Consider the following 55,534-nt stretch of genomic DNA (forward strand, 5'->3'; position numbering starts at 1 on the left):
GGTCTGCGCCTCGTCGTAATCGTGGGTGTCGGGGGCGACGGCACTGGCCTGGTGTGCCGCCTCGATCTGGGCGCGCAACTCCGCGATGAGCTGCTCGAGGCTCGCCTTCTCCAGGTCTGCCCTCTCGGCGGCCTCGTCGCGGGCCTGGACCTGTGCGATGAGGTCCTGCTTCTCGGTCTCGGACTGCTCGAGCTTCGCGTCCTTGGCGGCCAACTCGGCTTCGAGTTTGCCGAGCTGTGCGACGGTCTTCGCGACTACAGCCCCGCCGCCGGGCTTGGGCAACCGCGCCGGGTCGAACTGCTGCTGCGGCGACGGCTTGCTCGACGGCTGCGTCGCATAGTTGCGGGCCAGCCAGGACAGGATGTGGAACAGTTCCGCGAGTGCCTTCGTGCCGGCGTCCTTCGGGACGGGCCTGGTCTCGTGGACGGCGGTGTTGCCGAGTCGGCGGATGAGGTCCATCTTCGCGACGAGGGAGTGCCCGACGACGGCGACGAACTTGCCGTCGTGCAGTCGGGCCGCAAGATCGGACTTGTACGGTTCCGGCAGGTTCTGGGTGCGGTAAATCCATTTGACGGTGTGCTCGACGACGCGGCGGGCGTAGAAGCAGGTGGTGCGGGGGTCGAAGAGTGCGTCGCGTTCGGCCTTCTTGGCCTCGGCGTGCAGCTGCGGCCATTCGGCCTGCAGGAAGTCGAAGTTCCCCACCATGGACCGTGGTCCTCTCTTCGCTCGTGTGCGCGCCCGCGCAGTGACGTGTCGTTCTGTGCTCGATCTTGGCACAAGCATCCGAGTTGTCCGGAGCCGACGAACACTACTGACCGGGTCCGACACGACCGCCCGGGGCCGAATGCCGACAACCTTCAATATGGCCGTCGCGCATTAAAGGTTGAGATACTAAGCTTTGATTGTATCGGGCAGAATGAAGGGATTCGCACAGTGGCCGAGCTGTATCGCGCGTATTGGAAGCCGGATCCCGGTTCCGGTCTGATTGCGCGCGATCGTCGTGGTGGTCATTACGAGCGTTACGTTCCGGACCTGGTGACGGACCGCCCACTGATCATGCCTCCCGACCTTGCTGCGCGTGCCGCGTCCGCAGAGCGCGACATCCGGCGACTCGGAACAGGTCCTGGTTCGGGCGGACTGCAGTCGATCGCTCGATTTCTGCTGCGGTCGGAGGCGATCGCCAGCTCGATGATCGAGGGGATCGCCCCCTCACCTCAGCAGGTCGCCCTGGCCGAATTGGCGCAGGACGAGGACATCCGCGGGTTCAGCGACCAGGCGCGCCTCGTGGCCAACAACATCTCGGTCCTCCGGCGTGCGTCGAGCAGCCTGGTCGACACCGACGCCGTTACCGTGGATGACGTGGTCATGCTGCACGCAGCGCTACTGCCCGACGAACGGCATCACGGCCTCCGGCACGTCCAGAACTGGATCGGGGGCTCGAATTGGCATCCGCTCGAAGCGGATTTCGTCCCCCCATCGCCTGAGGATGTCGGACCGCTGATGACCGACCTCGTCGACTATCTCAACGGATCCCTGCACGGACCGCTGATACAAGCCGGGATCGTGCACGCCCAGTTCGAAACGATCCATCCGTTCACCGATGGCAACGGTAGGGTCGGTCGCGCTTTGATCCACACCGTTCTTGCCCGGCGCGGTCTAGCCCCGGAGGCGGTGCTCCCGATCAGTCTCGTGCTGTCGACTCTCAGCGCCCGCTACGTCGACGGGTTGAGCGCCTACCGGTACGTCGGCAGCTCTGTCGAACCCGGCGCCCTCGCTGGTGTGAACGACTGGCTCTCGACGTTCATCGAGGCCGCTGTCGTTGCGTCGGAACATGCGCAACGCCTGGCGCAGGACATCGACGAGTTGGAGTTCGAGTGGGCTGGTCGTCTTGCGGGCCATCGCGAGGCACAAGGCCTTCGAGGGGGACCCCGCGCTGGGTCCGCGACAGCACGCATCCTTCCGGTGCTCGCCGAGGCACCGATCATGACCGCGCGCACTGTGCAACGCATCCTCGGGGTGTCGTTCCCCGCAGCGCGAGCCGCGCTCGAGGAACTCGCGGACGCCGGAGTCCTTTCCCGCAAGAGTGTCGAACGCGGCACCACAGGGTACGTCGCACGTGACGTTCTCGACCTGATCGACTGTTTCCGAGAGACGTGTCTCGGTATCAAGGATGTGGCGGCCCGTTGTCATCGCGCCGGGTGGCGCCGGATGCATCTCTCCGGCGCGGCCGTTCCCGACGGTATCGGTGCCGGGTGAGGGCGCCGGCGACGAAATGATCCAGGTGGTGCCGGTGATTGACCTGCGGGCGCCGGTCGGGGTCGATGTGAGGCGGCGCGATCCATTAGACACGGCCTGGATGCGCGGCATCGGGCGGTGCGACGCGGGTCGTCCAGCCGCCGGGACCGTCGTGAACGAGGGCATGGCAGCTGTCGCAGGCGAGATCCTCGTTGGTGATGTCGGTGGCACCGCCGTTCTTCCACTCGGTGACGTGGTGCACGGCCGTGAGGGAGGCAGGAGCATCGCAACCGGGGCGCGTGCACCCGCGAGACGCTGCGATGAGGGCGAGTCGCTGATCCGCCGAGGCGAGGCGTCGGGCGCGACCGAGGTGAAGGGGGCGGCCGTTGTGGTCGAAGACGGCGAGCACCGGGTGGGCGTTCTGCGCCATACGCAGTGCATCCCTGATGGGAACGATGCCGCCGGTGGCGGTGGTCGCCACGCCGGACGCCTTCTCGAGTTGGTGTACCGACATGGTGATGATCGCTGTCACCGGGAGGCCGCGATGGCTGCCCAGGACACCGGACGCGAGTATCTGCCGCAATGCAACGGTGAGAGCGTCATGGTTGCGTTGCACCGCTGTGCGGGTGTCGCGGGCAGCGGCCTTTGCCATCGCGGTACGGTCCAGATTCGGGGAATCGACATCCCCAGAAGGTGATTCGGGATCATCGGGGTTGTTCATGCCGGGGCGGGCGAGTTTGGCGAGCACCGGTTCGAGGAGGGCCCGCGTCTCCGGGTCCAGCAGTCCGGAGATCGGAGTCATCAGGTCGGTGCCTTGCTTGCCGAGCCGCAGGCCGCGGCGACGCTTACGTTCGCGCTCGTCGGGTGCGTTGCCGTCGGGGTTGAGATGGGCGAGCAGGTGGATGCCGATCTTGGTGACATCTTCAGGGGTGGTGGAGCCGGCGGCGTCGGCGAGGATCTGCTCTGCGGCGTCGATTTCGTCCGAGGTAGTGCCGTTTGGGAGCTGCCGCATGGTTCTGGCGATGGCGGCAACGTGGTCGGGGCCGATGGCGCCTTCGCGGCCGGCCGACGCGGTGGCGGGCAGTGTGGCGTCCATCGGCTCGCCGCTGAGGGTGTGCCAGGTGCCGGTCTTGTTGGCGCCCTTCACGCGTCTTGCGGCGTCGGCTCCCGAGATGCGGAGAGTGGAGACGAGGAAGTCGTTGATGGAGCGGCAGGCGAGGTGTGCGGGGATGGATCGTTCGACGGATTCGACGACAAGCCGGTGCCCGACGGCAGCGGCCTTCCGCAGGGAGACTTCCATCCGTTGCAGCGCTTCGACGACATCGGATTCGGACAGGCCCGTCAGCGGCTCGGAAAGCAGGCCCTCGACGGCGGCGTCGAGGGTGGCCAGGTGGTTTCCCACTCGGCCGAGCTCGTCGACGCAATCATTCGAAAGCATGTTCGGAGTGTAGCCGGACCCTCCGACAAGAGTTGGCGGACGGAGACTGGCGAACCCGATGCCGTTCCTGTTGGCCTCCCCGCCTGGTCGCTCAGATGACCGTGTAGCCGAGCTGGTGGGCGGCGGTGTCGATCGCATCCGCCAGCGCAGGGTGCGCGAGTGGCAGCGACAGGACCGGCCGGGCTGGGAAGGCATCAGTGACACGCTCGAAGACAGCGACGGAGGCTGCGCCGGCGAGCCGTCCCCGGCGACGTCGAGTAGCCGCAGCGGTCGTGTGAAGTGGAGACCGGTGAGGTAGGAGTCCCCGCGGTGACGGTCGATGACCCGGGTGGTCTGGAACGCTTCGGCCAGCCCACCGCGGGGACTGGATGCGCCGCACCAAATTCCGTAACCGGGGTGTTCACCGCGTGGGAGGGGGGTGGTGGTCGAACCGCAGGATCGGCCCGAACTCACGCAACCCATCCCGCGACAGGGTGTGTCCGCCGGTGGTGCGGTGCACCCGCCACACGATGTCGGTGGCCGGCCAGTCGATGACCTCGTCGGGGTGCAGGCCCGCCGCACGCAGTTCCGCGACTGGCGGTGGGGATGGGAGCATCGCCACTATCTACGCCGATTCCCACTCGGCCGCATCGATCACGTCGAGGACCTGGTCTATGTCCGCGGCGGCGCCGGCGCTGCCGGTCAGCCACGCCACGATCGACACCGGCCGACCCTCAACGAGCAACGCCTGCTGCGGACGGGTGAGCAGCGCCTGCAAGGTCAACGGGTGCAGCACCTTCGGCACCTGAGGCATGACCTTCTCCAGGTGCGGGACACCACCGGCCGCGGTGAACTGTGCCGGGGGCAGTAGCCGGTTGCGTCCGGAATCGAACGCCCACAGGGTGCCTTCGCCGATGCGCTGCCGAACCTTGGCGGGGGTGACTCCCAGACGGTCCGCGGCGTCGGCGACGGACAGTGACGTCGCGACCAGGTTCGCCATGCGGATGTCGCGGTCGACGCGCGCGGACGCAGCCGCGGCCGGGTCGGCGGTGAACCCGGGGTCGGCGAGCACCTGCGCGTCATGCTCGGACAGTGCGGGTGGGGTGGCGTTCGTGGAATGCAGGCCGCGCAGGATCTGTACGAGATCGTCACGGCCGATGTCGGTGCCGGTCACCTCCCGCAGCGCGTCCTCGAAGTCGAGGTCGCCACGTAGGTAGCGGGCTTCCGCGGTCGCTGCATCGCTCACCCCAACCACCAATCCTTTTGTCAATTATCGCATGTAAAGGCTAGGCGTGCCTGTCCATGTCCCGTGTCTGGATCGTCCCTGTTCTGACGACCGTTGTGACGGCTGCGAATCGATGTGTCCGAAGGCTGGATTTCGCTTTCCCTGCGAGGGCGGCGTTCACCGGGGATTGACAATTTCAGCGAGATGGCCAGCCACAGCCTGCATACCGGCAGAATTGGGATGGTAAGAGCCAGCTGTCGCGGAGAGATCGCCTGTGTGGAGCGGATTGCTGAACCCGCTCACCCACGGGTCCGGGCTGCAGGCCGTGTGCTGCCCGGCGTCGGGAACGTGGACGCTTCGCACCCCGGTGGATTCGGCGGCGGCACGGGTAGCCGCGATCAGATTGTCATAGGTGTGCCGCGCCGAGATTGCATCGGCACCTGTAAGCGGAACGATGTCCGGGCAGGTGGTTGCCTGCGCATCAAGGGCTGGAAGGTATTCCACGAGAACAATTTCCGCGCGCGGCGCTCGGGATCGAACGGTTTCGACGATCCTGGTCAAGGCGTCGCCGACCGCAGCGATGTCGGCTGACTCCGGTTCATCGGCGGCGCCGAGCGCTGCCGCGCAAACTTGCGCCGCCACCTTGGCGACGACCGGTCTCGTCGGAGCGATGACCGGGCCGCAGCTGTGGCCGAGCATTCCGGCGATCAGCCCCAGGTCGTTACCTCCGATGGTGATGGTGACGAGTGTGGTATCCCCGGTGACCGCATCGATCTGTGGCGGCATCGTTCGCCCATTTGTGAGGCGCTGACTTTGGTGCAGAACATCGGCGGTTGTAGCCCCGCTACAGGTCACATCTACGAGGTCCGCACCGATTCGGTGGGCGAGCAACTGGGGGTAGTTGCTCGCCGAGCGCATGCAGCCCGCGTCGGTCTCCGGGTCGATACCGGGACCCGCGGCATACGAACTCCCTAGAGCGACATACTTCTGGCCGGGCATAGCCTGCGCCGGGTTAATCTCCGCAGTAGCGGACACGAGCGCAGCTACCGCGGCCACGGCGGCGATGTGGGAAAGCTTCATTTCGACCCTTTTCCTTCGACAAAGCGCCAACGGTGAATGTGACACGTGCATTCCAGAAAGCGCAACTAGTTTCGAGATCACAGTCCTACGCAGGTCACGGAAGAGACCCTCGCCCTATGGTCCGGCCGCTTACCTAGGCCCACCCTTGCTCAGTTTCCACACCGACTCGTCCTCCTCGTGCTTGTGCGTAACTGACCAGATCGAGTATTCGTGAGCCGGCCACAGCCTTCTGTTACACACCAAACGTCGGCAATCTGGTGTAGATGCCCGCGAGGGACCGGCTTGTAAGCATGACGGTTCGGTCGGGGCGGACTATCGCTGCCGCGGTGTGCCCGCGGGTGAGCCAGTGTCCGAGTTCCGAGTTTGTTGGCACGTGCACGATGAAGCCGCCGCGGCGCTCAATCTCGTACTGCTGTCCGGCCGTGGGGCCGAGTGTCGTCACCATTACGAACTGGTGTGGGGCGAGCTCGTCCACTCGTCGGGCGCCGGCGTCGATGACTGGGTTGGGGCAGAGGGTGCCGGCCAGTCCAGGGTGTAGAGGATGTCGGTGGACAAAACTGGTTGCCGTGAGTGCTGGGGTGGCGCCGTCGGCAATTCTCTTTCTCAGGGATGGGATTCGTGTGGTCAGTGGGGCGAGGCTGCGACGAAGGCGGCTGCCGATCTCGCCACCCTCGGTCATTGCGCATCCCATCGCGACGGCAAGCTGAATCATTTTTCTGGCGTGTGGTTTTCGCTCCTGTTCGTAGGTTGTCAAGCAATCCGGCGAGAGCGAGCCGTGGAGTACGCCGGCGAGCTTCCATGCGAGGTTGTCGGCATCTCGAAGTCCAGCTCCCATTCCTTGGCCGATGAATGGGGGCGTCAGATGCGCGGCGTCACCGAGCAGAAATACTCTCCGGTCTTGCCACCGTCGGCGACCTGTGCGCGGAACGTGTAGTCGGCGACGCGGATCAACTCTATGTCGTGGGCATCGATGTGCCTGATCCATGGCGCGAGCAGTGGTGCCAGGTCGTCAAGGGTCGTGTACTGATCGGCATCCTCTTCGGGCGGCAGTCGGAATTCCCAGCGGCAGCGGTTCTCGCCGATTCTCATATAAGTTGCCGCGCGGTGCGGATCGCAGACTTGGTGTACGCCCTCCCAATGCCCGAGATCCGCCTCGGTGGCGATGTCGACGACGAGCCAGTGCTGTTCGAATCCGAGATCTTGCATTCGGGAGCCTATGGCGCGCCGGACGACGCTGTTCGCGCCGTCGCACCCGAGGACGTAGTCGCTGTTGACGAAGTTGCGCTCGCCGGTGTCACGGTCGGTGAACAGCACGCGGACACCGTCGCGTGTGTGCAGAACGTCGGTGACCTCGACTCCGCCACGCATCGTGATCGCGTCCAGATGGTGCAGTCCCGAGCGCAGTACTTGCTCGAACTCTGGCTGGTCGAACATGTTGGCCTGGGGGAAGCCGTGCCGGCTGATGGTGGTCTGGCGTCGGAACTCCGCAAGCACCTTGAGATCTGGATCGAGGAGGCGGAGGCCGTGTCCAGGGCGCGAAATGTGCGCGAAGTCGTCGGCGAGTCCGAGTCGGGCGATGATGCGGTTCACCTCATCGTCGAGATGTACCGCGCGGGGCTGGGGGTAGACGCCCTCCCACCGGTCCAGAACGAGGCTGTTGATGCCGTAGTGCGACAGCAGCCGTGCTGCTGTCAGTCCCGCCGGACCCGCGCCGACGATGACGACTGGGAAGCCCGACGAGGTCATGATGCGACCTCACTGGCAAGCAGGAGACCACACGCGACGGTTGCGGTCCCGACGACGATCGCGGGCATCATCTCCGCGAGGCCGTCCCCGGCACGGACATGAACCACAAATGCACCGACGAGGAGCAGCACGAGACCGAGCGCGGCAGCGAGACCGACCTGTGGCACGGCTAGGCCGATCAGCAGTCCGGCAGCGCCGGTCACTTCGAGGACACCGAGCCTGCGATAGGCCGGTACACCGAATCCGGCGTGTGCGGCACGCTCGCGCATCGGTTCGAGCGCAGCGACTTTGGCGAGACCGATGGCAGTGAACAGCACAGCGATCACGACGGACAGAATTCTGGCAGCGAGGCTCATCGTGTTCACACGCGCTCCGTGATGCGCCAGATGATCGGATAGGCGTCCAACGCAGATCTGACCGCACTCTCGTCTGATCCAACACCCACAGACACGGTGATAACCACAGCACCGTCCTCGACGGTGCCCTCGATGTGCTCCACGTCGTCGACCTCGATGAGTGCGCGTGCGGCAACACGGCGGGCGGCATCGGCGCGCAGGGCGAGTTTGTACGGCTTGCCGACATCTGTGACCGGGAGCGCATCGACAACGGTGACCGACCTCGGCGCCGCGGCGGCTTCGGCGACCCGTTCGGTGGTCCACGCGAGTAGTTCCTTTTCGGTCGTCGCGACGCCGGGTGTCAAGGTCACGTAGGCGACCGGGACCTCGCCCGAGTGGGTGTCGGGGGCCGCGACCGCGGCCGCGCCGGTAACGGACGAGTGTTGCAGGAGCACGTCCTCGATCATGGCTGGGTCGATGTTGTGTCCGCCCCGGATGATCAGGTCCTTCGCCCGCCCGGTCAGATAGACAAAGCCGTCAGCGTCGACTCGACCGAGATCACCGGTGTCGAGCCAGCCGTCGACGAGCGTGCCTAACCCGTCGAGTTGATACCCGGAGGCGTCGCGGCCGACGACGTAGCCGGCGAACACGGTGGGTCCACTGATTGCAAGGGTCCCGACCTGCCCGTCAGGTAGGTCGGTCCAGTGGCCGCGCTCGTCGATGCTCACCGCCTTGATCTGTTGGTAGGCCATGCGCTGTCCCACCGCGCCGGGCCGAGTCGCGGCCGAGAAGCTGCGAGCGCTGGCGCAGGTGGCCTCGGTGAGCCCGTAGCCCTCGAGCAGCGGTACGCCGGTGTGCGATTCGAATCCCGTGCGCACTGCAGCGGGAAGCATCGATGCCCCGACCAGGCACACGCGCAGACTGGAGATGTCTGCATCGACAGGGCAGTGGGAGAGTACGGCATACACGGTCGGCACTGCGCTCATCGCCGCGATCCGATGGTGCTCGACGATCTTCCAGAACGAGCTGTAGACGGCCGGATCGCGGTAGCCGAGTGGCCCCGCCCATACCACGGCCTGCCCGCGCAGGAGTGGGGCGAGGACAGTCACGACGAGGGCATTGACATGGAACAGAGGTAGCGCGGCGAAGAGTCGGGAGTCCTCGTCGAGCACAGAGTTTGCGGCGATCATCCATGCGTTGGCGACTTCGTTGGCGTGGGTGTGTGCGGCGAGTTTCGGTGCACCGGTGGTGCCGCCAGTATGGAACAGCGCGGCGAGGTCGTCGCGACTAGGCGCGGAACCGATGAACCGAGTTTCCTCGCACTCCGACGCGGCATCCGCGAGGTAGACCACCTGCACGCCGTCGATCCGGAGCAGCTCGGTCGTCGTGGACTTGCCGGTTGGGCGGAGTACGAACAGGGCCTCGATCGCTCCCGATGCTGCAATCTCGCGCGCGACCGCCCATGCGAGGGGGTCGAGCTCGGGCCCGGCGGCAACAAGGATCCGTGCACTTGAACGTCTCAGCAGCTCTCGGATATGAGAGTGCGACAATCCTGCGTTGATCGGCGCCGCGATGCCTGCCACCTGGGCGGCCAGTGTCGCGACGATCAGTTCCGCGCAGTTGGGGGACAACAGAGCGACGGCGTCATCTCGTCGGACATTGTTCTTGTAGAGCAGGTTTGCGGTTCGATGAACTTCGGTGAGTAGGTCGGCGTGGTTGCGGACCATCGGTTCGTCCCATTGACGTGCGTCCGGGAGGCAGAGCACGGCGGGGCGTTGCGGCCATAGTTCAGCTGCCCGGGCCAACAGGTGATAGGTCGATTGCGGCAGCCCACGATCGGCGAGGGGAGTGGCTTCGATGCCATTCAGGTCATCGGGGCTGTCGTAGCTCGGCCACAACGGTGCGTCGTTCATCGGGCGGACCTCACTCGCGTGCGCTGGGTTCCCAGATCGATCGCCCCGTCCTCGGTAGCGATCGACAACTCGAGAATGTCCATGTCCTTGAGGTACTTCGGGTTCTTGGCCTGTGTTTTGAAGAAGCTTTTCCACTTCACCGCAGGAGGCAAGAGAGATCCGATGATCTCGATCGGCTTCGGCGGGGCCGACAACGCGGTGCCGCCGGGGGTTCCGGTCAGCAGCAGGTCACCAACATCCAGTCGCTGGAACCGGGTCAGTGCCTGCAAGGTCTCCAGGGGGCGATAGATCATGTCCGACCCGACCAGCATGTCCTGACGGATCTCGCCATTCACCCGCAGGGTCAGACGAAGGTCGTTGAAGCGTGCGAAATCGTCGTCCTCGAACAACACTAGAGCTGGGCCGACCGGGGTGAACGTGGGGTACGACTTGGCTTCGTAGAACTGGGTCTTCGGGAGCTGAAGGTCGCGGGCCGAGACATCGTTGGTGACGACCAGCCCCGCAACGAAATCGGAGATATTGTTCTCGTCGATCGAGGTGCCCACAGGAAGAGGACGGCCGACTACGAGGCCGATCTCGACCTCGTAGTCGAGGAGCCTCACGTGGTCGGGCTTGATGACGTCGTCGAACGGACCACTGATCGAACCCGACGACTTCCGGAAGAAGGTGAGTGGAACGGTCTCGGGATTCATCCCCGAGTCCTTCACGTGCGATGCGTAGTTGGTCATCTGGGCGACGACCCGGCACGGTGCCGTGACGGGCGAGAGCAAATCCAGGGTCTCGACCGGAACGGTTTCTCCGCTGGTCGCGGCGGTGTCGACCGCCGCCCGGTCCCGGAGCAGTTCGGCTGTGGTGGTGGCCGGCGTCTCGATGGCGACGGCACCGCCGGCCGTCTGGACCCACCATTGGTTGGCGGTGCGGAGAACGGTGATGCTCATGATGATGCAACTTTCAGTAGGCCACGAAGGCGCTGGAGATCGAACTCGTTGTCCTCGCGGAGCGAAGAGGCCATGGTGCGCAGTTCACGCGCGAACTCCCGTGGGGTTCCGATCCCGAGGAAGTCTTTGGTTGCTGGTGGTCCCCATTGCGCCAGCCCGGATGCGGTCATGGGGGCCCATCCCGGTTCGAGGGTGCAATCGAACATGTCGCCGTCGCTGAAGTGTTCGACCAGGAACCCGTCGGGATCGCGCCAGTAGTCGAAAATCTGGCTTCCTTGGACATGCCTGCCGATACCCCACGAACGTTGGTACCCGAGATCGAGCAGGTACTCACCTCCCGCTGCTATCGCATCGAGGTCGTTGACCTGGTAAGCGGAATGCACGTACCGATTGGCGGGGCCCAGCGCGAGGGCGAGCGTGTGATGGTCGGAGGGTGTGCGACCGAGGTCGCAGCGGATGAAGCTCATGACCGGCCCGCGCTCGCGCTGCCCGCTGTAATAGAGGAAGTCGCTGACAATCAGTCCCAGGTTTTCGAGGTACCAGTTCAGCGTCTCCAGGTAACGGGTGCTCTGCAGGACAACATGTCCGAGGCGCTGGATACGTGCGGGCTCCCGGAGCGGCCGTTGAGTGGCGTTGGTGCGGTCGATGCGGTGGCCGACGTTGAGCACGTGCGGCTGTTGCGCATCCGACTCCGGGAGTTGGTGCGTGTCCGAGACGACGCGAACCCGACCGCCCGTCGGATCGATGAGGTCCACCCCCATCCCTCCGATCGATTCGGGAAGTGGACGTGCAGCGCGTCCTGTTGCCTCAGCCAGGCGCAGCACATCGGCACTTTCCGCGGCGGCGAACGCGGCGCCGACAAACCTGGAACGGGACCCTTTTCGAACGATCACACAGGGTGTGCCGGCATCGGTCCCGCGCAGGTGGAGTTCGTCCGGGGTGTGAACGGTGGCGGTAAACCCGAAGGCGCACGCAAATCCCGAGGTCGCAGACAGGTCGGGTTTCTCGAATTCCAGCCACGCAAGGTCTCGAACCTTGATAACCGGGTTACGTGCGCGACCGGGATGCTCCCCACGCAGGGCACCTTGCTCGCTGTGCAGGTCTGAGTGGGCCCCGAGTGGGTCGGTCATCTGTGCTCCTCTTCACTTGATGACGATATCGTCACTTATGACGAGGTGATCAGTCAAGGGTGTCTGACGAAATCGTCACGAATGAAGGGGGTGTTAGGTTTGTGGTGGTTCAAGCACGACACAGGGAGACGTACAGTGACCACCGGCAGCGGCGAAGTCGAGAGCCGTCTCGAAAAACGCAAGGCGCGCACGCGGTCCGCGCTGATCCGAGCCGCGCAGGCCTGCATCGCCGAAGGCCGGACCAACGTCCCCGTACTCGAAATCACCCAGGCAGCCGACGTGGGGATGGGATCGTTCTACAACCACTTCGAGAGCAAGGAACAGCTCTTCCGTGCGGCCGCCAACGACGCGTTCGAAGCCCACGGAAACCTGCTCGACACGCTCACCGGCGATGTGGACGACCCGGCAGAAGTCTTTGCGGAGGCCTTCCGGCTCACTGGGAGACTGCACCGAATCCAGCCCGAACTCTGCCGCGTCCTACTGGCGCACGGATCCGAGATGATCACCTCCGGCTACGGATTGGCCCCACGCGCACTGCGGGACATCGAGGCGGCAACTGCCGCAGGACGTTTCACGATCCGCGATCCGCAAATCGCACTCGCACTCGCCGCCGGAGCGACCATCGGACTCGGCCAGCTGCTGCACGACCAGCCCGGTCGAGACGACGTCGAAGCGACCGACCAGATGGCCGAAGCCCTATTGCAGGCCCTCGGTGTTCCTGAAGGAGAAGCGCATCGCATCTGCCAACTCCCCATCCCGGATCTGACCAGCATTGCGGGAATTGACTCCCCAAGGGGACCTTGATTGCCGTTGCAGGCCTGCGTGGATCCACAACAGGGCTGCGTCTCGTGAGGGCGTCGCACAAGTTGTCCGCAGAAACCATCATCGTCGTTATCTCCGGCTGAATACCCCAGTGCGAGAAGTTCCCGAGGCCCAAATCTGTCTTGCCGACTTCAGTGGTCGGGCACAACGCGTCATGGTTCCCGTCGATCTGTGAGATTGCCTCGACACCGAGTAGCGTCAAGGCGACGTCGGCGTTGTGTTCGAAGGGCACGGCCCGGGTTGTGGATTGCACTGTGGGACTTCGGCGAGCGCATTGCGGCGGTTCCGGTAGACCGACGGCCAGAAGCACACATGACCGTGCCCGAGATGGCATTGCCAGCCCCCCTCTGGGTTAGCGATACCGCGGATCGCGCGCCTCAAACGCAACTCTGACCCGGGTCAGGCCACCTTCCGAAAGCGTCGATCCTGACGGCAAGGGATGGAGAGCATGGGTGGACCTGTGCCGTCGACGCCGATGAGACTGTCCGCGACGGCGCCTGGGTCATCGATGCCACCGACGTCGTCGACCTGGACAGCTGGCCAGAGGGGATGCGGCTGATCGTGCGCAAGGAGAGGCCGCACCCCGGAGCTCAGTTGCGGTTCACCGATGCCGATGGCCTCCGGTTGACGGCGTTTGTGACCAACAGTGTTCGGGGTCAGGTTCAGGATCTCGAACTTCGGCATCGACGCCGTGCTCGCTGCGAAGACCGTATCCGGGTCGCGAAGGACACCAGATTGTCGAACCTGCCGTTGCTTATCTGGAGTCATCGATATGACAAGCCCTGTGACCTGCTGCTTCGCGTCGCGGACGGTGTCCACCACGTGACGGACCGGAACCCTTGTTCAGCACGGGCCGATGAGTTTTGTTTTGTGCCGCCCGGGCGTGTCGCTGCGGGTCGTCGAGCCGGTGGTGCGGGTGATGCGTGCCGCACCGAGTGCCTCGGCGAGAGCCTGCCGTAACTCATGATTGTCTTCTTCGAGCTGACGAATCCGTCGGGTGGCCGCTTCCAATCGGCGGAGCAGCGATTCATCGGTGGCGCGTTGTCGCTGCGGAGCCTGCGGCGAACCGGACGCCGGTTGGTGTCGAGTGCGTAGTGCATCGATCTCGGCGCGGAGATCCGGTTGTGAGTAGAGCCAGGACCTGGAGACGTGAGCCTGGCGAGCAACGGCCTCGAAGGTGATCGGAGTGTCGGTGTCGTCGAGATGATTCAGGGCCCGCAGAGCGCGCCGGCGGGTCTGCTCGGCACGTTTTCGCGCGGCCTCGATCAGGTGTCTGGAGTTGTCAGCCCGCATCGGAGGTTCCTTCCGGCAGTTCCTCGATCCCGCCGATCATCTTGTCGAGGTTGGTCAGCACCTTCTTGTTCATCTCGACGATCCGGGTGTGACCGTCCACCTCGGCTTGGTCGATGAGCGTGAGGGTGCGGCCACGGTGTTCGCGTAGCTCGGGTAGGAATTCCGGCCCGGTGAGGAATACCGCGCAGTCCAGGCAGGCGTTCGCATGGGGGCACTGTTTCTGCACGGGTAGACCGCAGTAACCATGCGGCAGGGTCTGGGTCGCAATCCCGTATCGTGTCTTGGCCCACTGTGCCTGAGCGAGAGGACCTTCCGGATCGAGGACGACCTGTTTTCCGTTGATATCGACCTTGGTGGCTTGCTCCCAGCGACGGCGAACGGTCTGGTCGGTGATCCGTGCGTAGTGCGCGGTCATCTCAGTTGATGAATGGTCGAGTAGCACCCGGATGACTTCCTGGGGGACGTCGCGGTTGATCAGCCGACAGGCAAAGGTGTGTCGCCATTGGTGTGGGGTCAGATGCACCGGCCTGCCGTGCTCGTCGCTGATCCGACAGGTGGCCAGCCACGAGTTCAGCATCGAACGGTAGCTGTAGTAGGTCATCGGGTGTCGTCCGATGGCGTTGCCATTGACTGCGGGGAACAGATGCCGGTGCTCGGGCCAGCGGGCCGTGACCTTCTCCTGCTGGCAGCGGATTTCGGTCTCGAGCTCCTCGTCGATAGGAACCGCGGACTCGCGACGCATCTTGTGATTGAAGTAGCGCAGGTAAGGGGCGCCCTGACCGTCGTGCAGTAGGCAGTCGAAATCCAGGGTGCAAGCGTCGGTGGCACGCAGGCCGCACCGGATCAGGATGATCGTGATCAGGCGCCCTTCCTGGTTCGGCCACCGATCCAGATTGTGTGGTGCCTCAATCTGGGTCATGACATGCTCGGACAGATGGCGAGTGAGTCGGGGCGGTCGAGGTGGCACGTCGCCGGGGAAAAACACTGCAGTCGTCGGCAAGGTGTCATCCCAACCATGTTGCCGCAGTGCCTGAAAGAAGCAACCAGGCGCGGTGACGGCATCATCCTTGGCGCCGCGTCCGAACGGTTGCTCGGCCAGCCAGGCCAGGTAGCGCTCGAGCAGATCGCGGTCGATGTCGGCGAGTGTGTCGACCGGCGGCCGGGTCTGGCTGCAGAAGGCGCTCAGCCGGATCAGCCCCTGAACGTCGCTGTGCACGGTGCTGGGGCTCAACCCGGAACTCAACCGCAGCCGCGCCCAGCGTTTGACCAGGCTTCTCAGCCAGGGCTGGGCAATCCGGTCGAAACGCAAGTGTGAGCGCGCATATGGCGACTTGCCGGGGCTTGTGGTCAGGCCCGGGATGCGATGGAGCCTCCATATGTCACGGGGATACTCCACATCCCAGCCAGTGCCCTCGTGTAATGCCTCCACGACGTCCCGGGCGAACGCGAGGAACGCCGGGTAACTGTTGGTCTTCGGCCCCGCCCGGTCTGCCCACTGTTGTGCGGTCAGCTCCATCAGCGAGACCACGTCTGCGTCCCTGGTCATGCGAACGGCCCAGTTCGCAACCGGGGACGGAAGAGCCACGGTGCCCTGATCGACGCGACATTGGATGGCGTACTGCAGCTCGAGTGTCAGCTGCGCCGGCAGCCCGGAGAAGTCGATCCGATCTCGTCCGGCGAGCAGACACCGACGGATGAACGCGTCTACGTCCGGACGTCCCTGCATCCGCCACCGGGTCTCGTGGGCCTTGCAGAACACATTGCGGTCGCTCTCGGTCCACAACGAGCAGAACGGCAGACCGCAGCTCGTATGACCCTCAGGGTCGGCGACGAGCACCGATGCGGCCCAGGCATTCGGATCGTGGTGACCGCTGGCGGCCCAGGCACTGCGGTGGCGCATGCACAGGCCCTGCCCGCTGCTTCCGTAACGGCAGCCCACCACGGTGCATCCGGTCAGACTACGACGACCGTTCAGCGGCGGCCCCGGATCGGCCAGAAACACTGCGAATTCGGGGCGTCCGCGGTTGATCCACCGCTTCTGGTGGGTCGAACACAATCGGTTCCCCGTCGGTGATCTGTCGCAACTGTCGACCATGCAGATCCCGCGTCCCAGGATCGGATGATCGGGGTCCGGGATGTAGAGATCGGTTCGAAACTCTGAGCGCACCACGGACATCAGCTTCTCCAGCAGGCCGGGCCAGGACTGAGCCTGTTGCTCGTCCGGGGCGTTCACAGGCGCACCTCCCGCCCGTTGAACCAGCCCGCGCTCTCCAGCGTCGCCCGAGCGTCCTCAACCGTCAGGTGACCGTAGGTGTCGATTGTGGTGCTGACCGACGCGTGACCCAGCAGTTCCTTCACGCTCTCCACGCCCGCGCCTCGACGGAGCAACCACGTTGCATAGGTGTGTCGGAACCAGTGCGGACCGAATCGGATCCCGGTTCGCCGCCGCAATCGACCCACCAGGTCGTAGACCGCAGGATAGGTCATCGGATGACCATGGGGTCGGCCCCACAGGTTGATGAACACATAGTCCGAATCCAGCGCCCCGTACTCCACATTCAGGTAGTCGACATACAACCGCATCAGTTCGCCGCTGGCCGGAACGAAGCGGGACCGGCCACCCTTGACGCGGGCACGGTTGTCGTTGACCCGCGACACCACCGCCACCCGTGGCTCGGCGATGTCCAGATCCTCGTGCCGCAGCCCGAGTGCCTCACCGATCCGTACTCCGGTGTCGAGCAGCAACGCGAACAACAGCCGATCGCGCAGATGCTCACACGCATCCAAGATCGTCTGCGCTTCGACAGCGGTCAAGACCCGCGGCCGAGGCGGCGACGTCGACAGCTTGACGGTGCGCTGCCGTCGCTCGGCCGTCTTCGTAATGTGGTGAAAGAACGGCTTGAACGACGTCGACGACGGTCCGCGACCGGGCGACGCCGCGGTGACCAGCAACCCACCCAGCGGCATCCCATGTCGGGCATGGAACTCACAAAATGACGTGAGTGCCGCGAGCTTGCGGTTCACGCTTGCCTCGCTGCAGTGATGACCGACGCTGGGCAGCACCTGCACCCGACCGTCCCGGGCGATCGGCGGAAGACGGAGCCAGGCAACGAATCCGGCAACGTCCTCCAGCGAGACCTCCCGCCAATCCAGTACCCGCACCTCAAGGAAACCGAACCAGTCCTTCAGATCGTGCGCGTATGCCTTGACCGTGTTCGGCGAGCGTTCGATCGAGGACAAGTAGGCCAGGAACCTCTCGACCGGATCGATCGGCACGTGATCATCACCGATCACCGTCCACGACTCGACCCGAGAACCTGGCATGAGCACGCGTTGCACTCGCATTGAGAACCTTCCGTCTGCGTGATGGACAACAGAAGGTAACCGCATCCAGGAGGCACTCAGCTGAGAACTTCGCCCTCCTCATGCACATGACAGACGCTCACCAAAGGACTCCAGATAACGCTGCACGGGTTCGATCAGAATCGGATCTGGTTGGCGATCGTGCAACTCGCCCTCGATCTGACGGCCTGGATGCAGATGCTCGGATTCACCGACCATGATGCCCGCAGGTGGGAACCGAAGCGGCTACGACTACGGGTTTTTGCGATCGTGGGCCGCACCGCCACTCATGCCCGACGAACCCGCCTTCGACTGTCGGCAGAGGCGAGGTGGGCGAGTGTGGTCGTCACCGCCCTGACCGATTGGCGGGTCTGCCTGCGCCAACGTGATCGACACCCCAATCGCGAACTGATCAGGCAAGCACGTCAGTGGGAAGAAAGATCGAGGTTAGTTCGACCCACCCGACAAGAAATGGACCAAGCAGCGGAAATCCGGGCGGTGCTTCCGATCTGGAGAACATTTGTGTTGACGCCCGCCGTCGCGCATGGGACCATCCCTGAACCGGCCTGAATACAGGTCGACCCCGGCTGGTGCTGGTAACACCGAACCGGGGTCTGGGCACACGACAGGAGCGCTGTCATGCACCGTAGGGTGGAGTCTATCCACACGCCCCCAGGGGGCGCTTCTCATGGTTCGGTCTTCGACACCGACTCTCTTCTTCTCGCCCCGCCGGGGTATTTCCTGACGTCCTGATCTTCTGAGCCTCTCGACACATCCGTCGAGGGGCTCGAGGTGTTTCGCTTCGACGTGTGCGCGGGCCGTTCCGGTAGCCGCGGCACGTCGGGCATTCGTCGCTCATCACCCGAGGTCCGACGTCAGCGCATAAGATGCTGCGCGCAGGGGTGCCATTCCCGTGCGTGAAACCGACTGGGCGCCAGTACCTTCGTCTCCATTCTGGCGGTGGAGCACCCGATCGTGAGGGTCGACACGAACGACCGGGTCCAGCGTAAGCCACACGTCATCTGCGACGTGGGGCCAGAAGCGTTGGCCGAGATGGTCTATCGGGGTATGGCGACCGGGCAGCGTTGGGGAAGGGGCCGAAGGCAAGCTCAGGGACCCGCAGGGTCTCCGTACGGTCGGGTTCAGTCGCCCGCAGGGCGCCCGCATCTTCACGCCGTCCCCTGCTCTGTCTTTGGCGACCTCGATATTTGCGGCTAGATGTCTGGCTATCAAGGGGCCATGATCGAGGCTACAATGACACCTATGACGACTGTGCCGCTGGGCGAAGCCAAGGACAAACTGTCCGCGCTGGTCGAAAGCGCGGAGTCGACGCATGACATCATCACGATCACTCGGCACGGGAAGCCTGCCGCGGTGCTCATGTCCGCCGAAGACCTGGAATCGCTGCACGAGACGATTTACTGGCTTTCACGTTCCGGGACCCGCGAGGCGGTTGCCGAAGCAGACCATGAGTACGCCCTCGGCCAGACGACCTCACTCGAGGATCTGCGCGCCGAATACGGTCTACCGCCGCAGTGACGAGACAGCCGTCTGAGGCATACCGTGTCGAGGTTGCGTCACCGGCGCGGCGTGCCCTCTCACGCCTGCCCGGGCGTGTGGTTCACGCCGTCATCGAGTTCATCTCAGGACCGTTGGCCGAGAACCTGCACCGGCTCAGTAAACCCCTACGCAACGAGTTCGAGGGCCTGCGGAGCGCGCGGCGCGGCGACTATCGCGTCCTGCTGCGTATTGATGACGTCGAACGGGTCGTTGTAGTCGTCGACATCGACCACCGAGCCCATATCTATCGGACGTGACCGAAGAAATTCTCGTCGCTCGCGGACGGATGGAGAGTCATTATTCGAAGTAGTCCTCATCGACCTCGACTACAGTGAAGATCTGGCGAGTCTGCACTGCGACGCCGTACCGGATCATCAAGTCCGCGAGGCGCTGTCCGTCGATAAGGATGATCCGGGTGGCGATGTTCTGCGCGTACTCGCGGGCACCGGAGGTAAATGCGCTGGTGGTGATGAAGACGCCGCGGGCGGCACCGACGCCGTGCAGGGCACCGACGAACGCTTGAATCTCGGGGCGGCCCACGGTGTTGTCCGCGGCGTAGCGCTTGGCCTGCACGTAGATGCGTTCGAGTCCGAGCGGGTCTTGGTCGATGACACCATCGACACCGCCATCGCCCGAGCCGCCGATGCGGGCTGCCCGGCCTTCGGTGCCGCCGTATCCCATCGCAACGAGTACGTCGAGCACCGACTGCTCCAGGAATTCAGGGGCCTGATTGCGGAGCCGGTCGAGAAGGTCGGCCGCGACCTCGGCGTGCAGGCGCCCGACGCCGCCTTCGATTTGCTCGAGTGGCTCGATTTCCTCTTCGACCGTCATGTGTGAGTCGTGTGCGACCTCGTTCGAGGAGGCCGTACGCGCGGGGGTGTGGGCCTGGTATTCGGGGAGCGCCTTCAGGATCTGCTTTGTGATCCCATCTGGATGCGCCGTGAGCAGTGCACGCCCGGCATCGGTGATGACGAACGTCGCGCGGGCCGGCTTGTCGACGAGCTTCGCGCGGTAGAGCCCGCTGAGCGCCCATCCGATCCGATTGTCGGCACGCCGCTGTCCTGACGGAAGCATCTCCGCCCGCTGCTCGGCAGTCAATCCGACATGGTCCTCCACCGCGGTATGCAGGTCGCGCTTTCGCCAGACCTGTTCATCCGTCAATACTTCCAGCACTGGGGTGAGGAAGCCGGACCACACCGGCATCTCCGATACCGGTGTGGTCACAGCTCACCTCGGAAGGCGCGGGATTGGAGGGATGCGAAGAGGGCGTCGAGGCCGTCGACGCCCGCTAGGTGCGGCTGACGGAGTCCGTTGATCGAAGCGACCCTGCTTCCAAACTCTCGTTGGTTGGTGAGATCGGGCAGCGGAAACTCGATTGCGCCGAGCATGGATTGATTCACCTTGAAGGTGCCATTGGTAGTACGTGCGGCCGATTCAATCTGGCTCCGCACCGCCTGCGAATTCCACACCGTCTGCATGTATGCCTGATCGACACGACTTCGGTCGATAGTCGCTGCGATGATTGTGTCGGGGAAGGTCATGTCCGGCAGTGCACGCGGAGCGAAGTAGCCCTTTCCTACTGATCCGAAAATAGATCACCAGACACACAACCATGCTCGCCACCTGCTCGACTCAACGAGATCAGGTGCGGCCACTGTGTTCCATTGAAGTGGTTAACCTCCTCGCAGATGGTGAATGAGGGGTGGCCGCCCGGAGGGACCCGATGGGAGGAACGAGTCTGATCCTCGTGCTCGTGACCTGGTGGTCACGGCAACACTGAAGGGCACATGCCCGGTCCCCACGCGCAGGCTAATCCACGGCCTCGAAGGACCATAGGAGCAACGGCGTCGACGGGCGACCACCACACCATTTTCAGCCCGGAACGGGCGCCCCGCCAGGGGCACATTGGCTAATCCGAGGTTGCCATTCCCCCGGCAGATCAACAGGTCGTCAAACGTTACAGACTGCCCAGCAGGAGGAGCAGACTCAAAGGTAGACACCTTAAACGCCGATTCATCGAACTCCGAGCCAGTGACAGCAGAAAGAGTCAGGACCTTGGCGTGCACCTTGCCTGACTTCGAGGGCGAGAGACCGTTTCGAAACCGGTTGCCGCAAATCTCGCCCATGCGGGCTGTCTCCCACCCGGCGGGGTTCGTTGCTGGATCACCGAACATGTCGATGAAGATCGACTGAGTCAGCTCGTCGAGGCGGGCGAGGGCTTCGCGGCGCTTGGCGCGGAGAACGTCGGCGTGGTCGAGGATCGCCGCGATCCGCCGCTGCTCCTCGATCGGGGGGAGCGGAATCGACCATTGAGCGAGAGCCGCCCGTCCGAGGTGATTGATTCCGGTTCCCCGTGATCCCCGCACAAATTCGCCAGACTCTGCTTCGCGACGAAAGAAATGCAGAAGGTAGCGAGAGTCCACCTGATCACTCGGCCGAACCCGGAGGAGCGTGTTCTGGAAGGCGCAGTCGTCGAGCTCGCCTTGCCAGAGCGCGGGCTTTCCAACCTCGCGCGGTGATCCGGATGCCTCATTGAGGAGAATATCGCCGGGTTCCAGACGGAACTGCGCCAACTCGGTGTCCGTGAAGTTCATCTCCTTCACGTCGTCGAGGAGCAGTCCACTCCACCCCACGTTGGCAGCGCGCAGGTACTTCCGCATGTTCGGGCCGTCATGATTCTTCGGTGAACGTTGGCGCCCGAGTTTGACCTCAGCGACCTCGGCCAACGGCACGATCGTCCCGCTCACGCCAGCATCTCCCGCAGCTGCGCCATGCCGCCAACGATGTCCTTCTCGAGCAGATCGAGCTCGTCGAGGATCTCGGTCGGCGCTCTGTGCTCGACCTCCTCGTGCACGATCTCCTTGTACCTGTTCAGGGACAGGTCGTAACCCTGCGCGGCGATGTCCTTACGCGGCACGCAGAAACTCTGCTCTGTCCGCGCACGCTCCAGCTCACCGCCATCACGATCAGCCCAGCGCCGCAGCACATCCGGGAGATTGTTCTTCACATGCTCATCATCCGACAACTCGGCGAGTGCACCGAGCTTGTCGGCGGCGAACAGCGGGTTGCGCTTGTCGTCGAGGGACATGCCGTCGGCCTGCACGTCGTAGAACCAGACATTGTCGGTGCCGCCCGAGTCGGTCTTGGTGAAGAACAGAATCGCCGTCGACACACCCGCATACGGCTTGAATACACCCGACGGCAGCTTCACCACCGCGTCGAGCTTCTGCTCCTCGACGAGAATCCTGCGAAGTTCCTTGTGCGCCTTCGAACTTCCGAACAACACACCGTCCGGCACGATCACCGCCGCTCGTCCGCCGGGCTTGAGCAGGCGCAGGAACAGCGCCAGGAACAGTAGTTCCGTCTTCTTCGTCTTCGCGATCTGCTGCAGATCCTTCGCCGTGTTCTCGTAGTCGAGGCTGCCCGCGAACGGCGGGTTTGCGAGAATCAGCGAATAAGCCTCGGCATCACCGGTGTTCGCCTCGGCCAACGAGTCGCGATAACGGATGTCGGGTTGCTCGATGCCGTGGAGCAGCATGTTCATCGACCCGATTCGCAGCATCGTGTTGTCGAAGTCGAAGCCGTGGAACATCTCGTGGTGATACTGCTCGCGCCCTTTGCCGGAGTTGATCGCATCCGCATGGTTGGCGCGCATGTACTCCGACGCACCCACGAGGAAGCCGCACGTGCCGGACGCCGGGTCCACGATCCTGTCGCCCGGCTTCGGGGCTGTCATGTGCACCATCAGTTCGATGATGTGACGCGGCGTGCGGAACTGACCGTTCTGCCCGGCAGACGCGATCTTCGCGAGCAGGTACTCGTAGATGTCGCCTTTGGTGTCGCGGTTCTCCATCGGCACCTTGTCCAAGCGGTCCACCACCCGCTGCAACATCCCCGCGTTCGGAATGCTGAGCCGCGCGTCCTTCATGAAATGCGCGTACGTGGACTCCTCGCCACGCATGTTCTTGATGAACGGGAACACCCGGTTCCCGACGATCTCGAACATCTCGTCGGCGTGCCGGTCTTTGAACGCCGACCAGCGCAGATCGTTGTAGGGCAGGCCCTGGTCGTCGATGCCCTCGGGGAACGGGTTGCCTTCGAGCGGTGTGCCGAGCAGGTTCGCCTTCTCCAACGCGAGCGTCTGCTCGTCATCCAACCGGCGAATGAACAGCAGATAGGTGATCTGCTCCATCACCTCGAGAGGATTCGAGATGCCGCCCGTCCAGAACGCGTCCCACACTGCGTCGACCTTGTTCTTGATGTCACCGGTGATCACGGGTACCGCTACCTGCCTGTTCTGCTCGACGAAGTCCAACAGGACTGTATAGACCTGCCCACCGACACCGAGCGTGCAGGTTAGGGTGCCGTGTGCCCGAATCTCCGATCGGCAGTGTTCCGGACGGCCCGGTCCCAGAAGCACTGGCCGCACGGCTGAGATCTGCGGGTTGCGTCTTCGCGGAGGACGAGGCGCGGCTGCTCGCCGAGGCGGCGCACACTCCTTCCGATCTGGAAGATCTCCTACAGCAGCGGATCGACGGGCTACCTCTGGAGCATGTGCTGGGATGGGCAGAGTTCTGCGGTCTCCGGGTCAGAGTCGACGCAGGCGTGTTCGTTCCGCGTCGGCGCTCGGAATTTCTCGTGCACTGCGCCGCCGGAGTCGTTGCGCCGGGTTCGTTCGTTGTCGACATGTGCTGCGGCTGCGGTGCGATCGGGGCTGCGCTCGCCGCTGTCGAACCCGCGATCCGGCTGCATGCCGCCGACGTCGATCCCGCGGCGGTCCGTTGCGCGCGGCGCAACCTCGAAGGGTGCGGTGGCGACGCTCACTGCGGCGACCTCTACACAGCGCTGCCCGACTCGATGCGAGGCCGGATCGATGTGGTCGTCGCCAATGCCCCCTATGTGCCGTCGGCGGCGATCGCGACAATGCCGTCCGAGGCACGACTGCACGAGCCGCGTGTCGCGTTGGACGGCGGTGCCGACGGACTCGACGTGCATCGTCGCCTGGCGGCGTCGGCGTCGGAGTGGCTTGCGCCCGGAGGACACCTGCTGATGGAGGCCGGTTCCCGGCAGGCCGAGGCAGCAACCGAGATCCTCGCTGCGGAGGGACTGACATCGGTCGTTCACCGGTCGGACGAGTTCGATGCCACCGTGGTTGTCGGAGTCGTCCATGATCGCAGCGTCCCCTCGCAGATCACGACCAGGGTGTAAGGAGATCGGAGGTGGGTAGACCGGAAGCATGGTTACTTTCGCACTCCAGAACCCGAACACCGGTACGGACGAAGAGCAGTTCGAACGTATCGAAGACTCAGACCGCGATGCGATCCTCGATCGGGCCACCGAAGCGCAGCGCAGCTGGCAGGAGACCTCCATCGACCAGCGCGCGAGTGTCCTCCTCGCCGTCGCCGATCTCTATGAACAGCACAAAGATCAGCTGATCGAACACATGGGCCGGGAGATGGGCAAGCTCCGACCGTGGGGCGCGGCCGAGCTGGACATCGTGGTGGGCATCTACCGCTGGTACGCAGACAACGCCCACGAACTGCTCGCGCCCGAGGAACTCCCGGCGCAGGGCGCGGACCGTTCGTACGTGGTCAAGCGGCCGCTCGGTGTGCTGCTGGGTATCATGCCGTGGAACTTCCCGTACTACCAGGTCGCGCGGTGGGCGGCGCCCAACCTGCTGCTCGGAAATGCGCTGGTGCTCAAGCACGCCGGGATCTGCCCACTATCCTCCCAGGCGTGCGAGGACCTCCTGATCGAGGCCGGGCTACCGCGTGGCGTGTTCCAGAACATCTACGCTTCCGGCTCGCAGATGGAACCCTTCATCGCAGACAAGCGGATTCAGGGTGTTTCCCTCACCGGATCCGAAGGCGCCGGTTCGGCAGTGGCAAAGACGGCCGGGGAGCACTATAAGAAGTCACTGCTCGAGCTGGGTGGGAACGACCCCTTCCTCGTGTTGGATGCCGAGAACCTGGAGTGGGTACTGGACCGATACGTGGACATCCGGATGTTTGCAACGGGCCAGGCGTGCAATGCGCCGAAGCGGCTCATCGTGCAGCCGGAATTCTACGACCGCACGGTTGCCTACCTGGAAAAAGCAATCGGCGCGCTCACGGTGGGTGCCTACGACGATCCGGATGCCGACGTAGGCCCGCTCAGCTCGATCGGTGCCCGCGACGAGATCGTCGACCGCCTCGCCACCGCAGCGCGCGAAGGGACCGCCACGATCCGGGTGGGCGGGAAGAAGATCGACCGCGACGGCGCGTACATGGAGCCGGCCCTGCTCACCGATGTGGACCCGTCCGCAGATGTGGGGTGCAACGAGATCTTCGGCCCGGTCGCGATTGTGTACAAGGCGGACGGGGTGGACGAGGCCGTGCGCATTGCCAACGAGGAATCCGAGTACGGACTGTCCAGCTCGGTATGGTCCTCGGACGTCGACAAGGCGCACGAGGTGGCTGCGCAGCTCAAGGACGGCATGACGTTCGTCAACGAGCACGCCGTCACCGCAGCCGGGCTGCCTTTCGGCGGTGTCGGTCGTTCCGGCTACGGCCGCGAGCTGGCGCAGTGGGGTGTGGGCGAGTTCGTGAACGAGAAACTGATCCGTGTGTCCGGACAGCACAGCGCTGGTCTGTCGCCCGCATGAGCTTCGATCGTGCTATCAACCCAGCGGCAACTGCGCGAAAATGTCCGTCGGCTGGGCTGACCCGCCGGTCGGCTCGACGCTGAAGCCCAGCGCCGTAGCATCCGAGATACCTTCGAGAACAGCCGTGGTCGACGGTGCGACATCATCCGGCGCCATGGTGCCTGCGGCGGTCGCGCCGTCGGGTCCGATCAGCCACATCTGGTATACGGTGCCGTCGGTCGGCGGCGCGACGTTGTTCATCACCAGCACGCCGGCATCGACGTCCTTCGAATACACGACCGTCGCGGTGCCGCCACCCTCGATGGAACCCGAGGTGGTGCGCACGTCGTCGGCTGCGAGGACCTGGGCGGAGGTGGGAGGCGATTGTTCTCGGAACTGCGTGGCGACACCGATGCCGCCGATCGCGATCACTACTGCGGCCGCGGCGGCGAGCAGGAAGTTGCGTCGTCGGTTCCGGCGTGCCGCCAGGGAGATCGGGGCGTCGTCCGCATGCGGGTCGGGTGTCGCGATTGCGTCGAGGAGACGTTGCCGCACGTGCGCAGGTGGGTCGACGGCAGTCGCGTCCGACACCGTCGCCATGGATTCGCGGATCTCGCGGACCTCTCGCAGGAATGCCGCGGCGACGTCGGAGTCGGTCTCCGCCAGGCGGGCTTCGATCGCGCGACGTTCGTCGTCGGACACCGCATCCAAGGCGTACACAGCGGCGAGATCGAGCAGGTTGTCTTCGTCGCCGAAGCCGGACCGTGTGCTACTCGTCATCGCTGTTCACCCCCAGACAGTTCTTCAGGCGGAGCAGGCCGTCCCTGATCCTGGATTTGATGGTCGGCAGCGTCGCGGACAGTCGTTCCGACACTTCCCGATAGGTGAGGCCGCCGTAATAGGCGAGCTCGACGGACTGGCGCTGTAGTTCGGTCAGCGTGCCCAGACACTCGATCACCTGTCGTGTGTCGTCGCGGCGGAGCGCTTCGTCGCTGACACTGTCGAACTCGGTGGGCGTGGTCAGGGCGCCGTAGCGGGACTCCCGTTCGGCGCCGGACTGCTCGGCGCGCACCCGGTCGACGGCCCGGCGATGCGCCAGCGTGATCAGCCACGCGAGTGCAGACCCCTGCGTGCGATCGAACCCCGGCGCCGTACGCCATACCTGCAGGTAGACCTCCTGCAGCGTTTCCTCGCTGTAGCCGGGGTCGCGGAGTACCCGCAACACCATGCCGTACGCCCTCGATCGCGTCAGATCGTAGAACTCTGCGAAGGCAGCCGAATCCTCGGCGGCGACCCGAACGAGCAACGCCTCGAGCGTGTCGGTTCCGCCGCCGACACCGGTCATGGTCCGTGTCCGCTCATCGGACGAAACACTAGCCGGACGATTCGCGCCGCTCAACCTGCGCCTGCCGGTCTGCAGGCCGGCCTCGAGTCCTGGCGGCGGATCGAGCACGCCCATCATCTCCCGGGGTCGCGCGACCGTGGTGGCCGCGGAACGAAGTACGACGTGCGCTGCTGGTACTCGGGATACCCGGGTCGCTCCGACATCGACTGCTCGAGCAGCCGCGCACCTGTCGCGTAGACCAGGAAGTACGTCATGATCGCGGGGGAAGCCACCGTGACCACTCCTGGCCACACACTCGCCGCGATCAGCCATACTCCCCACCACACGGTGGCGTCGCCGAAGTAGTTGGGATGTCGCGTCCATGCCCACAGCCCGCGGTCCATGACCCGGCCACGATTCGCCGGGTCCGATTTGAACCGCCGCAGCTGCAGGTCGCCGATCGCCTCGAACGAGAGGCCGATGACCCACGCGGCGACACCGACCCAGAGCACCACCGTGCCGACGCCGCGGGTGGGCCCGAGCACCGCCGAGACCTGGATCGGCAACGACACGAACCATTGCGCCGCGCCCTGGGTGACGAAGATCTTCCGGACGACGGTGCCGACAGCGTTGCCACCGGCACGCTCGAGCATCTCCGTGTAGCGGGGGTCCTCACCTTTGCCCAGGGATTTGCGGTACATGTGCCACGTCAGCCGCAGTCCCCACACCGTCACCAGTGCGAGCAGGAGGAACCGACGCGAGGCGTCACCGCTGCCGAGCACTGCTGCGGCCGCGGCCACCGCCACGAAGCCGAGACCCCACGAGACGTCCACGACGTTGTAGCGCCCGATCCGGTGCCCGACGGCGAAGGTGATTGCCTGGATCACCGCGAGCAGGACCAGGGCGGTCGCGGTGATGAGGAAGAACTCCGACCAGGTGCTCATCGCTGGTTCTCCTTCCGGAACACGATTTGCTGGACGTCGAGGTATCCCGACCGGAACCCTGCCTCCGAATAGGCCAGGTAGAACTCCCACATGCGCCGGAACGTGGCGTCGAAGCCGATTTCGGCGACCTGGTCTGCGTGCGCGACGAAACGTTCGCGCCACAGCCGCAGGGTTTCCGCGTAGTGCTCGCCGAACTGCAGTCGGTCGACGGTGCGCAGCGACGTCAGCGCGCGGGTGGTCACGTCGATCGATTCGGTCGACGGCAGCATCCCGCCGGGGAACACGTACTTGTGGATCCACGTGTAGGTGTCGCGGGTTTCCGTCATCCGGTCGTGCGGCATCGTGATGGCCTGCAGCGCGACGAGGCCACCGGGCCGCAACAGCCGGTCGAGTGTCCGGAAGTACGTGGGCCAGTAGTCGTATCCGACCGCCTCGATCATCTCCACCGACACGATCGCGTCGTATTCTCCGTCCACCGCGCGGTAGTCGAGGAGAGCGATCTGCACCCGGTCGGACAGCCCGGCCGCCGCGACACGGTCGCGCGCCAAGGTGCGCTGCTCTTCCGAGAGCGTCACCGAACGCACGATGGCACCGCGCTGCGCGGCGCGTACGCACAGTTCTCCCCAGCCGGTGCCGATTTCGAGCAAGCGCGTTCCCGGGCCTACGTTCGCGGCGTCGAGCAGGCGATCGATCTTACGCTCCTGAGCTGTCGCCAGCGCATCCCAGTGGGCGGGGAGTTCGTCGAACAGTGCGCTCGAATAGGTCATCGATCGGTCCAGGAACGTGTTGAACAACGCGTTCGACAAATCGTAATGGCGGGAAATGTTGGAGCGGGTGTTCTGCTCGGTGTTCCGTTCCTCTGCCGGCTGTGGCGCGACGACGAACCGTCGCAGGCGCTGCAGTGGCCGCGGGATCAGCGACCCCATCTCGGCGGCGAACGGGGTGAGCACCGCGACCGGGTCCGATGCGGTCCAATCACCCGCCATGTAGGACTCACCGAAACCGATGAGCCCGCCGGTGCCCAGCCTCCGGGCGAAGTCGGTGGGCCGGCGAATGATCATGCGGGGCAGGATCCGGTCGGGTGGGCCGACGCCGAGTACGGTCCCGTCCGGGTACTCCACCCGCACGCCGAGGCGTGCGGCTGCGCGCCGGAACAGCCGGTCGGCGACCACCGCGGCGACGCGGGCTCGCGGTCCTGCGGGGACCTGGGCCACGTCGGGCCATCTGTGCGGGTCGACGCTCACGCGTTGGGTGGGCAACTCGAGTTCGGGTGTGCTCATCGGGAAATCTCCTGAGGAACGCTTGGGGAATGGGCCGGATCCGGGCGCGGGACGAGTGGCAGCCTGCGCCACCACAGTTCGACGCCCTGCCTCCGGATTCGAGCCGAAATCATCTGGGACGCGAACGGATGCGTGATCTGTGCACGCACGACGGCGCCGATGGTGGCGGGCCGGCCGGACCCGCGCATCGTGGCGGTGAACGGCGGTTGTCCCTCGCGATGCAGGGCTACCTCGACATCGATAAAGGGGCCTGGCTCCGCGACCCGCAGGGTGTACCGGCCGGCAACCTCATTGAACGGGGAGACGTAGAAGACCTTGTCGGCCTCCGCGTACCCCGAGGCATCCGGCCTCAGCAGATAACAGTGCCGCCCCCCGTAAGTGTTGTGCACCTCGGCGACGACGCACACGAGTGCTCCGTCGGGGTCGTGACACCAGAACAGCGTCAGCGGATCGAAGACGTGACCGAGTACCCGCGCGTTCAGCAGCGCGGTGATACGTCCCCCGCGCAGGTCGACACCCTCGCCCGCGAGATACGCGTCGATCCGCTCTCGGAGCGTTGCATCCGAGCGTGTGTCGTCGAAGTGATCGGCCGGGTCGAAACCGGCGAACGGACGCAACCACCACGGCAGCACCGGAAGGTCGTCGAGGTCGATGTACCAGCTGTAGCTTCGGTATTCGAATGCGTGCCGGATCGGTGCGCGCCGAACGTGTCCGATTCTGGTGCGGTAGATCCACGCCGTGGTCACGGGGACACCTCCGCATCGATCCGAGAAGGCACATCCCACTCGACGCCGAGCCGCCGAGCGGCCTCCACGCCGGACCGAGCGCCGTCTTCGTGGAATCCCCATCCGTGGTACGCCCCGGCGAATGCGATTCTGCTGTCGCCGATCTCAGGCAGACATGCCTGTGCTGCCGTCGATTCGGGCGTGTACAGCGGGTGTTCGTACGTCATCTCCGAGATCACCTTGCGTGGGTCGACGAGATGCGCGCCGCCCAGGGTGACGAGGAATCGCCGATCCGTGACCGTGGTGAGCCGCATCAATCTGGTCATGTCGTAGGTGACGATCACGCCCTCGGGCCCCGTGTCGGCAGGCGCCAGATAGTTCCACGACGCGCGGGCGCGCTTGTTGCGGGGCAGCAGCGACGTGTCGGTGTGCAACTGTGCATGATTCATCGAATACGGTAATGCGCTGAGTATCCGGCTCTCTTGCGGAGTCGGGCGGGCGAGCATGGCGAGGGCCGCAGACGGATGCACGGCGATTACGGCCGCGTCGAACCAGCGCACATCTCCGTCGCCGTCGACCACGCACACACCGTCGTCGGTCCGTTCCACGCTGCGTACCGGTGTATCCACGAGGACCTCGCCGAGCCTGCTCGCGAGAGCATCGACGTAGGTGCCGGATCCGCCGGTCACTGTCCGCCACGTAGGGGAACCGAAGACGGTGAGCATGCCGTGATGGTCGAGGAACCGGAAGAGGTAGCGAGCGGGATAGCGGGTGGCCAGCGCAGGGTCGCACGACCACACCGCTGCGACGAGTGGTGTCATGAAATGATCGATGAAGAACGGGGAGAAGCGGTTCCGTGCAAGAAAAGCGTCGAGCGGCTCGTCCTTCCCGTCGTCGCCGGTTTCGAGCAAGGCCAGCGCGGCACGGTGGAAACGCAGTATCTCACCCAGCATCCGGAGGTAACTCGGCTTCGTGCACGACCGCCACGTGGGAAAGAGCCCCGGAAGACCCTTCGCCCCCGCATATTCGAGACCGGTGGCGTCGGAGCGGATCGACATCGACATGTCACTCTCCTGAGTGGCGACACCGAGCTCGTCGAACAGGCGTAACAGTGTGGGATAGGTTCGGTCGTTGTGCACGATGAAGCCCGTGTCGACCGAGACTTCCTGCCCGTCCTCGAGCGTGAGGTGGTGGGTGTGGGCATGGCCACCGAGGCGTGAGTCCGCCTCGAACAGGGTCACACGGTCGCGCCGGGACAACACGTGGGCGGCGCTGAGCCCGGCGACTCCGCTGCCGACCACGGCGATGGAACGGGACGGTTCACGCGTCATGGTTTCCTCCGGTAGAGCTGGTCTCGGGTGTCAAGGCATCGATGAGGAAGTCGGCGGTGACGGAATGCCACCAGCCGGGCCGGGTCAGCATGAAATGTCCCGCGCCGGGCAGCGGACACCATGTTGCGTCGACTCCGCGCAGCAGGGCCGCCGCGGTCTGGGATTCGGCCGACGCGGGATCCGTCCAGCGGTCTCCGGTTCCGTGCGCCACCAGGAGCCGACGTCCCGCAGGGACGAGTTCGGCGTCGTTGTCGGGCCACCAGGGGGCCAGCGCGACCACTGCTTCGACACCGTTCTGCGCGGCGAGATGTGCCGCGACCCGCCCGCCCATCGAATGCCCCACGAGGCCGATGCGGGTGTCGGGCCGGCGATCGAGTGTCGCGTCGAGTGCACGCAAAGCGTCGTGCACCGGGCTCATCCGGTCACCGTTCCAACCACGTACGCCGTACCGCACCTGACCCACCGTGATGCCGTGACCCGTCAGCCTCGAACGTAACGCCTCGGTCAGTAGAGCCATCCGCACGCTCGTCAGATGCCACGGCCGTGTCCCCGCATGACTCGAGGGCTTGCCACCGGGCAGTACGAGGACGTGCGCGCGTCCCCGAGGTGAAGTGGAATCCATGCTCGGGCTTCGGTACGGGCGCGATTCCGGATGGGTCACCGGCATCGAAAAATAATCCTTCCGATCGCACCCATCCCCCTGCCCCGCAGCGGCGAATGACTCTCCGACACACCTCATCGACGCGGTTCGAGGACCGCGCGTACCGAAGGGAACGAGACGATGGCGAATCGGACACGTAAAAGCTTGGCGCTTCTCGGTATCGGCGCTGCGGCGGTACTGAGCATCTCCGCCTGCACGTCGGACGACAGCTCCGACACCACGATGGATACGACCAGCACCATGACCGAAACCACCGCACCGATGGAGACGACCGAGTCGGGCGCGGCGATGCCCGCAGGCCTCGTCGGTCCCGGATGCGCCGCCTACGCAGAACAGGTGCCGACGGGCCCCGGTTCGGTCGAAGGGATGGCGCAGGAGAACGTGACCACTGCAGCATCGAACAACCCGATGCTCACTACGCTCACCGCGGCGGTCTCCGGGCAGCTCAACCCGGAGGTGAATCTCGTCGACACGCTCAACGGCGGCGAGTTCACCGTGTTCGCGCCGGTGGACGACGCCTTCGCGGCGGTCGACCCCGCGACCATCGAGACGTTGAAGACCGATTCGGCGCTGCTGACCGATGTCCTCACCTACCACGTGGTCCCCGGACAGGTCGCGCCCGCGGACATCGCCGGCGAGCAGACCACCGTTCAGGGCGGTAGCGTCGAGGTCGCAGGCGCTGGCGACGAGTGGACGGTCAACGACGCCAACGTGATCTGTGGTGGCATCGAGACAGCGAACGCGACGGTCTACCTGATCGACGGCGTGCTGATGCCGCAGTAGTACTGCCTCGGAAGCAGAAGGGAGACCCCATGAGGAAAACAATCATCGGTCTCGCTGCGGCGCTCCTCGCCGCAGCGGGCTCGACGTTGGTTGCAGCACCCGCGCAGGCGGCGCCGCTGCGTCCCGTTCCGCAACTCGATGTGAGCCGCTACCTGGGCCAGTGGTATCAGCTGGCGGCCAATCCTGCGCCGTTCAACCTCGATTGCGTGCGCGACACCACCGCGAACTACACGCTGATCGACGAGCAGAACATCCGCGTGGAGAATTCGTGCACCACCGTCACCGGTGAACGCCGCGGTATCGTGGGCAACGCGCGGGTCAACGACACCGCGGCACTGCACGTGTCGTTTCCCGATGTGCCGTCACAGGATTCACTCGACGGACCGAGCAACTACATCGTCGCGCACCTCGCCGACGACTACTCGTGGGCGCTGGTCGGTGACCCGAGCCGGCTCTCCGGGTTCGTGCTGTCGCGCTCCCCGGTGGTGGACGTGGCGGACTGGCAGGAGATCCGCGCGGTCGTGGAGGCGCAGGGATACAACTCGTGCTTGATGCTGACCTCGCCGACCACGGAGGGAATGCAGGAGATCAGGCCGCTCTGCACGGTGTGAACGGAACGGACAGGCCGGTGGCGTCAGTCGTCACCGGCTTTCCGTGCTGTTCCCGCAATGTTCTCGAGCATACCGGCGAATATGATTCCGTGGAACGGAAGCAGCGAGTACCAATACACCCGCCCCGCCAGGCCTTTGGGGAAGAAGATCGCGCGCTGGTGTAACCGCGTGCGATCCGTACCGAGGGATTCGAGCCTCCATTCGAGCCATGCGCCACCGGGCGCGAGCATCTCCGCACGCAACCGCAACAACTCCGGGCGGTCGATGCGCTCGACCCTCCAGAAGTCGAGTGCGTCGCCGGTGTGCAGGGTGCGTGGATTCCGCCGTCCGCGGGTCAGGCCCACCCCGCCGACGAAGCGATCGAGCCAGCCGCGGATCGTCCACGCCAGTGGAAAGGAATACCAGCCGTTCTCGCCGCCGATGCCCTCGACCACTTCCCACACGGCGGTCGCGTCGGTGTCGCAGTCGATACTGCGCTCGTCCGTGAAGACGACCTCCCCGGCCCAATCGGGGTCCGACGGCAGGGGATCGGCGGGGGCTCCCACGGGTGATGCGTTCGCCCATGTGGTTTCGACCTCGCCGCGTTCGATCCGTCCGAGGGCCAGCCGGACGGCGTCGCGGTACCCGGTGAGCCCACCGCTCGGAGGTGGGATGACCGCGTCGATGTCGTGGTCGTTCATCACCGCGTCGTTGCCCAGCGATTCGATCAGAGCACGACCCAGGGACGGTGGAATCGGTGTGACCAACCCGATCCACAGCCCGGCCAGCTTCGGGGTGAGTACCGGAAGCACCAGGATCCTGCGCCGGCGTAGACCAGCGACTTCCGCGTAGACCTGCATCATTTCGCCGTACCGCAGCACATCGGGCCCACCGATGTCGTAGACGCGACTGTGTGGCAGCGGGGCGGCCGCGGCCGCAACGAGATAGTGCAGCACGTCGCGGATCGCTATCGGCTGGATCCGGTTGTCGACCCAGCGCGGTGTGGTCATCACGGGCAGGCGGTTGCTCAGATGGCGGATCATCTCGAACGAAGCCGAACCCGAACCGATCACCACTCCGGCCTGGAACACCAGCGTGGGCACCCCGGAGTCCAGCAGAACCTGCCCCACCTGTGCCCGTGATCGAAGGTGCGCCGACAACTCTGCGGATTTCGGATGCAGTCCACCGAGATACACGATTCTTCCGACGCCGGCTCTTCGGGCGGCGGCCGCGACATGCTCCGCCGCGTGACGCTCGGCATCGAGGAACTCGCCGCGGCCGCCCATCGAATGCACCAGGTAGTAGATGACGTCGACATCCCCGCACGCGTTCTCCACCGAGTCGGGATCGCCGAGGTCGCCGCGAACCACGTCGACGGCACGTGCCCACGGCACGTCGCGAAGCTTCTCGGGGCTGCGCACCAGGACCCGTACACGGTGGCCGGCGGCGAGGAGGCGAGGAGCGAGTCGGCCCCCAATGTAGCCGGTGGCGCCGGTCAGGAGGACAGTGCGCGAGCGCGCCGTAGTGTCGGCGTCATCGGTCTCGGTCATCGTGTTGCGGGAATGTGTCCCAGTTGGTGGCGCAGGCAGTCCTCCAGGGAGGACCGGCGGAACGTGTGCCCGGCGTCGAGCAGGCGCCGCGGTATGACGTACTGGTCTGCGGTTGCCAGCTCGCGGGCACCCTGCTCGCCGAGCAGTAGTTTCGGCCCGAAGCCGGGAACCGGCAACAACGCCGGACGGTGCAGTACGCCCGCGAGAATGCGCGTGTATTCCTCGTTGCGGACCGGGTCGGGCGCGACGGCGTTGACGGGACCCGACAGCGCAGCGTCGTAGAGTGCGCGGTGGTAGATGTCGAGCAGATCGTCGATGTCGATCCACGACAACCACTGCCGTCCACTGCCCAGGCGCCCACCCAGTCCAGCGGCGAACAGAGGTCGCATCAATTGCAGGGTGCCGCCGCGTGGGGTCTGCACCACCCCCGTGCGCACATTGACCACCCGCAATCCGCCTTCCGAGGCAGGTGCGGTGGCCGCTTCCCAGTCGGTCACCACGTCGGTGAGGAAACCCCCTCCACCCGAAGAATTTTCGTCGAGCGGTTCGTCGCCCCGGTTGTAGCCGTACAGGCCGATGGCCGAGGCGCACACGAACGTGGCGGGTCCGTTCGCGGTACCGGCCGCGCGTTCGGCGAGCCGTCGCGTCGGCCCGATGCGGCTGTCGCGTATGGCGGCCTTGTGCGAATCGGTAAACCGTCCGGCGATCGACGCGCCGGCCAGATGCACCACGGCGTCGACGCCCTCGAACAGGTCGGGGGCGGGTGACTCGGGATCCCAGCGGCGCTCGTCGTCGCCCTGTGCCGGACGACGCACGAGGCGGATCACGCGGTAACCTCCAGTGCTCAGAAATGCGGTCAGTGCCGTGCCGATGAGCCCGGATGCGCCCGAGATCGCGACAGTCACCGGTCGTACCCCCTGCTCGTGCGACCACCGATGCTTCGCGAGGTCGTCGGCGAGCTGACGGTGCCGATACCGGAACGTCTGGAGCAGTAAGCGCTCGGGGATCGGAGTGTCGACGAGATCGGTCACGCGGGTGCGGTTGTCGTCGACCTTCTCGAACCGGTGCTCGTGGCGCCACGAGCGGACAAGTCCGGTCGGCAACGACATCACACCGTCGCGACTGAGCTCATCGACGAAGCGGCCAGGTGGGTAATAGGCGTCGGGCTGATGGTCCGCGACCCAGCGCAAGCCCCCGGGAAGACCGAGGACGGCACGACCGTTCTCGAGCGAGTCGGCCTCGGATACGACACTCATCGGCTGCCACGGTGGGAGCAGACGTTGGATCGCGCCGCGCCTCGTGTGCCAGTCGAACACTTCGTCGCGGGACGCCTCGACGATGCTGCTGTATTCGATTCCCATCGGTGCCTCCGTGGATCGTATTCCGCCTGTGCATTATTCGGAGCCGTTCGACCGGCGGATGGATCAGCTGCGGGCGGAGATCTCTCCGTACCGTGCCAGGGCCACCTGCCGTTCGTGGGCATGGTCGACGAGCGGCAGAGGGTATCCGGCCGGGGGGCCGTCCGGCAGCCGATGGACACTCTTGCCCGTGACGTCACGCAACTCGGGTACCCAGCGGCGCACGTAGTCACCCTTCGGATCGAACTTCTCGCCCTGAGAGGTGGGGTTGAACACGCGGAAATAGGGCGAGGCATCGGTGCCACACCCGGCGGTCCACTGCCATCCGTGCTGGTTGGAGGCGAGATCGCCGTCCACGAGGTGCGTCATGAAATGCCGCGCGCCCCACCACCACGGCAGATGCAGGTCCTTGGTGAGGAACGATGCGACGATCATTCGTAGCCGGTTGTGCATCCATCCCTCCGCGAGTAGCTGCCGCATGCCGGCGTCGACGATCGGGAATCCAGTGCGACCCTGCTGCCACGCGGCGAAAGCGCGATCGGCGTCGGGTCCGGTGTCGTGGCGGATGGCGTCGAACCGGCGGTTGTAGTTGCGATACGCGGTCTCGGGGCGGTGGTGCAGCACGTCGGCGTAGAAGTCACGCCAGCACAACTCGCTGCGGAAGACCGTCGCGCCCGAGTCGGAGCGGTCCCGCAGATCGTGGAGCAGAGTGCGCGGATGCAGACATCCGAACTTCAGCGCGGCGGACAGGCGGCTCGTGCCGTCGAGGTCGGGTCGGTCGCGCTCGGTGTCGTATCGCTCGAGTCCGTCGTCGCGGAATTGCCGCCATCGGCGCAGCGCGGCGCTCTCCCCGGCGGGTGGCAACACGATGTCGTCGGCATCGTCGGCGGGGATGGCCACGCGCAGATCGGCGTCGCCCGGGTCGAGCCAGGTCACGATGGTCGCGTCGGTGCTCGCCGGAGACCGCCACCCATGTTCGATCCAGGCGCGACGGAACGGGGTGAAGACGCGGTACGGCGTGCCGTCGGCCTTGAGGACGCGCCCCGGCGACACCGCGTAGGGCGAGCCGGTCCGGACCAGCGGGATGCCGGCGAGAGCTGCCTCGACCGCATGGTCGCGTCGCGACCCGTACGGCGCATGGTCTGCGCTGACATGCACCGCGCTCGCCTCGAATTCGCGCGCGACCGCCGGCACGATGTCGACGGGGTTTCCGTGGACAACCAGTAAACGGCCGTCGAGGTCGTCGTCGAGAGCGCGCAGGCAACGCAGCAGATACGTATAGCGCGGTCCGGGTGTCGCCAGCGTGTCGTCGAGCACGAACAGCGCGATCACACGATCTGCATCGGCGGCACTCGACAGGGTGGGCAGATCCTGTAGACGTAGATCGCGGCGGAACCAGACGACGTGGGTACTCACCCGTCCAGTGTGCGCGACGGCAGATGGGCGACAATGGCGAACATGACCGATGCGTTCGACGTTCCCATCCGCGACGACTCGATCAGGCTCGGCCAGTTCCTGAAACTGGCGAGCCTGATCGAGTCGGGTGCGGAGGCGAAGGAAGTGATCGCCGACGGCCTCGTCTCGGTCAACGGCCAGGTCGAGGTGCGCCGGGGCCGGCAGTTGAACACCGGTGACGTCGTGGAGATCGGTGGGACGAGCGCCCGCGTCGTGAAGGGCTGACTTCGGTCGGTTCGAGGCGCGGAATCAGTTCGCGGCGCGGACGACCACGCCGTCGTGGTCGCTGTAGACGATCTCGCCCGGGTTGAAGGTCACGCCGCCGATCTCGACGGGCACGTTCTTCTCACCCGACCCGGTCTGGGTGCTCTTGCGGGGGTTGGTGCCGAGGGCCTTGACGCCGATGTCGAGGGTGCGCAGGATCGCGGAGTCGCGGACGGCGCCGTTGACGATCACGCCGGCCCAGCCGTTGTCGACGCCGCGTCCGGCGATGATGTCGCCGACGAGCGCGGTGTGGATACTCGCGTCGCCATCGACCACCAGGACACCGCCGTTGCCGGGCTCCGACAGAGTCTGTTTGACCAGCAGGTTGTCCTGGAAGCAGCGGATCGTCGTGATCGGGCCGGCGAACTCGGCGCGGCCGCCGAACTGGATGAACTGGGTGTCGCAGCTGCGGATGTCCGGGCCGATCTCGTCGGCGAGGTCGGCGGTCGCGGTGAATTCGATGGCTTCGCTCATGGGGCGAGAATAATCCCTGCGCGTGCGCCGCTCGGTGATGGTGACGACCACCACGAACCCGCCTCGGGTGCAATTGGGTAGATTCTTGTATCCTTACGGGCCGGTTTCGACCATGACGGATACAGGACGGTGCCATGCCTCTCGACGCCCGCTCGACGGTTGTTCGCGTGCCGAAAGCCGGAGAACTGATCGCTGCGAGCCTGCGTCGGCAGATCATCACGGGTGAACTCCAGGCAGGTGAGCCGTTGCCCAACGAGGCCGCGCTCATGGAGCGATTCGGAGTGTCGCGGCCGACGCTGCGCGAAGCTTTCCGCATCCTCGAGTCCGAAGGGATCATCACTGTGCTCCGCGGTGCGCGCGGCGGTGCCCGCGTGCAGGCGCCCGACGGGTCCACTGCTGCGCGCTACACGGGTCTGCTCCTGCAGTACCGAGGTGTTCCACTCGCCGATGTGTACCGAGCCCGCACCGAGCTCGAGGTCGCGGCAGTCGGGCTGATCGCCGTGAATCCCGACGACCGCATCGACAGGCTCGCCGAGGTCGTCGAACGCGGCGGGGACCTGGTCGATGATCCGCATGCGTTCGTCAAGTACGTCAGCGACGTGAACCGCACGATCATGGAGCTCGGCGGTAATCAGACGATGTCGACCCTCGCGAGCATGCTGCTCGACATCATGGACGCCCACAACGCGCTGTACCTTTCGACCCGGACGGAGCAGGACAGCCCCGGGGTTGCCGTCGCGCTGCGTGCCAACCACAAGCTCGTCGACCTGCTGCGGGCGGGTGAACCGGGTGCGGCGGAAGCGTTCTGGCGGCGCCACCTCGACAGCGTCGAGCGTTACATGACCGGTGATTCGGAGACCACCCTCATCGAGGTGCTGTCCTGATCAAGCGGCGCCGGTGACGGTCAGCCACACCAGCGCGACGTTGAGCACGATGATCAACCCGGCCGTGAGCCATGCTGCGGCGGTCACGATCGGGGCGTTGCGACGGTCTCCCATCACTCGGGCATCAGCTGTCATTCGGACGAGCGGGATCACCGCGAACGGGATGCACATGCTCAGCACCACCTGACTGAGCACGAGCGCGAACGTCGGGTCCACTCCGACGGCGAGCAGGATCAGGGCGGGGATCATCACGACCACGCGTCGGATGAACGGCCGGACCCGAATGTGCAGCAGGCCTGCCATGATCTCCGCGCCGGCCGCCGAACCCACCGCGGTCGACGCCAGTCCCGACGCGAGCAACCCGATCGCGAACACCATCGCGACGGCCGGGCCGAGTGCATCGGAAATCGCGGCGTGCGCGCCTTCGATGGTGTCGGTGCCGGGCGTGTCGCGGAGGGCGGATGCGGCGAGCAGCAGCATGCCGATGTTGACACTGCCCGCGACGAACAGGCCACCGGCCACGTCCCACCGGGTTGCGCGCATGACGCGGTCGAGCCTCGGCCCGGGTTCGACCTTGCCGTGCCGTCCGCGCGACAGAGCCGAATGCAGGTAGATCGCATGCGGCATCACCGTGGCGCCCAGCATCGATGCCGCGAGCAGCACGGTGTCGGTGCCCTGGAAACGGGGAACCAACCCGGCGGCGGCGTCGCCGGGGGCGATGCCGGTGAACAGCAGACCGCACAGGAACCCGACTGTGATGATCGCGAGCAGGCTCACCACGACGAATTCGAACGTGCGCTGGCCGCGGCGGCTGTGCACAGACAGGATCACCATCGACACGACTCCGGTGATGAGACCGCCGACGAACAGTGGAAGTCCGAACAGCAGGTGGAGTGCGATCGCGCCACCGATGACCTCGGCGACGTCCGTGGCGACAGCCATGACCTCGGCCTGCATCCAGAACGCGCGACGCGACGGGGTGCGAAGCCGCTCGCCGAGCAGTTCGGGGAGGGAACGACCTGTGACGACCCCCAGTTTGGCCGATAGATACTGGACGAGGATGGCCATAGCATTCGCAGCGACCAGTACCCACAGCAGCAGATAGCCGTAGCGCGCCCCCGCTGTGAGGTTCGCGGCGACGTTGCCGGGGTCGACGTACGCGACGGCTGCGACGAACGCCGGGCCGAGCAGTGTGGCCAGGCGCGGCGTCGCCGCAGCGGTGCGCGGCAAACTCAGCGGCCGAATCTGCGCTCGTAGTCGGCACGCTCACGATCGGCACGGGCGCGCGCTTTCGCGCCGAGCAGCCCGGGGTCGAAGCCGTGCTGCTGCAGGCGGTGTCGCTGCCAGATCGGCATGAGTGCCACCGAGAAGTAGATCCACGGAATCAGGAGAAGCAGCATCATCGAGAGAGGGATCCACACCGGGCCCGGTATCAGCAGGAACAGCAGCAGGAACGGGATGAGCGGCAGGTTCCACCGCAGCAGATATCGCCGGGTTCCTCCGGGCCCGAGGATATCCGCCCGGACCCACTCGCGCAGCTCCACGGGCAGCGTACGGCCGAACATGTAACCGATCCGCCCAGGCAAATTAGGTCGCGCGCTACTCATATTGTCGAGGATAGTGCTTCTACTCGTAGAGCCGCGTCAGGCTGTCCGAGAATGTATCCACCACCACTTTCCTGCGCAGCTTCATGCTCGGCGTGAGATCGCCCTCTTCGATGGAGAGTTCACGCTCGATGATCGTGAACTTCTTGACCTGTTCCCACCGGTTGAGTTGCAGGTTCAGCTGATCGATGTCCTTCGAGATCAGCTCGCGGGTCTTGTCGTGCTGTGTGATGTCGGAGAACGACTGCCCGTCGAGGCCGTTCTTGGCTGCCCACTCGGTGACCGCTTCGGCGTCCAATGCCACCAGTGCGACGCAGTACGGCTTGCCCTCGCCGTGAACGATGATCTCCGCAGCGTATGGCGAGATGCCTTTGAAGGTCGCGGCGATCGCGGACGGCGCGACGTACTTGCCCTGCGACGTCTTGAACATGTCTTTCTTCCGGTCGGTGATCTTCAGGTAGCCGTCGTCGTCGAGGCTCCCGATGTCGCCCGTGTGGAACCAGCCATCGGCCTCGAGCGCTTCGGCGGTGGCGTCGGGACGGTCGTGGTAGCCGGTCATCACGCCGGGACCCTTGATGAGCACTTCGCCGTCTTCGGCGATCTTCACTTCGGTGCCGGGCAGAGGCCAGCCCACTGTGCCGAGCCGGTTGGCCTGGGGGCGGTTGACGCAGGACGCCGCCGACGTCTCCGTCAGTCCGTAGCCCTCGAGTACGGGGATGCCGACGGCGTCGAACCACTGGGCCACGTCGGGGTTCAGTGCCGCCGAGCCGGAGATGAAGAAGCGGAGCCGACCGCCGAATCGTTCCCGGATGGTCGAGAGCACCAGCTTGTCGGCAACCTTGTGCTGGGCCGAGTCGAGCAGGCCCGGTGAACGACCGTCCTGGCGCGCCTTCGACACGTTGGTGCCCACGCCCATCGCCCAGTCGAAGAGCACCTTCTTGATGCCGCCTTCTTCCGCCATCATCCCTTCGACGCGTGCGTGTGCTTTCTCGAAGATTCGGGGCGCGGCACCCATGAAGGTCGGTCGCACGACGGCGAGATTTTCGACGATCTTGTCGACCCGCCCGTCGACGGTGGTGGAGAAACCGATCTGCAGCGGCAGGGTGAGCAACACCTTGCCGAATACGTGCGACAGGGGAAGCCAGAGATACTGCAGGTCGTCGCGCCCGAGCAGGCCCACGGAGTCGACTGCCGCGGCCTCGTACGTCCACGCCGAATGCGGCAGCCGGACGCCCTTCGGCTTCCCAGTGGTGCCCGAGGTGTAGATGACTGTTGCAAGGTGGGCGGGCTCGATGCTGTGGATTCTGTCGATCACCGAGTTCGAGTCCTCGGCGAGACGTGCCCGGCCGAGTTCCGCGAGGTCGTCGAATCCGATCACCCAGTCGCCGTCGCCCGGTCCGTCGATCACGACCACCTTGGCAACATCCGGTAGCTCCCCACGATGCGCCGTGAGCTTCTCGACCTGCGTCGAGTCCTCGGCGATCACCACATGACTTCCGGAGTTGGACACGATGAACGCGACATCCGGTGCGTTGGTGGTGGGATACACCGTGGTGGTGGCGCCGCCGGCACACATCACCGCGAGATCGGCGAGTACCCACTCGAAACGGGTCGACGACGCCAGCGCGACACGATCCTCGAGGTCGACGCCCAGCGACAGCAAACCGGCCGCGAGCAGTCGGACCTTCTCTCCGGTCTGTTCCCACGTGATACTCGTCCACCCGTCCTTACCGTCGGGGTAGCGGAAGGCTTCATCATCCGGTGTCGCAGTGACGCGATCGATGAACAGGCGAGCGACCGACGGCGCCCGCTTCTCGATCTTGGCGTGATCGACTTTTTCCTCGGACGCGCGCATTGTGGTCATTGTCCCAGTCTAGAAGGGGAGAACTCCGGTCACGCGCTGTTCCGGCCACCCCACTCGACTATTTAAGGTAGAGCTTATATAGTGGGGTGGTGCACGGGTTCGAGGTTCTGTCGGATCCGGTCCGCCGCCGGATACTCGAAATGCTCTCCGAGGGCTCGCGGTCGGCCGGAGATGTGGGCGACGTGATCGGCGGTGAGTTCGGGATCTCTCAGCCGGCCGTCTCGCAACACTTGAAAGTATTGCGGGACAATCATTTCGCGGTAGTGCATCGCGACGGCAACCGGCGCCTGTACGAATTGGATACCGGGGCCTTGACCGAACTCGAGGACTGGCTCGCCCGGCTGCGGCCACGTCCCACCCCAGCGCTCGATGCGCTCGGCACCGAGATCGCACGAGGCAAACGCGCACGCCGCATCCATACCGACAACTCTGCCGACGAACAAAGGAGAACATCATGAAGGACGTGAAGACCAGGGCCGAGACTCTGCGGCGCACGATCGGGCATCGCGTCGTCGACGGCAAGGACGCCGCTGTCGTGACGGTGTCGCAGAGTTACCCCACCGACGCCGACGACCTCTGGGATGCCTGCACCAACCCTGAGCGGATTCCGCGCTGGTTCCTGCCGGTCAGCGGCGAGTTGCGTGTCGGCGGCCGGTACCAGCTCGAAGGCAACGCCGGCGGGGAGATCCTCACGTGCGCCCCGCCGAAATCCTTCTCGGCGACCTGGGAGTTCGGCGGGGGCAAGAGCTGGATCGAGGTCGCCGTCATCCCCGAACCGGGCGGGTACGCGCGCTTCGAACTCGCGCACATCGCCCACCCCGAAGGCGACCACTGGGAGACGTACGGTCCGGGAGCCGTCGGCATCGGGTGGGACCAGGCACTTCTCGGTCTCGGCTTGCACATCGATACGGGCGCTGCGGTCGATCCTTCCGAGTTCGAGAAATGGTCGCTCTCGCCCGAAGGGCTCGGTTACGTCCGGGAATCGGGAAACGGCTGGTATGACGCGGATGTGGCCGCGGGAACCGACCCGGATGCGGCACGCGCACGGGCCGATCGCACCATCGCTTTCTACTCCGGCACCTGAACGACCCTACTCGAGGGTTCCGCTGAAGGCGTCGATGAATCCGAACGGTGCGCGGCGTCGCCGAGGGCTCGGTGGACAGGTGTTCCGGCGATGAAGACGGCGCGGATGTCGCGAGTGGCGGTAATGGCGGTGGTGGGGTCACCGCCGACGAGGAGCAGGTCCGAACGGAGCCCGGGACGGATTCGGCCGCGGTCCGGCAGGTCGAGCAGGTCGGCGATACGGCCGGTCGCGGCACGCAACGCCTCGGTGGGAGTCAGGCCGGCGGCGACGAGCATTTCGAGTTCGCGATGCATACTCGTCCCATGCGCGACCTGGGCGGGAGCGCCGGGTTCGGCGTTGGCGTCGGTTCCTGCCAGCACGTTCACTCCGGCGCTGTGGAGAGCAGCCACACTCTCCCGCGATCCGGCGAAGGCGTGTGCGACGCCGCGTGCGGAGGCGATCCCGTCCATCAATGTCAGCGTGGGTATCGCGATCGTATTGTTGTCGGCCATGCGAGATACCGTGGCGGCGTCCAGAGGCGGACCCAGCGGGATGTGGGTCAGAATGTCGGCCCCGGCATCGAGTGCCATCGCGAATGCGCCGGGTGTCGCGGTGTGTGCGAAGACCTTCTTCGTGTGTTCGTGTGCAGCATCGACGAGGGCAGTCAGAGCGGGAAGATCGGGCCCGCCGTCGCCCGGCGCCTCGGCGACGATCTTGATGTAATCGACGGCTTCGGCGATGCGAGCGTCGACGAAACGTGCTGCTTCGGTGGCGCTGGTGACCACCGCTTCAGCGGGAACGAAATGAGCATGGTGGCCGGCAGGACCGATTGCGGGGAGTCCGGGACTACGCAGGTCGGCGAGACCGTCGCGTCCGGCGATGTCGCGCAGCGCCGCGACTTTGTCGACCGGCCAGGTCGCCATGTCGAGGCCGGTGGTCACGCCGAACGCCGCGAGTTGCTGCAGAGTGTCTCGACCGTGGAGGTGAATATGAGCGTCGATCAACCCGGGCAGCAGGGTTGCGCCGCCACCGTCGATATCGGTGGTCGGTTCACCTCCGACGGCAGACCCGGCCGGGTCGACTGCGAGAATGCCGCCGGTGCCGAAGGTGACATCCATGCGGTCGGGGAGCAGCTGTTCACCGTCGAAGACACGAACACCGGTGACGCGGGTGAGGGAGGTCATCGGGCGTCCTCCAACCAGCGTCGGCCGGATACCTTGAGCTCGGCTTCGAGGGCGCTGCCCTTGGTGGCGAACGTGCCGGTGACGGGGAAGCCGCTCTTGTCGAGTAGATAGGCCAAGGCGGCGTATTCGGGCGGGTATTTGGCAGCGGTGTCGGAGTCGATGTCGACTATCCCGCAGGGAAAGGTGAACGAGCCCATATCGTAGATGCTGCGCCGGTCGACTATCTTCCAGACACCGTCGCGCTTTTCGATGCGGTCGTAGAAGCGGTTGTGGCTCTGGCAGCCCAGTTTCAGTTCTCCGTTCTCGGCGACCACGATCGCGTTGGTCTCGGCGACCGCGCGGTCCCCATGGAATGTCACGACCGGGGTGGTGATCACGTGCTTGGTCTTCAGGGCGGAATCGCCCATGCGAGCGGACGCATCGACGAAGTCGGTGAACAGCCCTCGAAACCAAGTAATTTCAATGACGCCGTCCGGGTGGAAGAGCTCTCGCATCGCCTCCCACTGGGCGAGGTCGCTACGCATCCATCCGGTCATGAGGTCGTCGATCGCTCGGCGATCGGCGAGAGAGGAGTCCATGTGCTTCCTTGCTTTCGTGCCGTAGGAGGTCGGCCGGAGGTGTCGACTCATGCTTCGGCGGGAATCGGGGTGGACTGGAGCAATTCGAGGCGGATGCCGTCGTCGTATCGCCGCCAGATCGCGGTGACCTGGGCATGGATGAGGTGCGGGCCGGCAGGGAAGATGACGCGCGCCCGCATTCGGTAGGTGAGCGCGGCTGCCGCTCCCAGGTCGGTGGTGTGCTGGTTCTCCGCAGTGACTGCTGCATAACGGAATCGGCCGGTCGCAAGCTTCCTCAGGTATTCGTGTTTGGTGTCGATCTCGCCCGACGAGTGAATGTAGAGCGCGGAATCTGCGATGAGCACATCCAAGGTATCCAGATCACCCTCGGTCATCGCCATGAGCCGGGCGTTCTCCACTTCGAGAACATCCGATTGCTGCATCGTTGCCAAGATGATCACCCTTTCGAGGGTGTGTTTCAGCGGGAGTCTGTGAGTGTCGACCGGGCACCGTCGCTGGATGGGTTCACCGAGGCATGGCGGGCGTACGCCTCCCTCACAGCGGGGACCAGCTCTGCAGCGGCCGCAGGGTCCGCCCGCTCGGTGACAAGCTGGAGAATTTTCCCGCTGCGCCGGTCCGCGGGAACGTCGTCTCCGCGGGCGGCGATGAGCGCGTGGAAGTGCTTGTGGTTCTCACCGAAAACCATCAGATAGGTAGCGGGTGCCCCGGTGACATCCGTGACGGCGGCGGTGAGATCGCGGGCCCGGCGGCCGAGGGTAACCAGTTCACGGTCATCGAGACCGGTGATGCGTTCGGCATGCCGGCGCGTCCTGAGCACGAACCACCCCGGCACTTCCATGCCGGAGACGATCTCCCCGGCCCAGAGATCGTCGCGGAAGGCGATCGAGTCCTGCCCGGACTCCTCTTGGATGCACATCAGGCAATCGGAATGAGTGGTGTTGTCGGACATGGAGTTCATACCTTCGATTCGGTGGACGGATCAGAGCGCAGGAGTGGAGATCCGGCGGTGTGAGTCGATCGGGTGGGAGATCGACGCACAGTCGAGTGCGAAAGCAAGCTGTCGCAGGTGCAGGGCAGCTCCGGTGAGATGGTGGTCGAGGCAATGCCCCACGCCGGGAACGATCTCGGACTCGATCCGGATGTCGTCGGAGAAACTCGACAGGAAGAGTTCGCGAGCATCGGTGGAAGAGTCCCAGAGGGAGTCGAATTCGGCGAGTGCATGGTGCACCGGGACATCGACTGCGGCGGCGACGGCGGCGAGCCGGGCGGCAGCCCACGCCGGTGCGGCGGCGAGTTCCACCATGGGAGCCGGGGCATAGGAGTGTCGCGCTGCCTCGACCGCTGCCGCGGTGTAGCTGCCTTCCGGTCCGTACCACAGCTTTTCCCGCTCGGGTACGGGTACGTCCACGACTCCGCTCAACGGCAGTGCGCCGAGTTCTTCGGCGGCGCCGTGGGTGGGGATGCGGGCTCCCATTCCGGTGGCCGAGATTCCGAGGAGGTTCCAGCCAGGGCGACGCGAGGCGATCTCGAGGCCGATCATCCCACCGATGGAGTGACCCACCAATACGACACCGGTGGAGTCGTCACGCGACGACAGCAGGTCTGCGATGGCTCCGTCGAGGAGCTCGGCCTGCCGAGCGAATGTGTTCTCTTCCTCGCCGAGCAGGGTGCTGTCACCATATCCAGGGCGATCGATGGTGATCAGATCGAATCCGTTGCGATTGGCGATTTCTGCGAAAGATCCTGCGGACGAGCCCGGGACGTCGAAATACCGCCCGGTGTAGAGACCACCGTGAAGGGCAACGAGCAGAGGAGCTCGGGGGTTCAGGTGATCTGCGGGATACAGGTGTCCTGCAAGGACGTGGTCGTCGACCACGGTGCTGAGGGTGCGCATCGGGTATCTCCATTCGGGGCGAGGCGGACGGGCGAGTATGCACCGTCGCCTCGCCCTGTTGAACGATCAGACGAGAGGGGTGATCTGGTCGTCGCGACCGAGGAGGGCCTTACCGTAGACCTCGTAGTCCACAGCGGGCATGGTAACCGCGTGGCGTGCAGCCACGTTGGAGTCGCGCCAGATGCGCTGCAGCGGGTTGTTCTCCGCGAAACTACCCGCACCGTGTGCCGAGATCAGTATGTTGATGGCCTTGTTGATGTGCTCGAGCACCCAGCCGGTGTCGGCGCGGACTCGGGCGCGGGAAATGGTATCGGGGACCACGCCCGCGGCGGCGGCATTGTCGATATCGTCGGCGGCCCGATAGGCGTGCAGGTGGGCGGTGTCGATGAGCATCGCAGCCTCGGCGATCTGCATCTGGAAAGCCACCGACTCGGACTGGGAATTGAAGAAGGTGTACGCGATGGTCTTCGAATCCGCCTTGGCCGTGACCAGCTCGAGTGCCTTGCGGCCCAGTCCGAGCTGCGGACCGGCCAGCACCAGGCACACGACGGGGACGAAGGGAGACCGGTACAGCACCTCGTCGGTGAGCTCGGTGCCGTAATTGCCTCCGAAGACGGCCGGCGCCGAGATGATGCGGTGTTCGGGGACGAACACGTCGTCGGCGATCAGGCAGTTCGATCCGGACGAGCGCATGCCGGCAACGAACCAGGTCTCCTCCAGGCCCAGGTCGGTGCGGGGGATCAGGGCAATTCCCTGGTCGACGACCTCACCCTTCTCATCGGTGATCGGGATCCCCAGGACCGCCCAGTTCGCGTGCCATGAGCCGGAGTTGTAGTACCAGCGGCCTGTCACCTTGAAGCCGCCGTCGACCTTCACGGCTTCCGCGGTCGGGGCGAACACACCGGAGACCTTCGCATCCGGCGTGTCTGCCCAGACGTCGTCCTGGGCTTTTTCGGGGAAGAGGCCGGTCATCCAGGCGCAGACGTTGCAGAGGGTGACCACCCAGGACGTTCCACCGTCGGCCTCGGCGACCGCCGACGATACGTCGAGCATGGTGCGCATCGAGGTTTCGTAGCCTCCGTAGCGGCGGGGTTGAGCAATTTTGAAAACACCGGCTTCCTCGAGGGCGGTGATCGACTCCTCGGGGACGCGGCGGTCTGCTTCTCCCTGGGCGGAGTTCTTCGCCAGAATCGGCTGGATCGCGCGGATGCGCTCCACGATCTCGGTGGCGGTGGGGACGGTGGTGGTGTCAGCGACGGTAGTCATCGGGAGTTCCTTCGAATCGCATTGCAGAAAGGCGGAATTGGATCGGTTTACCGAGCAGCATCGTCAGTCCGAGGCGCACGCGGTGATGTGGTCGACGATCGGGCGGCGGGGGCGCTCGGCGAACCGGGAATGGGTGCCGAAGGTGCGGTTGGCATAGACCAGAGGAGCCCGTTCCACATTGCACGCCTTGGTGACCAGACCGATCAGCAGCAGGTGGTCGCCGCCCTCGACTGTGTTGTACAACTCGCAGGTCACCCATCCTGCGGCGTCGTCGAGACGGGGAAGCCCGGTGTCGTTGTGCCAGGTCGTTCCGTTGAACCGCTCTGCGCCGGCTCCGCGGCTCGCAAAGCGCATCGCGAGATCTTCTTGCCCGTGGTGGAGCAAGTTGACGCCGAACCTGCCCGTGGTCACGATCCGGGAGAGCAATGCCGACTTGCGGTCGAACGCCACGGTGATCAGCGGCGGTTCCATGGACAGGGACGCGAACGAACTCGCTGTTGCCCCGTGCGGGCCGTCGCAATCGGTGGTGGTCACGATCGTCACCGGTGCGCAGACCTGGGCCATCAGACCCCGGAACCGTTGAGGATCGATACCGGACTCGATGGTGGACGAGACGTCGGGTGTGGTGGTCATGATGGGCCTCCCCGGTCGTGGGTTGGTGGGCGGGTCAGTGAGCGCCGACGAGGACGGTCATCGGGTCCGGCAGATCGGCTTCGAGCGACCAGGCGCGGTCGGTGAGCTCGTCGACGGAGGCGCCGGCACGGCGGGCGACCAACATGGCTTCGGGGTCGAACGCGGGTCCGACGGAGTCGCCCGCGTACTCGGGGCCGTGCATGTACTCGGTGGCCTTCTCGGGCTCCGCGAAGTTGTCGATCTGCATCTCGACGAAGTTGCCGTCCGGATCCTGGTAGTACAGCGAGGTGGTTACCCCGTGAGCGATGGAGACCGCGGGCAGTACTCCTTTGTCGCGGAGGAGTTCGTAGCGGGCGAGAAGGTCGTCGAGGTGGTCGAAGGTGTACGCGACATGATGCGCAGCCGCAGTGGTCGGGCTCTTGCGCTCGAGCGGCATGGGCGGGGTCAGCAGAGCGACGCGGTGGTGTTCTTCGTCGAAGGTGATGAAGCACAACGCCTTGTCCTGGTAGACGACGTGGCCATCGAGGACGGCGCAGTACCAGTCCGTCATCTCCTTGGGCTGTGCAGTCTGGAAGACAACGTGTGCGAACTTCGGGGTTGCCGACATGACGGTTCACTCCTTCGGGTAGGTGCGAGAGACACCTCTGAGTACATCGGTGCGTCGGTGAGCTTGTCCGGCAACGGATTCGTGTGTGGACCCTCCGAGGCCGGTCACCCGGAGGGTGATAGGTGATCCAGGGCGACCGATCGGATCCTTGTTACCTGGCTCACTTCCGGTTGAGATCGACGTTAGAGGCAACGTGAAGGCGTGAATATCCGGTTTGCGTGACCGTTCGTCCAGTAGGCGAACCGGGGAGGGGAGCATCGTCGATGTGACGGGTCACGTCGAGTGCGATGCTCGTCGCGCCGATTCTTCGGTCTCGGCAGCTCGGTTCCCAGTCAGTTCTGGCGGATCCCGAGTGTTCGCGACGGGGTCTCACCGAATTTCTGCTCGTAGTACTGCGCGAAGCGTCCGAGGTGATTGAATCCCCACCGGAACGCGACCTCGCTCACTGTGCAGTCGGGGTCGCGTGCGAGCAGATCTGCCCGAACCCCGTCCAGGCGCATATTGCGGACATACTCCGACGGGCTCATCTCGAACCGATCGAGAAACAGCTTCTGCAGTTGGCGCACTCCCACACCGGCGACTTCGGCGAGATCGCTGACCGTGTGCTGGGCGCCCGGGGCGGCCTCCAAGAGGTCGAGGACCTTGCGCACCGCTGCCGGATTGTCGGCGTCGTCGCCACTGTTGAAGAGCGCCTCGCTCATCGAGTGACCCTGATTGGCCAGTAACCCGCTGATCAGCGCGCGTTCGAGATGTCCGACCTGGGCGAGGAGAGCCGGGTCGGGCACGGGCCCGGGGTCGGCGATCGTGTCGAGCAGGAGTTGCAGAGTTGACGCCCACCGTTGTCCGGCGGGGGTGGTCAGGTCGAACCCGATGTCGAATCGCACCCGCCCGTTGATCGGCCGCCCGAGAATCCGACCGAGCTCCTGCTCGAGTGTGGCCCGGTCGATCTTGATGCTGACCTGGGTGTTGTCGGCTGCCCACCGCGACAGGAAAGTGTGCTCGCCGGGTGTGTATACCGCCGCCCGCTTCGGGGTCGCCACCACGCTCTGCGGGCCGCAGCTGGTATCGAGCGACCCGGTGATCGGAACGTCGATGTGATAGCCGCTCACTGCGCCCGGGTCGATGAGGACATCGGCGCCGAATCGGACGATGCCGACGGTCATGTGGGTCAGGCGTACCGCGAGCATCTGTGCATCGGACAGCTGTTGCTCCCCGCCCACGATCTCGAGTCGTGCCGGGTAGAAGGCATCGTTGATGCTGGCGCGATAGATATCGAAATCATCGGTAGCACAGTAGAATCCACGACGAGACCGTGCAGTCTCGGCGGTGAAGGCTGACGCCGGCACATCGACCATGCTGATCCTTGCTCCCTCATCTTCTCAGCCCATGATAGGAGCTGCTTGTGATCGGGACCACTGCCCCGGGTGGTGAGGCTTCGCGGTTCGGACGTTCCGGTGCGCGTACCGGATAGTCCCTCGGGCATGTTTCCACATAGGTTCGAGGCGACCGTGACCTGAGTCATACAGTATCGCCTCACCCTGCGAGTCGTCCGAAGCGATGGGTCGCACCATGACGAATCGAGGACTTCATGCGTATCGCCAATTACGACAATCGCGCAGCTCTGGTGACCGGCGAGGCCGGAGCCGAGCGGGTAGTGGATCTGGCCGCCGCATCACAGGGCAGGTTCGGCCCCGCACCCGCAGACGTCTACCCAGTTTGGGATGAGCTGACTACGTGGGTGGCCGGCGAGGACCTGTCCGCGCTTGCCGAGGACGGTGTCGCCATCGACCGGAGCCGGCTCGGGGCGCCCTCCCCGACTCCACGACAGGTATTCGCCATCGGCTTGAACTACCACGATCATGCGGCCGAGTCCGGGTTCGACTCACCCACCTCGCTGCCGCCGGTGTTCACGAAGTATGTCTCCAGCTTCTCCGGGCCTGACAGTGAGGTGAACATCCCGGCCGGTGGAAATGTCGACTGGGAGGTGGAACTCGTCGTCGTGATCGGCCGCGAGGCCCACCGCGTCTCCGCTTCCGACGCATGGTCGTACGTGGCAGGTCTGACGGTGGGGCAGGACATCTCCGAACGGATCTCGCAGCTTCGTGGCCCGGCGGCCCAGTTCGGTCTGGGGAAGTCGTTCCCCGGCTTTTCTCCGCAAGGTCCGTGGTTGGTCACTCCCGACGAGTTCGCTGATCCCGACGACCTGGAGGTGGGCTGCGCCATCGACGGCGAGGAGGTCCAGAAGAGCCGTACCAGTGATCTGATCTTCGCCGTGCCGTCGGTGATTGCCTCCCTGTCCGAAACGGTCACCCTCTACCCCGGGGATGTCATCTTCACCGGTACTCCCGCCGGAGTGGGGGTGGGACAGAAGCCGCCGCGGTTCCTGCAGCCGGGTGAGCGGCTGACCAGTTGGATCGGCGGAATCGGCGAACTGCACCAGAGTTTCGTCGCTGCTCCCGAGTTTCCGTAGTTCGTCGTCGCTGAAGCTGTTGGAATCCATCGTTCCTGCCGACAGTTCGGTGTGGCTCACCCCGGCCTGAACCAGCCTGAGCCCTTCCTCGGATATCCTGATGCACCCCGGCCCGTCGCGTTGTGCGCGACGGGCCGGCGAATCAACCACTCAGAGTTGGTGTTCCGAAGAATTGATTGTGCACGCCCTCATGCCCGCGCTCCTTCGGGGCTCGCAGTGATCACAGGTGCTCGTTGTTGAGTAGGCATCTTGATCGCTGCGACAAGGAGTGTGCCGATCAGAAGCGGGATGGCGAAGAGGACGAACAGCGACGACGGTGTCCAGGACCGGTCGATCAGGATGCCGGCCAGAATGGGCGAGATGATGGCACCGAGTCGGCCCACCGCGGACGCCCAGCCGACGGCCGTGGCGCGGACGGACGCCGGGTAGCAATCCGGGGCGAGGGCATAGAGTCCCGTGGCGCTGGCATTGACGAAGACACCGACCGCGACCGCCGCAATCAGTGCGGTGCCAAGACTTCCCAGGGCCGTGCTCATCGCAAGGAACGACACACTCGCGCCGATGAGCGCCGCGATGGTCAGGATCCGGCTACTCACCACGATTGCGAGAACGCTGAAGGTCAAGGTGGCAGCCGCACCACCGAGATTGAGGAGCATTCCGCCGCTGATGCCCTGCTGGGCGGACATTCCACTCTCCTGAAGGAGCTTCGGAGTCCAGCTCGCGGCGAAATAGAACGCTGCCATCATGATGAAGAAGGCGGACCCGAGTAGTAGCGACCGAATACCGTTGCGCCCGGAGAAGATCGCAGCCTTCATACCCTGTTCGGCCTGCGGTTCCGGGGCCGGCAGGGACTCGATCGGTGACAGCCCCATCCTCGGCAAGGTCGCATTGATCTTCTCCAGCGCACCTGCTGGACGGCGTACCAGCAGGTAGTCGATCGACTCCGGCATACGTACGTAGACCAGAACGAGCAGCAGGAAAGTCAGGATGGCGCCGGCGACGAAGCTGGCGCGCCAGCTGAAGGTGGAGGTGAGCAGTGCTGCGGCCAGACCACCGATCACACCGCCCAGGGGGAGTCCGGTGGTGTACAGGGCGATCATGGTTCCCCGGCGTCGGCGGGGAGAGAATTCGGCGGTCAGGACAGGCAGGCTCGCCACCAGCCCGCCAATGCCGATGCCGGTCAGCAGTCGGCAGGCGCCGAGTTGAGCGGCGTTGGTGGTGAGTGCGGCGAGCGCCATGGTCACCGTGACCAGTAGCAGGCAACACAGTGTCAGGGGGCGTCGCCCTGTTCGGTCGGCCAGGGGCGCGATGAACGCCGAGCCCAAGGCCATGCCGACCAGGGCGCTACTGAGAAGCAGTCCGGTCTGGGATCCTGTCAGGCCCCATTCTTGTGCAACATCGGGGGCGGCGAACGCCATCAGCAGCAGGTCGTAGCCTTCCGACAGGACGATCGCGAGGCAGATGCCCACGACCATGACCTGGTATCTGCTCATCGGCGCATCATCGATGGAATCGCGAATGGACATCGAGTGGTCCTTCCGGGCACGGGAAATGGTGAAGCGACAGGGATGCCTGGTGCAGGTCGTCACGAGACGGGTCGCCGCAGGCGTGTGAATGGTGCAACAATCAGATGTTGATGTAATGCAGCTCACTCATGTGTCACAGTAGAAGTCACGCCACCATCGGCAATATCCGCAATGCGTCCCCGTCCATCCACTTCACGAACAACGTGCGATCAACCCTTCGTCCGGTGCGCGGTCTGCGACCACTGGTGCTCGGCGTCGTCCTCGTCGTCGAACAAGGGGCGAATATCCTTGGCCGCCATGATCTGATCGTTGCTCGCGCCGGCAGCGATCATCGGCCAGACGAGAGCATCGTCGCTCACGATGAAGTCGATGACCACCGGCCGGTCGTTGATCTCCCGCGCCTGCGCGATGACACTGTCGATGTCCTCTTCACGCTCGCAACGCAGGGCCGCGCAACCCAGTGCGTCGGCCAATTTGACGAAGTCCGGGATCCGACGAGAGTGCGTGGAGAGGTCGATATTCGAGTAGCGCCCCTCGTAATGGATTGCTTGCAGCTGCTTGACCATTCCGAGGTTTCCGTTGTTGATCAGTGCCACCTTGATCGGCACACCCTCGACTGCCGCGGTCGCGAGTTCCTGATTGGTCATCTGGAAACAGCCGTCGCCGTCGATCGCCCACACTTCCCGCTCCGGTGCACCGAGCTTCGCGCCCAGTGCGGCCGGAACGGCATATCCCATCGTTCCCAAACCCCCGGAATTGAGCCAGGTTCGAGGCTTCTCGAAGCCGATGAAATGGGCAGCCCACATCTGGTGCTGGCCGACACCGGAGGCGTAGATCGCGTCGGGGCCGGCGGCCCTTCCGACCCTCTCGATGACCTGTTGCGGCGACAGCAGGCCGTCGGCGGGCCGGTCGTAACTGACCGGGTAGGTATTGCGCATGTCGTCCAGCACCGCACGCCACTTCTTCAGATCCGGGGCGGGTCGGGCCACGCGTTCGACACGCAGCGCCTCTGTGAGGTCGCGGATCACCTCGCGGCAGTCACCGACGATGGGAACATCGACGTCCCGGTTCTTGCCGATCTCGGCGGGGTCGATGTCGGCGTGAATCACCTTCGCATTCGGGGCGAAGGAGTCGGCGTGCCCGGTGACCCGGTCGTCGAACCGCGCGCCGAGGGTGATCAGCAGGTCGCTGCGCTGCATCGCAGCCACCGCTGCGACGGCCCCGTGCATGCCCGGCATGCCGTAGTGCAGCGGATGACTGTCGGGAAACGCACCGAGCGCCATCAGAGTGGTGACCACCGGGATTCCAGTGAGCTCTGCGAGCTCACGCAGTTCCTCTGCAGCACCGGCCTTGATCACCCCGCCACCGACGTAGAGGACGGGTGATTCGGCGGAGTTGATCAGGTCGGCGGCAGCGCGGATCGGCCTGCTGTGCGGCTTCGTGGTGGGACGGTATCCGGGCAGCGTGGTGGCCGGTGGCCAGTGGAACCGTGTGGTCGCCTGCAACACGTCCTTCGGGATATCGACGAGCACGGCGCCCGGCCGGCCGGTGGAGGCGATGTGGA

At 65.1% G+C, this 55,534-nt stretch carries 55 protein-coding genes and 3 pseudogenes (2 of these 58 cut by a window edge); 16 read left to right on the forward strand and 42 right to left on the reverse strand.

Features of this window, described 5'->3' with window-relative positions:
* A protein-coding gene (locus Q7514_RS10810; RefSeq protein WP_330133252.1) for a DEAD/DEAH box helicase family protein crosses the window boundary here: on the reverse strand, positions 1 to 705 show its start. 2,202 nt of this gene lie to the left of the window's left edge; 705 of the gene's 2,907 nt are visible here — the first part of the coding sequence; its start codon is at positions 703 to 705; the stop codon falls past the left edge of the window.
* 228 nt (positions 706 to 933) lie between these two features.
* Between Q7514_RS10810 and Q7514_RS10815 the strand changes: the two genes are divergently transcribed.
* Positions 934 to 2,256 carry a Fic family protein gene (locus Q7514_RS10815; RefSeq protein ID WP_330133253.1) on the forward strand — a complete coding sequence of 441 codons (1,323 nt, stop codon included), beginning with the start codon at positions 934 to 936 and terminating at the stop codon, positions 2,254 to 2,256.
* Positions 2,257 to 2,341: 85 nt separating this feature from the next.
* Here Q7514_RS10815 and Q7514_RS10820 read toward each other — a convergent pair whose 3' ends face one another.
* The 4 genes from Q7514_RS10820 to Q7514_RS10835 form a co-directional block, all read right to left on the reverse strand.
* Positions 2,342 to 3,673 carry an HNH endonuclease signature motif containing protein gene (locus tag Q7514_RS10820; protein ID WP_330133254.1) on the reverse strand — a complete coding sequence of 444 codons (1,332 nt, stop codon included), beginning with the start codon at positions 3,671 to 3,673 and terminating at the stop codon, positions 2,342 to 2,344.
* 400 nt (positions 3,674 to 4,073) lie between these two features.
* A complete protein-coding gene (locus tag Q7514_RS10825; protein WP_330133255.1) occupies positions 4,074 to 4,268 on the reverse strand; it encodes a hypothetical protein in 195 nt (64 codons plus the stop codon).
* Positions 4,269 to 4,277: 9 nt separating this feature from the next.
* A complete protein-coding gene (locus Q7514_RS10830; protein ID WP_330133256.1) occupies positions 4,278 to 4,898 on the reverse strand; it encodes a hypothetical protein in 621 nt (206 codons plus the stop codon).
* A 156-nt stretch (positions 4,899 to 5,054) separates the two neighbouring features.
* A complete protein-coding gene (locus tag Q7514_RS10835; protein ID WP_330133257.1) occupies positions 5,055 to 5,957 on the reverse strand; it encodes an SGNH/GDSL hydrolase family protein in 903 nt (300 codons plus the stop codon).
* Between the two features lie 373 nt (positions 5,958 to 6,330).
* Here Q7514_RS10835 and Q7514_RS33185 point away from each other — a divergent pair, with 373 nt between their 5' ends.
* Entirely contained in the window at positions 6,331 to 6,495 is a 165-nt protein-coding gene (locus Q7514_RS33185; RefSeq protein ID WP_408016078.1) for a hypothetical protein, read from the forward strand.
* Positions 6,496 to 6,717: 222 nt separating this feature from the next.
* Here Q7514_RS33185 and Q7514_RS10840 read toward each other — a convergent pair.
* From Q7514_RS10840 to Q7514_RS10860, 5 genes and pseudogenes are all read right to left on the reverse strand, one after another.
* Positions 6,718 to 7,703: pseudogene (locus Q7514_RS10840) on the reverse strand (bifunctional 3-(3-hydroxy-phenyl)propionate/3-hydroxycinnamic acid hydroxylase); the annotation flags it as partial.
* Positions 7,700 to 8,059, reverse strand: coding sequence for a DoxX family protein (locus Q7514_RS10845; RefSeq protein ID WP_330133549.1), 360 nt, complete (start codon positions 8,057 to 8,059; stop codon positions 7,700 to 7,702). The gene Q7514_RS10845 and the pseudogene Q7514_RS10840, both read right to left, overlap by 4 nt.
* Positions 8,060 to 8,064: 5 nt before the next feature.
* On the reverse strand, positions 8,065 to 9,951 hold the full coding sequence (locus Q7514_RS10850; RefSeq protein WP_330133258.1) for an acyl-CoA synthetase: 1,887 nt from the start codon (positions 9,949 to 9,951) through the stop codon (positions 8,065 to 8,067).
* Positions 9,948 to 10,889: a fumarylacetoacetate hydrolase family protein gene (locus Q7514_RS10855; protein ID WP_330133259.1), complete on the reverse strand. Its 942-nt coding sequence runs from the start codon at positions 10,887 to 10,889 to the stop codon at positions 9,948 to 9,950. The genes Q7514_RS10850 and Q7514_RS10855 overlap by 4 nt, the downstream gene beginning before the upstream one ends.
* Positions 10,886 to 12,019: a VOC family protein gene (locus Q7514_RS10860; protein WP_330133260.1), complete on the reverse strand. Its 1,134-nt coding sequence runs from the start codon at positions 12,017 to 12,019 to the stop codon at positions 10,886 to 10,888. The genes Q7514_RS10855 and Q7514_RS10860 overlap by 4 nt, the downstream gene beginning before the upstream one ends.
* Positions 12,020 to 12,154: 135 nt before the next feature.
* Here Q7514_RS10860 and Q7514_RS10865 point away from each other — a divergent pair, with 135 nt between their 5' ends.
* Both Q7514_RS10865 and Q7514_RS10870 read left to right on the forward strand, forming a co-directional pair.
* Positions 12,155 to 12,823: a TetR/AcrR family transcriptional regulator gene (locus Q7514_RS10865; protein ID WP_330133261.1), complete on the forward strand. Its 669-nt coding sequence runs from the start codon at positions 12,155 to 12,157 to the stop codon at positions 12,821 to 12,823.
* A gap of 468 nt (positions 12,824 to 13,291) precedes the next feature.
* Positions 13,292 to 13,594: pseudogene (locus Q7514_RS10870) on the forward strand (transposase); the annotation flags it as partial.
* Positions 13,595 to 13,684: 90 nt separating this feature from the next.
* Here the strand turns inward: Q7514_RS10870 and Q7514_RS10875 are convergent.
* Genes Q7514_RS10875 through Q7514_RS10885 form a run of 3 tightly spaced genes read right to left on the reverse strand, consistent with a single transcriptional unit; the run spans position 13,685 to position 17,479 of the window.
* The gene (locus tag Q7514_RS10875) at positions 13,685 to 14,134 is read right to left on the reverse strand and encodes a DUF6262 family protein (protein ID WP_330133262.1); all 450 of its coding nucleotides are present in this window, start codon (positions 14,132 to 14,134) and stop codon (positions 13,685 to 13,687) included.
* Positions 14,124 to 16,367, reverse strand: coding sequence for a tyrosine-type recombinase/integrase (locus Q7514_RS10880; RefSeq protein WP_330133263.1), 2,244 nt, complete (start codon positions 16,365 to 16,367; stop codon positions 14,124 to 14,126). Before Q7514_RS10880 ends, Q7514_RS10875 begins: the two co-directional genes overlap by 11 nt.
* Positions 16,364 to 17,479: a site-specific integrase gene (locus Q7514_RS10885; RefSeq protein ID WP_330133264.1), complete on the reverse strand. Its 1,116-nt coding sequence runs from the start codon at positions 17,477 to 17,479 to the stop codon at positions 16,364 to 16,366. The genes Q7514_RS10880 and Q7514_RS10885 overlap by 4 nt, the downstream gene beginning before the upstream one ends.
* 105 nt (positions 17,480 to 17,584) lie before the next feature.
* Between Q7514_RS10885 and Q7514_RS10890 the strand changes: the two are divergent.
* The 3 genes and pseudogenes from Q7514_RS10890 to Q7514_RS10900 form a co-directional block, all read left to right on the forward strand.
* A pseudogene (locus Q7514_RS10890) lies at positions 17,585 to 17,865 on the forward strand (transposase); the annotation flags it as partial.
* Positions 17,866 to 18,739: 874 nt separating this feature from the next.
* On the forward strand, positions 18,740 to 19,015 hold the full coding sequence (locus Q7514_RS10895; protein ID WP_330133265.1) for a type II toxin-antitoxin system Phd/YefM family antitoxin: 276 nt from the start codon (positions 18,740 to 18,742) through the stop codon (positions 19,013 to 19,015).
* Positions 19,012 to 19,293 (forward strand): type II toxin-antitoxin system RelE family toxin, encoded by a 282-nt coding sequence (locus Q7514_RS10900; protein WP_330133266.1) that lies wholly within the window; start codon positions 19,012 to 19,014, stop codon positions 19,291 to 19,293. The genes Q7514_RS10895 and Q7514_RS10900 overlap by 4 nt, the downstream gene beginning before the upstream one ends.
* A gap of 40 nt (positions 19,294 to 19,333) precedes the next feature.
* Here Q7514_RS10900 and Q7514_RS10905 read toward each other — a convergent pair whose 3' ends face one another.
* The 4 genes from Q7514_RS10905 to Q7514_RS10920 form a co-directional block, all read right to left on the reverse strand.
* Positions 19,334 to 20,260, reverse strand: a complete 927-nt coding sequence (locus tag Q7514_RS10905; RefSeq protein ID WP_330133267.1) for a restriction endonuclease — start codon at positions 20,258 to 20,260, stop codon at positions 19,334 to 19,336.
* Positions 20,257 to 20,577 carry a restriction endonuclease subunit S domain-containing protein gene (locus Q7514_RS10910; RefSeq protein ID WP_330133268.1) on the reverse strand — a complete coding sequence of 107 codons (321 nt, stop codon included), beginning with the start codon at positions 20,575 to 20,577 and terminating at the stop codon, positions 20,257 to 20,259. The genes Q7514_RS10905 and Q7514_RS10910 overlap by 4 nt, the downstream gene beginning before the upstream one ends.
* A 132-nt stretch (positions 20,578 to 20,709) precedes the next feature.
* A complete protein-coding gene (locus Q7514_RS10915; protein ID WP_330133269.1) occupies positions 20,710 to 21,783 on the reverse strand; it encodes a restriction endonuclease subunit S in 1,074 nt (357 codons plus the stop codon).
* Positions 21,780 to 23,312 (reverse strand): type I restriction-modification system subunit M, encoded by a 1,533-nt coding sequence (locus tag Q7514_RS10920; RefSeq protein WP_330133550.1) that lies wholly within the window; start codon positions 23,310 to 23,312, stop codon positions 21,780 to 21,782. Before Q7514_RS10920 ends, Q7514_RS10915 begins: the two co-directional genes overlap by 4 nt.
* 92 nt (positions 23,313 to 23,404) lie before the next feature.
* Between Q7514_RS10920 and Q7514_RS10925 the strand changes: the two genes are divergently transcribed.
* Positions 23,405 to 24,244 (forward strand): putative protein N(5)-glutamine methyltransferase, encoded by an 840-nt coding sequence (locus Q7514_RS10925; RefSeq protein ID WP_330133270.1) that lies wholly within the window; start codon positions 23,405 to 23,407, stop codon positions 24,242 to 24,244.
* 28 nt (positions 24,245 to 24,272) lie between these two features.
* On the forward strand, positions 24,273 to 25,679 hold the full coding sequence (locus Q7514_RS10930; RefSeq protein ID WP_330133271.1) for an aldehyde dehydrogenase family protein: 1,407 nt from the start codon (positions 24,273 to 24,275) through the stop codon (positions 25,677 to 25,679).
* A gap of 15 nt (positions 25,680 to 25,694) precedes the next feature.
* Here Q7514_RS10930 and Q7514_RS10935 read toward each other — a convergent pair whose 3' ends face one another.
* The 7 genes from Q7514_RS10935 to Q7514_RS10965 all read right to left on the reverse strand — a co-directional run bounded on the left by Q7514_RS10935 (position 25,695) and on the right by Q7514_RS10965 (position 31,884).
* Entirely contained in the window at positions 25,695 to 26,438 is a 744-nt protein-coding gene (locus Q7514_RS10935; protein ID WP_330133272.1) for an anti-sigma factor, read from the reverse strand.
* The gene (locus Q7514_RS10940) at positions 26,428 to 27,003 is read right to left on the reverse strand and encodes a sigma-70 family RNA polymerase sigma factor (protein ID WP_132472799.1); all 576 of its coding nucleotides are present in this window, start codon (positions 27,001 to 27,003) and stop codon (positions 26,428 to 26,430) included. Before Q7514_RS10940 ends, Q7514_RS10935 begins: the two co-directional genes overlap by 11 nt.
* 113 nt (positions 27,004 to 27,116) lie before the next feature.
* Positions 27,117 to 27,926 carry a DUF1295 domain-containing protein gene (locus tag Q7514_RS10945; RefSeq protein WP_330133273.1) on the reverse strand — a complete coding sequence of 270 codons (810 nt, stop codon included), beginning with the start codon at positions 27,924 to 27,926 and terminating at the stop codon, positions 27,117 to 27,119.
* Entirely contained in the window at positions 27,923 to 29,206 is a 1,284-nt protein-coding gene (locus Q7514_RS10950; protein WP_330133274.1) for a class I SAM-dependent methyltransferase, read from the reverse strand. The genes Q7514_RS10945 and Q7514_RS10950 overlap by 4 nt, the downstream gene beginning before the upstream one ends.
* The gene (locus Q7514_RS10955; RefSeq protein ID WP_330133275.1) at positions 29,203 to 29,952 is read right to left on the reverse strand and encodes a DUF1365 domain-containing protein; all 750 of its coding nucleotides are present in this window, start codon (positions 29,950 to 29,952) and stop codon (positions 29,203 to 29,205) included. Before Q7514_RS10955 ends, Q7514_RS10950 begins: the two co-directional genes overlap by 4 nt.
* A complete protein-coding gene (locus Q7514_RS10960; RefSeq protein WP_330133276.1) occupies positions 29,949 to 31,262 on the reverse strand; it encodes an NAD(P)/FAD-dependent oxidoreductase in 1,314 nt (437 codons plus the stop codon). The genes Q7514_RS10955 and Q7514_RS10960 overlap by 4 nt, the downstream gene beginning before the upstream one ends.
* Positions 31,252 to 31,884, reverse strand: coding sequence for an alpha/beta hydrolase (locus Q7514_RS10965; protein ID WP_330133277.1), 633 nt, complete (start codon positions 31,882 to 31,884; stop codon positions 31,252 to 31,254). Before Q7514_RS10965 ends, Q7514_RS10960 begins: the two co-directional genes overlap by 11 nt.
* 159 nt (positions 31,885 to 32,043) lie before the next feature.
* Between Q7514_RS10965 and Q7514_RS10970 the strand changes: the two genes are divergently transcribed.
* Both Q7514_RS10970 and Q7514_RS10975 read left to right on the forward strand, forming a co-directional pair.
* Positions 32,044 to 32,706, forward strand: a complete 663-nt coding sequence (locus Q7514_RS10970; RefSeq protein WP_330133278.1) for a fasciclin domain-containing protein — start codon at positions 32,044 to 32,046, stop codon at positions 32,704 to 32,706.
* 29 nt (positions 32,707 to 32,735) lie between these two features.
* Positions 32,736 to 33,317 carry a lipocalin family protein gene (locus Q7514_RS10975; RefSeq protein ID WP_330133279.1) on the forward strand — a complete coding sequence of 194 codons (582 nt, stop codon included), beginning with the start codon at positions 32,736 to 32,738 and terminating at the stop codon, positions 33,315 to 33,317.
* Positions 33,318 to 33,340: 23 nt separating this feature from the next.
* On the opposite strand, the gene Q7514_RS10980 is transcribed toward Q7514_RS10975, so the two are convergent.
* From Q7514_RS10980 to Q7514_RS10990, 3 genes are all read right to left on the reverse strand, one after another.
* Positions 33,341 to 34,846 (reverse strand): SDR family oxidoreductase, encoded by a 1,506-nt coding sequence (locus Q7514_RS10980; protein ID WP_330133280.1) that lies wholly within the window; start codon positions 34,844 to 34,846, stop codon positions 33,341 to 33,343.
* Positions 34,843 to 36,207, reverse strand: a complete 1,365-nt coding sequence (locus Q7514_RS10985) for a TIGR01777 family oxidoreductase (RefSeq protein WP_330133281.1) — start codon at positions 36,205 to 36,207, stop codon at positions 34,843 to 34,845. The genes Q7514_RS10980 and Q7514_RS10985 overlap by 4 nt, the downstream gene beginning before the upstream one ends.
* Positions 36,208 to 36,270: 63 nt before the next feature.
* A complete protein-coding gene (locus Q7514_RS10990) occupies positions 36,271 to 37,620 on the reverse strand; it encodes a cryptochrome/photolyase family protein (protein WP_330133282.1) in 1,350 nt (449 codons plus the stop codon).
* Positions 37,621 to 37,662: 42 nt separating this feature from the next.
* On the opposite strand from Q7514_RS10990, the gene Q7514_RS10995 reads away from it, so the two are divergent.
* Positions 37,663 to 37,884 (forward strand): RNA-binding S4 domain-containing protein, encoded by a 222-nt coding sequence (locus tag Q7514_RS10995; protein ID WP_330133283.1) that lies wholly within the window; start codon positions 37,663 to 37,665, stop codon positions 37,882 to 37,884.
* A gap of 24 nt (positions 37,885 to 37,908) precedes the next feature.
* Here the strand turns inward: Q7514_RS10995 and rraA are convergent, their stop codons facing one another.
* Positions 37,909 to 38,397 (reverse strand): ribonuclease E activity regulator RraA, encoded by a 489-nt coding sequence (rraA, locus tag Q7514_RS11000; RefSeq protein WP_330133284.1) that lies wholly within the window; start codon positions 38,395 to 38,397, stop codon positions 37,909 to 37,911.
* A 134-nt stretch (positions 38,398 to 38,531) separates the two neighbouring features.
* On the opposite strand from rraA, the gene Q7514_RS11005 reads away from it, so the two are divergent.
* The gene (locus tag Q7514_RS11005) at positions 38,532 to 39,281 is read left to right on the forward strand and encodes a FadR/GntR family transcriptional regulator (RefSeq protein ID WP_330133285.1); all 750 of its coding nucleotides are present in this window, start codon (positions 38,532 to 38,534) and stop codon (positions 39,279 to 39,281) included.
* Here the strand turns inward: Q7514_RS11005 and Q7514_RS11010 are convergent, their stop codons facing one another.
* Genes Q7514_RS11010 through Q7514_RS11020 form a run of 3 tightly spaced genes read right to left on the reverse strand, consistent with a single transcriptional unit; the run spans position 39,282 to position 42,749 of the window.
* Positions 39,282 to 40,511 carry an Nramp family divalent metal transporter gene (locus tag Q7514_RS11010; RefSeq protein WP_330133286.1) on the reverse strand — a complete coding sequence of 410 codons (1,230 nt, stop codon included), beginning with the start codon at positions 40,509 to 40,511 and terminating at the stop codon, positions 39,282 to 39,284.
* Between the two features lie 2 nt (positions 40,512 to 40,513).
* A complete protein-coding gene (locus Q7514_RS11015; RefSeq protein ID WP_330133287.1) occupies positions 40,514 to 40,888 on the reverse strand; it encodes a DUF5313 family protein in 375 nt (124 codons plus the stop codon).
* Between the two features lie 19 nt (positions 40,889 to 40,907).
* A complete protein-coding gene (locus Q7514_RS11020; protein ID WP_330133288.1) occupies positions 40,908 to 42,749 on the reverse strand; it encodes an AMP-dependent synthetase/ligase in 1,842 nt (613 codons plus the stop codon).
* An 89-nt stretch (positions 42,750 to 42,838) separates the two neighbouring features.
* Here Q7514_RS11020 and Q7514_RS11025 point away from each other — a divergent pair, with 89 nt between their 5' ends.
* Positions 42,839 to 43,207 (forward strand): ArsR/SmtB family transcription factor, encoded by a 369-nt coding sequence (locus Q7514_RS11025; RefSeq protein ID WP_330133289.1) that lies wholly within the window; start codon positions 42,839 to 42,841, stop codon positions 43,205 to 43,207.
* Positions 43,204 to 43,833 (forward strand): SRPBCC family protein, encoded by a 630-nt coding sequence (locus tag Q7514_RS11030; protein WP_330133290.1) that lies wholly within the window; start codon positions 43,204 to 43,206, stop codon positions 43,831 to 43,833. Before Q7514_RS11025 ends, Q7514_RS11030 begins: the two co-directional genes overlap by 4 nt.
* On the opposite strand, the gene Q7514_RS11035 is transcribed toward Q7514_RS11030, so the two are convergent.
* The 9 genes from Q7514_RS11035 to Q7514_RS11075 form a co-directional block, all read right to left on the reverse strand.
* Positions 43,818 to 44,996, reverse strand: a complete 1,179-nt coding sequence (locus Q7514_RS11035; protein ID WP_330133291.1) for an amidohydrolase family protein — start codon at positions 44,994 to 44,996, stop codon at positions 43,818 to 43,820. The two genes, Q7514_RS11030 and Q7514_RS11035, sit on opposite strands and share 16 nt — an antisense overlap.
* Positions 44,993 to 45,574, reverse strand: a complete 582-nt coding sequence (locus tag Q7514_RS11040) for a nuclear transport factor 2 family protein (RefSeq protein WP_330133292.1) — start codon at positions 45,572 to 45,574, stop codon at positions 44,993 to 44,995. Before Q7514_RS11040 ends, Q7514_RS11035 begins: the two co-directional genes overlap by 4 nt.
* A gap of 47 nt (positions 45,575 to 45,621) precedes the next feature.
* Positions 45,622 to 46,014 (reverse strand): nuclear transport factor 2 family protein, encoded by a 393-nt coding sequence (locus tag Q7514_RS11045; RefSeq protein WP_330133293.1) that lies wholly within the window; start codon positions 46,012 to 46,014, stop codon positions 45,622 to 45,624.
* A 17-nt stretch (positions 46,015 to 46,031) separates the two neighbouring features.
* On the reverse strand, positions 46,032 to 46,523 hold the full coding sequence (locus Q7514_RS11050) for a hypothetical protein (protein WP_330133294.1): 492 nt from the start codon (positions 46,521 to 46,523) through the stop codon (positions 46,032 to 46,034).
* A 30-nt stretch (positions 46,524 to 46,553) separates the two neighbouring features.
* Positions 46,554 to 47,468 (reverse strand): alpha/beta hydrolase, encoded by a 915-nt coding sequence (locus Q7514_RS11055; RefSeq protein ID WP_330133295.1) that lies wholly within the window; start codon positions 47,466 to 47,468, stop codon positions 46,554 to 46,556.
* 66 nt (positions 47,469 to 47,534) lie between these two features.
* A complete protein-coding gene (locus tag Q7514_RS11060) occupies positions 47,535 to 48,734 on the reverse strand; it encodes an acyl-CoA dehydrogenase family protein (protein WP_330133296.1) in 1,200 nt (399 codons plus the stop codon).
* 63 nt (positions 48,735 to 48,797) lie between these two features.
* On the reverse strand, positions 48,798 to 49,367 hold the full coding sequence (locus Q7514_RS11065; RefSeq protein ID WP_330133297.1) for a flavin reductase family protein: 570 nt from the start codon (positions 49,365 to 49,367) through the stop codon (positions 48,798 to 48,800).
* 34 nt (positions 49,368 to 49,401) lie between these two features.
* Positions 49,402 to 49,974, reverse strand: coding sequence for a VOC family protein (locus tag Q7514_RS11070; protein WP_330133298.1), 573 nt, complete (start codon positions 49,972 to 49,974; stop codon positions 49,402 to 49,404).
* 332 nt (positions 49,975 to 50,306) lie between these two features.
* Entirely contained in the window at positions 50,307 to 51,329 is a 1,023-nt protein-coding gene (locus tag Q7514_RS11075; RefSeq protein WP_330133299.1) for an AraC family transcriptional regulator, read from the reverse strand.
* A gap of 233 nt (positions 51,330 to 51,562) precedes the next feature.
* Here Q7514_RS11075 and Q7514_RS11080 point away from each other — a divergent pair, with 233 nt between their 5' ends.
* Positions 51,563 to 52,444 (forward strand): fumarylacetoacetate hydrolase family protein, encoded by an 882-nt coding sequence (locus Q7514_RS11080; RefSeq protein WP_330133300.1) that lies wholly within the window; start codon positions 51,563 to 51,565, stop codon positions 52,442 to 52,444.
* A 188-nt stretch (positions 52,445 to 52,632) separates the two neighbouring features.
* Here Q7514_RS11080 and Q7514_RS11085 read toward each other — a convergent pair whose 3' ends face one another.
* Both Q7514_RS11085 and Q7514_RS11090 read right to left on the reverse strand, forming a co-directional pair.
* Positions 52,633 to 53,970, reverse strand: coding sequence for an MFS transporter (locus Q7514_RS11085; protein WP_330133301.1), 1,338 nt, complete (start codon positions 53,968 to 53,970; stop codon positions 52,633 to 52,635).
* Between the two features lie 209 nt (positions 53,971 to 54,179).
* On the reverse strand, positions 54,180 to 55,534 hold the 3' portion of the coding sequence (locus tag Q7514_RS11090) for an acetolactate synthase large subunit (protein ID WP_330133302.1). It continues 514 nt past the right edge of the window; 1,355 of the gene's 1,869 nt are visible here — the last part of the coding sequence; the start codon falls outside the window, past its right edge — the gene reads right to left on this strand; the stop codon is at positions 54,180 to 54,182.

The sequence above is a fragment of the Rhodococcus artemisiae genome (assembly GCF_036327795.1).
Lineage (GTDB): Bacteria > Actinomycetota > Actinomycetes > Mycobacteriales > Mycobacteriaceae > Rhodococcus > Rhodococcus artemisiae.

What these genes read in the sequence shown, in the direction of transcription:
- Q7514_RS10820 (WP_330133254.1), bottom strand. Translation starts at nt 3,673, where the DNA reads ATGCTTTCGAATGATTGCGTCGACGAGCTCGGCCGAGTGGGAAACCAC.
- Q7514_RS10825 (WP_330133255.1), bottom strand. Translation starts at nt 4,268, where the DNA reads ATGCTCCCATCCCCACCGCCAGTCGCGGAACTGCGTGCGGCGGGCCTG.
- Q7514_RS10835 (WP_330133257.1), bottom strand. Translation starts at nt 5,957, where the DNA reads ATGAAGCTTTCCCACATCGCCGCCGTGGCCGCGGTAGCTGCGCTCGTG.
- Q7514_RS10845 (WP_330133549.1), bottom strand. Translation starts at nt 8,059, where the DNA reads ATGAGCCTCGCTGCCAGAATTCTGTCCGTCGTGATCGCTGTGCTGTTC.
- Q7514_RS10850 (WP_330133258.1), bottom strand. Translation starts at nt 9,951, where the DNA reads ATGAACGACGCACCGTTGTGGCCGAGCTACGACAGCCCCGATGACCTG.
- Q7514_RS10855 (WP_330133259.1), bottom strand. Translation starts at nt 10,889, where the DNA reads ATGAGCATCACCGTTCTCCGCACCGCCAACCAATGGTGGGTCCAGACG.
- Q7514_RS10860 (WP_330133260.1), bottom strand. Translation starts at nt 12,019, where the DNA reads ATGACCGACCCACTCGGGGCCCACTCAGACCTGCACAGCGAGCAAGGT.
- Q7514_RS10875 (WP_330133262.1), bottom strand. Translation starts at nt 14,134, where the DNA reads ATGCGGGCTGACAACTCCAGACACCTGATCGAGGCCGCGCGAAAACGT.
- Q7514_RS10885 (WP_330133264.1), bottom strand. Translation starts at nt 17,479, where the DNA reads ATGCGAGTGCAACGCGTGCTCATGCCAGGTTCTCGGGTCGAGTCGTGG.
- Q7514_RS10895 (WP_330133265.1), top strand. Translation starts at nt 18,740, where the DNA reads ATGACGACTGTGCCGCTGGGCGAAGCCAAGGACAAACTGTCCGCGCTG.
- Q7514_RS10910 (WP_330133268.1), bottom strand. Translation starts at nt 20,577, where the DNA reads ATGACCTTCCCCGACACAATCATCGCAGCGACTATCGACCGAAGTCGT.
- Q7514_RS10930 (WP_330133271.1), top strand. Translation starts at nt 24,273, where the DNA reads ATGGTTACTTTCGCACTCCAGAACCCGAACACCGGTACGGACGAAGAG.
- Q7514_RS10935 (WP_330133272.1), bottom strand. Translation starts at nt 26,438, where the DNA reads ATGACGAGTAGCACACGGTCCGGCTTCGGCGACGAAGACAACCTGCTC.
- Q7514_RS10940 (WP_132472799.1), bottom strand. Translation starts at nt 27,003, where the DNA reads ATGACCGGTGTCGGCGGCGGAACCGACACGCTCGAGGCGTTGCTCGTT.
- Q7514_RS10945 (WP_330133273.1), bottom strand. Translation starts at nt 27,926, where the DNA reads ATGAGCACCTGGTCGGAGTTCTTCCTCATCACCGCGACCGCCCTGGTC.
- Q7514_RS10950 (WP_330133274.1), bottom strand. Translation starts at nt 29,206, where the DNA reads ATGAGCACACCCGAACTCGAGTTGCCCACCCAACGCGTGAGCGTCGAC.
- Q7514_RS10960 (WP_330133276.1), bottom strand. Translation starts at nt 31,262, where the DNA reads ATGACGCGTGAACCGTCCCGTTCCATCGCCGTGGTCGGCAGCGGAGTC.
- Q7514_RS10965 (WP_330133277.1), bottom strand. Translation starts at nt 31,884, where the DNA reads ATGGATTCCACTTCACCTCGGGGACGCGCGCACGTCCTCGTACTGCCC.
- Q7514_RS10970 (WP_330133278.1), top strand. Translation starts at nt 32,044, where the DNA reads ATGGCGAATCGGACACGTAAAAGCTTGGCGCTTCTCGGTATCGGCGCT.
- Q7514_RS10975 (WP_330133279.1), top strand. Translation starts at nt 32,736, where the DNA reads ATGAGGAAAACAATCATCGGTCTCGCTGCGGCGCTCCTCGCCGCAGCG.
- Q7514_RS10980 (WP_330133280.1), bottom strand. Translation starts at nt 34,846, where the DNA reads ATGACCGAGACCGATGACGCCGACACTACGGCGCGCTCGCGCACTGTC.
- Q7514_RS10985 (WP_330133281.1), bottom strand. Translation starts at nt 36,207, where the DNA reads ATGGGAATCGAATACAGCAGCATCGTCGAGGCGTCCCGCGACGAAGTG.
- Q7514_RS10995 (WP_330133283.1), top strand. Translation starts at nt 37,663, where the DNA reads ATGACCGATGCGTTCGACGTTCCCATCCGCGACGACTCGATCAGGCTC.
- rraA (WP_330133284.1), bottom strand. Translation starts at nt 38,397, where the DNA reads ATGAGCGAAGCCATCGAATTCACCGCGACCGCCGACCTCGCCGACGAG.
- Q7514_RS11005 (WP_330133285.1), top strand. Translation starts at nt 38,532, where the DNA reads ATGCCTCTCGACGCCCGCTCGACGGTTGTTCGCGTGCCGAAAGCCGGA.
- Q7514_RS11015 (WP_330133287.1), bottom strand. Translation starts at nt 40,888, where the DNA reads ATGAGTAGCGCGCGACCTAATTTGCCTGGGCGGATCGGTTACATGTTC.
- Q7514_RS11020 (WP_330133288.1), bottom strand. Translation starts at nt 42,749, where the DNA reads ATGACCACAATGCGCGCGTCCGAGGAAAAAGTCGATCACGCCAAGATC.
- Q7514_RS11030 (WP_330133290.1), top strand. Translation starts at nt 43,204, where the DNA reads ATGAAGGACGTGAAGACCAGGGCCGAGACTCTGCGGCGCACGATCGGG.
- Q7514_RS11035 (WP_330133291.1), bottom strand. Translation starts at nt 44,996, where the DNA reads ATGACCTCCCTCACCCGCGTCACCGGTGTTCGTGTCTTCGACGGTGAA.
- Q7514_RS11040 (WP_330133292.1), bottom strand. Translation starts at nt 45,574, where the DNA reads ATGGACTCCTCTCTCGCCGATCGCCGAGCGATCGACGACCTCATGACC.
- Q7514_RS11050 (WP_330133294.1), bottom strand. Translation starts at nt 46,523, where the DNA reads ATGTCCGACAACACCACTCATTCCGATTGCCTGATGTGCATCCAAGAG.
- Q7514_RS11055 (WP_330133295.1), bottom strand. Translation starts at nt 47,468, where the DNA reads ATGCGCACCCTCAGCACCGTGGTCGACGACCACGTCCTTGCAGGACAC.
- Q7514_RS11060 (WP_330133296.1), bottom strand. Translation starts at nt 48,734, where the DNA reads ATGACTACCGTCGCTGACACCACCACCGTCCCCACCGCCACCGAGATC.
- Q7514_RS11065 (WP_330133297.1), bottom strand. Translation starts at nt 49,367, where the DNA reads ATGACCACCACACCCGACGTCTCGTCCACCATCGAGTCCGGTATCGAT.
- Q7514_RS11070 (WP_330133298.1), bottom strand. Translation starts at nt 49,974, where the DNA reads ATGTCGGCAACCCCGAAGTTCGCACACGTTGTCTTCCAGACTGCACAG.
- Q7514_RS11075 (WP_330133299.1), bottom strand. Translation starts at nt 51,329, where the DNA reads ATGGTCGATGTGCCGGCGTCAGCCTTCACCGCCGAGACTGCACGGTCT.
- Q7514_RS11080 (WP_330133300.1), top strand. Translation starts at nt 51,563, where the DNA reads ATGCGTATCGCCAATTACGACAATCGCGCAGCTCTGGTGACCGGCGAG.
- Q7514_RS11085 (WP_330133301.1), bottom strand. Translation starts at nt 53,970, where the DNA reads ATGTCCATTCGCGATTCCATCGATGATGCGCCGATGAGCAGATACCAG.